This window comes from Methylocystis silviterrae, from assembly GCF_013350005.1.
Classification (GTDB): Bacteria; Pseudomonadota; Alphaproteobacteria; order Rhizobiales; family Beijerinckiaceae; genus Methylocystis; species Methylocystis silviterrae.
Window position 1 is genome coordinate 1 of sequence record NZ_JABVWW010000017.1, and the last position, 53,970, is coordinate 53,970.

Sequence of the window (53,970 nt, forward strand, 5' to 3'; positions counted from 1 at the left end):
GCCCGGTTGTTCGATACTTTTTCAAAGTTCTTGGCTTTGCAGGCGCTGTGCGACCGCGCTCAACGGAATGGTTCGCAGCGCGCAACGCAATCTCCGAGCCTTCCCGTTTCGAGGTCGCCCGGACGCCAAAGTGTCAGCGTCAGCTGATTACGCTGCGTCCTCTTCGCCGCTATCGGTGCGACTAAGGACGTCGAAGACGTTGGCGACCACGTCCACGCCGTAGATCGTCTTACCGTCCTTTTCATAGGACGTTTCGGCAACGCGACATTCGGCATAGATCGGTGCGCCCCTTCTGACATTCTTCAACACGAAAGCCGCGTCGCGCTCATTCAGGACGGTGACCGTAACCCAGTCGGTTTTCTCAATGCGCTCGCGCGATTTCTTGTCGGTCCAACTCCGGTTCGTCGCCACGCTGATCTTGGCGATTTTGCCATCATTGAACGCCTTCGGCTCTTGCCCGACATAACCGCGTAGAATGAAAAGATTGGTTGTTCTCATTGCGTTTCTCCAATCATGCGAAACGATCGCCGCCCAATTCCAAGGACGGAAGTGCCGCACGCACCGGCTAGCACTTTATTAGAAGAATGGCGATAATAAGATTGTCTTGAATAGGGTTTGAGCTTTAACATCGAGCCCTGCGACAGCGTGCTTCGTGCGCTCCGCCAGTGGGGAAGTGCAACACGAAGCCGTTGCCTCGACGCCGCCGCAAGGCCGGTCAAGACGAAAGGCGCCGCCGGCGCCGATGCGAGGAGGCTCGGTCGAGCAGGGCTCGGCCCAAACGCAGCACGAAATCAAGCTGAGAGGGGCGCCGCCGCTTGCAGAAACGGATTGATACGCTTGACGAATTGAGGGCCCTGGCGATCGGCGCTGTGATGCTGTCGCATTTCGCGCTCGCCTTCGGGTCGCAATCGATCGTCGCGTTCTGGCTCAACCTCCCTGATCTCAGCGTCGGCGTCGATCTCTTCTTTGTCATTTCAGGTTTTTTGATCTTCCAGAATCTCGCCGATCTGACAGATAAAGCCTGCGATTTCACGCGCAGTATCGCGGCCTTCTATGCGCGCCGGCTGACCCGGATCGCGCTTCCGGCATGGGCGATCGTCGCAACGCTTGCACTGGCTCATCTTGAGCACCCCGCGCCGAACGCCACGGATCTTTGGACGGCGGCGGCGTTCGTCGCAAACGTCCATTGGGCGCGATGCGAAATCGTCCGCTGTGGCGACGCGCTCGCGACATCTCATTTCTGGTCGCTGGCGAGCGAAGCACAATTCTATCTCGTGGCGCCGGCGCTTCTGCTGGCTCGAGGACCCGCGCCGCTCTACGCGGCGATCGCAGCCATTCTGCTGCTCGCGCTCATTCCCCGCCCGCATGGCTCGCTGCTCTGGGCGCTGCGCCCCGACGCGCTCCTGCTTGGCGCGGCGCTCGCCAGCGAGGTGCGGCGGAGCGCTGCCTGGCTGGTGAAGGCTCCGCCGGTGACCGCCGGAATGGCTGCGTGGTGGATACTGGTCGCGTCCATGTTGGCGCGGATTGCAATTGGTCCCTTCTCGGGGTTGGCCTGGACGCATGTCGCGCTGATCGGTGCCGGCGTTCTTCTGGGACGCCTTAAAGGGACGCCTATCGGGGGCTATGTTGGCGAAGCTATGCGCACGGTCGGCCGGGCGTCGTTCTCCGTCTATCTTGTCCACCTGCCGCTGATCGGCGTCGCAGCGGAATCGGTTGCCACGAGGATCGGTGTGCCGGCCGCCGTCCTTGGCGCTCTGGCCGCGATCGCCGCCGCGACCATGGTGATCGAATTCGCGATCGTCCGGCCGGCGGCGCAACTCGGCCGAGCTTGGAGCGTGCGCATCGCTTCTAATTATTCGCCAATCAGAAGCAGCCGCCTAAAGATCGGCTAAGCGCCTTGTGACAGCGAACGTCTTTCTGCGGAAACGACGCTTGCAAAAGTATCGCCGAAATCCATTCGCCGCGACTCAACGAATCGAAACGGCATGCATAGCCGGTGAAGCGAATTCGCAGATGTTCAAATTTAACCCGCATGTCGGTCATCGACAAGGCGTGACTGAACGATGACAATCAACTTTAGCAAATTTCTTCCAGTGCTTCAACAACGTAGCCACGAGCGCACCGCGTTCGCGGCCGCGCATCGAACAAATGCCGAATTATCGCCTTAACAATTCACAACGCTTACGGCGCTTCCAACAAATACTCCGTTTCGGCGCCAAATGCGAGACGACCGGACATTCCTTTTGATGCGGCACACATATGAGCTTACGCAAGACAAAGGCCAACGATAGACGCATCTGGTGTCCACCGTTGCGCCTGTACTTTCCAGGAATCTTCAGAATTTCGCGGAAGTTTGCCAAACGACCGCGTCGGGAAAATGCGCCGGAGCTCCAACATATCGCTTATACGCTTGATCCGAGCGCCATGGCGGCAATCGCCGGCTGCGTTGTCGATGAAATAGACCATCTCGACCGCATCGCGTCGCATTCGCTCATCCTTCGACATCACTGGTCACGATCGCTCGCCAGTTCCTATCTTGAGGGCGTCGAAGATGTGATGGACGCATGCAACAGCACAGCACTTTTCGAAATCGATGACGCGATATTCACGCTCACGGAGCGGCCGACGCGCGCGGACTGGCCAGCGCCGATGATCATCTACGTCGCAGAGATTTACGACGCACAAAACGAGATCGGCGCCGAACATTTTGAAATTGTCGTTGGCCCGGACGGACAGCGAGAGCGCCGCGAATTGCTCGGGGTATAATCGGCGTCTTCACTACGACCTCAGCGTCTCAGATTCCAAAATCTCTTGTGCGAATCCACTCGCGAATAACCGTCTCCGTGTTTGCCGATCAACACGCGCTGCGGCGCAGCTCCTCAAAATCCTCAATAACAATCAATGGTGTGACAAGAGTCCAACATTTGCCACGTTGGGCGAGCGCGCGGTCACCGACTTCCGCCCAGCGCCATAAACTCGCCTCGCGGTCATGACGATGCTCGTGGCGCGTGAGGTCGCCCGTGACACCTTGCGGCAAGCGCTGGGCGACCTCGCCGGTCGTCAGTTCGCCGCCCTCGTGAGCAAGGGTCAAGTTGCCCTTGAGGCGAATGCGATAGGACCAGCCGGCTTTTTGACACCATCCAATCAACTGCGCCGTTCCATAGAAACGGACGGCGGCCAGCATGATGGAAACGTCTTTCGGCAGCCCCGCGCGCATGCTGTCGAGCAGTTCATTTTGAACGGCAAAGCCAATGTTCCCCTGCGTCGACCGCACGCGCCAGGCCACGGGAACGGCGCGTTTGCGCAAGCGCGCCGACAGCATCAAGACTTCATTCGCGTCGTTGATGTGGCTTTGATCCATCTGCAAGACGACGGTCTGCCCGCGCGCCGCCAGACGTTCGATCGCCGCAAGAGCGTAAGGCTTGATCGTGGTGCCGGCGTCGATCGCCTCGTTCTTCAACCGCCGTTCGATGTATTGATAGCGATGATCCGCCGCTCCGATCTTCGGCCAGATCAAGCCATAAGAGAGGCTTCGTTGGTCGCATTGGATCGGACAGCATTCTCAACAAGGAGAACTCGCGGATAACGAACCGCTCGCACAAGACGCCCGGCATTCCATGCGAAGGAAAAGAAACGCACACGCGCAGAAAAGGCGGCTGTCACTTTGCCGAACCGCACGAGGTCTGCGCTCGCATCACCGAGCATGGCAGTCACTTTTTCGCCGACGAGGGAGCAGCCGCTCGATCGAAGCGCGCACGGAAACGCCGCCGCCTATCGCAATTCACGACTGCGTTGCAGCTCGGACGCTCTTCGCTGATCGTGCCCGCGAGGACGGCCATCGATGGCCATGGCGTTCGTCGGTTGGGGTCGGTACATCAAAGAGGGCGTCGATGACCGCGCATTCAGGCGCCCGGTCCCCCGTGCACTGAGCTGCCATTTCCGCCATCACCCTTTCGAGCCGCTTCAAATCTTCGATCTTACGCTGAATCTCCGTCAGGTGATTCAAGGTCAGCTCTCGAACTTGCGCGCAGGTGTAAGCATGTCCATCCACGAGGCGAAGTAGGCCGCGAATTTCGTCGAGGCTGAAACCAAGTTGCCGGCTGCGCCGCACGAAGCTCAATCGCTTAAGATGGTCCGCGCCGTAAACGCGGTATCGGTTTGCGCTGCGATCAGGCGCCGGCATGACGCCGATCTTCTCGTAATAGCGGATCGTCTCGATGTTGACGTCGCTCCGTTTCGACAGTTCGCCAATCGAGAGCCCATTCTTTTGCTTCACGTCGGGCCTTCTTGCTCGCGAAAATTCCTCTTGACCCTGTAGCGGCTACAGGCACTAGGGTCTTGATTACTCCGGCCGTACGGCGCTGGCAAGCAACACGATAGGAGGGTTGCTACGATGTGTGACGGCGAAGGTCTTGGTCTCATCCAGATAGCGATGACGCCGATGGCGCTTGCAACGACGGCGGGTCGCCACCCTGCTTTTCCTTTTCGTGCGCTGGGTTCGCGCTGAGTGAGGCCGATGGGGGCCGCATCCGAAGGCTCTTCGAAGGAAACAAGGAAATCCTCCATGTCCGAACAGACAATGTCCAACCAGATCGCGTCCGACCGATTGGAGCCCGACCAAGCGGCGGCGGACCAAGCGGTCGGCCGCAAGGCGCTGGCCGCCGGCGGCGTCGCCGCGATCCTCGCGTCGGCCTGCTGCCTTGGTCCGTTGGTGCTGGTGAGCCTCGGTTTCAGCGGCGCCTGGCTCGGCAATTTCAAGGCGTTCGAGCCGTTCCGTCCGCTGTTTCTCAGCGCCGCGTTCGTTGCGCTGTTCTTCGCCTGGCGTCGCATCTATCGCCCAGTCGTGGCGTGCAAATCGGGAGAGGCCTGCGCCGCGCCGCAGGTGAGGTCAGCCTACAAAGTGATCTTCTGGGGAGTGGCGGCGCTGATCGGAGGGTCGACCGTGTTTCCGTACGTGCTCCCGCTGTTCTACTGAAAGAGGACCCCCAATCATGAAAAAACTCGCCGCGATGATCGCTTTGTCCGCCGTTTTCAGCGCGCCGGCCTTTGCCGCAACGAAGACGGTCACCTTGTCGGTGTCTAACATGACCTGCGCCGCCTGCCCGATCACGGTCAAGAAGGCGTTGAGCAAGGTCGATGGCGTGCAAGCAGCCGAAGTGAGTTACGAGAAAAAGGAAGCCGTCGTAACCTACGACGACGCGAAAACAAACGTCGAAGCGCTCACCAAGGCGACCGAAGGGGCCGGTTATCCGTCCGACGTCAAGAAGTGACACATGGACAACCGGACGTTGCTCAAGACCGGCATCGTCGGCACGGTGGTCGCCGCAGTGTGCTGCACAACGCCGATTCTCGTGATCCTGCTTGGCGCCTTGGGTCTGTCCACCTGGGCTGGGTGGCTGGATTACATGCTGTTGCCGGCGCTCTTCGTTTTTGTTGGCGTCACGATCTATGCGCTGCGCCGCCGGCGCGCGGAAGCAGCCGGCTGCGATGTTGGCGCGGGCCAGAACCAGAAGAGGTGAGATGAGCCCCGCCGAGAAGGCGTTGCTCGCCGCTCCCGTCGGCCGTGAGAAGAAGGCGTTTACGCCAAAAGAACGAAACAAAGACCTGCGTTGATGCGCTTTTCGAAACGCCAGAGGGGGCGTCATCCCTCCGAAATGAGGAAATCAGCCATGGACCAACGGACCTCGTTCAGGACAACGGTCGCCGGCTCGTTGGCGATCGCGGCGAGCTACGCCGCGCCGATTCTGGCTAGCTTGCGTAACGCCGTCGGACAGCGGCGCGCTCCCGCGCGGGATGCCGCGTGCTGCGCGGGCCACGCCGCGCGCGAGCCAACGGAGCCAATGCAGGAAGGGGATGCTGTGGTCTTGCAGATCACCGGCATGACTTGCGGCAGCTGCGCGAGTCATGTCGAAAAGGCCTTGCTCGGCGCTCCGGGAGTCCGTGAGGCGAACGTCTCTTACGCTGAAGGGACGGCTCGAGTCAGCGGCGACGGGGCGCTCGACCCGGTCGCGGTTTCCGCCGCCGTGCAAGCCGCAGGCTATGGAGCTGTGCTTGAAAAAAGCACCCGCGTCGCGAGCCCTCAAGAGAGACGACCCGGTAAAATACTCGATCGAGAAGCCAAGCATGAGCGCCGGGGAGCGCCTTTGCGGGTGGCGGTCATCGGCAGCGGCGGAGCGGCCATGGCGGCGGCGTTGCGCGCCGCCGAAGACGGCGCAATAGTCACGCTCATCGAGCGTGGAATGATCGGCGGCACCTGCGTAAATGTCGGCTGCGTGCCCTCCAAGATCATGATCCGCGCCGCGCATATCGCGCATCTGCGCCGTCACAGCCCGTTCGATGAGGGCATCGGGTCGAGCGAGCCAACGGTTGACCGCGGAAAGCTCCTCGCCCAACAACAGGCGCGCGTCGATGAGTTACGCCACGCCAAATACGAGGGCATTCTCGAAGGCAATGCCGCCATTACCGTGCTGCGTGGCGAGGCCAAGTTCGAAGACGGCTGCACCCTGATCGTCCGCCTGAACGAAGGCGGAGAGAGAGAGATCGAATTCGACCGCTGCCTCATCGCCACGGGGGCGAGTCCGGCGGTTCCGCCCATCCCCGGATTGAAAGACACGCCCTATTGGACATCCACCGAGGCGTTGGCGAGCGACACGATCCCTGCGCGCCTCGCGGTGATCGGCTCATCGGTGGTGGCGGTGGAGCTGGCGCAAGCCTTCGCCCGGCTGGGCAGCAAGGCGACGATCCTCGCCCGCAGCACGCTGTTCTTCCGCGAAGACCCGGCGATCGGCGAGGCCATTACCGCTGCTTTCCGGGCCGAAGGCATCGACGTGCTGGAGCACACGCAAGCGAGCGCCGTGGCGTTTATGGATGGCGAATTCATGCTTACGACCGGTGACGGCGAATTGCGCGCCGACAAGCTATTGATCGCCACGGGCCGTGCACCCAACACGCGCGGCCTGACGCTGGACGCTGCGGGCGTCGCCGTCAATCCACAGGGCGCAATCATCGTCGATGCGCGCATGCGCACCGGCGCGCCGCACATTTACGCCGCCGGTGACTGCACCGACCAGCCGCAATTCGTCTATGTCGCGGCGGCCGCCGGCACGCGCGCGGCGATCAACATGACCGGCGGGGATGCCGCCCTCGATCTCGCCGCGATGCCCGCCGTGGTGTTCACCGATCCGCAAGTCGCGACCGTGGGCTACAGCGAGGCGGAAGCGCACCACGCCGGCATAGAAACAGACAGTCGTACGCTGACGCTCGATAATGTGCCGCGCGCGCTCGCCAATTTCGACACGCGCGGCTTCATAAAGCTTGTCACGGAAGCCGGCTCGGGACGGCTGATTGGCGCGCAAGCCGTGGCGCCGGAGGCGGGCGAACTGATCCAAACAGCGGCGCTCGCCATCCGAGCGCGAATGACAGCGCAGGAACTGGCCGATCAGTTGTTTCCCTACCTGACGATGGTCGAGGGGCTGAAGCTTGCCGCGCAGACGTTCAGCAAGGACGTGAAGCAACTGTCCTGCTGCGCGGGGTAAGCGATGAAAAAACGCGTGGCGCCCTGTTGCAATGACAATCCCGCCGGCTGGCGTCCGCTGACCGCCAAGCAGCGCCTGGCAAGGCTGATTGTCGGGATCGCTCTAACGTTGGTGGCGCTGGCGCTTCCATGGTCGCCTGCTGGATGGATCATGCTGACTGTCATCGCAGGCTGGCTGGGCGCGACCCATGTCCTCGCGGCGGCGATGGCCTATCCCGGCTGCCCTGAACTCGGGGCGGCGCCCAGCCTTCTGCTCGGCCGCTGGGTGAAGATCGGCTGCACCCCATGGCGATGGCTGGACGCGAAGTTGGGCCTGACCGCGCAATGAGCGGCGGGCGCGCAGGCGACCGAGGGAGAGCAATAGACCAGCCAACAGCGAAACCTGGGGACCGTTCCCCGGCATGTTCAGCGGTCACTGCGCTCGAGATCACGAGCCGCGCGAAAATTGAGGATGCTGCGAGTTAATCTTCCGTTCGTTTCGTGGTCGGTGAGTCGTCCTTCAGGCGGCGCGAAAATGGCGCTTGACTCTGGAGCGCGCTCCAAGGGCTAGCGTCATTACGAACCGCCGCCTGCCGGCGGGGTTCTGCCGCTCTCTTCCTCTAGCCTCTGGATTACGCCATGAACGCCAAACGCAAAGTAGAAGTCTTCAGCGCGGGCTGCCCGGCATGCCGGACAGCGATCGATCTCGTCAATCGCCTAGCCTGCCCCTCCTGCGACGTGTTGATTCTCGATATGAACGACATCGGCGTCGCCGAACGCGCTCGAGCTCTGGGCGTTCGTTCGGTACCCGCAGTCGCTGTCGACGGCCGGCTGCTCTCCTGCTGCGCCGGCGCGGGAATTGACGAGCAGGCGCTTCGCGCCGCTGGCGTCGGCCAAGCCTGACTTGCTCGACCCCGGCGAGGGCGCCGCGCCCTCGCCGGGCGCATTTTCATCGGCGCTTGACCAGGGTGTTTGCTCGAAGGTTTATAAAGGCTGAAACGACCTGGAGCTCATCATGCACACCATTGGCAAAGTGGCGAGAATGGCTGGCGTCAGCGCCGACACGCTGCGCTACTACGAGACGGAAGGCCTGCTTGCGCCGGCGTCGAAAACGACGGCCGGCTACCGGCTTTACGATAATGACGCCGTACGCCGCCTCCGCTTCGTCAAACACGCGAAGGCGTGCGGATTCACGCTGTCGGACATAAAGGAACTGTTGGCGCTGAAGCGCAAGGACAGCGCCTGCTGCGAGGACGTGCGCAGCCTGGTCATCGAGAAGAAGCTGCTGATCGAGGGCAAACTCGAGGCATTGCGAGCGATGTCGCGAGCGCTCGACGGCCTGATACACAGTTGCGAAGGCGGGCGGAATCCGACGGACGATTGCCCGATCCTCGGCGCGCTCGACGTCAGTCTGCGCGAGGCGTCCCGATGAAAGTGAAGATCGAGGTCATCGCAGCGCCAGGATGCAAAAATTGCGCGGCAAAACAGAGCGAACTGCGTGACGTGGCCGCGTCTCTTTTCGGCGAGGACAATTTGATCTGGCGCGAGGTCAACGTGCTCGACGAACTCGATTACGCGGTCGCGCTCGGAGTGCTCTCGATGCCCGCCATCGCCGTGAACGGCGAGTTACGCTTTTCGTCACTACCGACCCGCGACCACTTTAGGGCCGCGCTACGCGCTCTGGGCTCGCGCTGATGGACGCGGAAGCGCTTCGGCAGGCAGTGTCTCACGGCGGATTCGCGGCTCTGTGGGTTGGACTGGCTGCCGGTTTTGCTTTCAGCTTCAATCCGGTCGCCTTGGCGGCGATCCCTGTCTCCCTCGCCTATGTGACAAAGGCACGCTCAAAGCGCCAAGCTGCGCTTTTTGGAGGTCTTTTCGTTTTGGGCATGATTCTCACCCACGTGGGACTCGGTTTGTTGGCCAGTCTGGGCGGTAGTTGGGTCCAATATCTCCTCGATCGCGCATGGGGTCTGGCGCTCGGTCCTCTGCTCATCGTCATGGGCTTCATCTGGCTGGGATGGTTGCGGATTCCGGCGCCCGCGCTGGCAGTGCGCGCCAAGCGGGCGACCGGCGCCTGGGGCGCGTTTGTCTTGGGAATCCCCTTCTCAGTGGCCGTCTGCCCCTTTTGCACGCCGGCGTTGATCGTTCTGCTCGGCGTCGCCCTCGGCGTCGGCTCTCCGCTTTTCGGAGCGACGCTGCTACTGGCGTTCGCCTTGGGCCGGGCGATCCCTATCATGCTCGGCGCTCTCGCCGTCAGCTGGCTGGAAAATCTTTCGAGGCTGCGCCCGTTCTACAAGGCGATTGAATTGATTGGCGGCATCGTGCTGATTCTTACCGGTCTCTATATGCTGAACGCCTATTTCGTCGTCGTGCCTGGCCTTGCTGCATAAGCTATTTCATCGCGAGCCGCGACAAACACCGACGACTCGAATTCATCGCGATACCATTCGTGGACTTCCCCGCTGGCTGGTGGGCCACCCATACCCAGTTTTCAAGCGGACTGAACCCTTACGAAGTCAGTTTTCCAAATCGAAATCGACAGCGGGTCTCGAACCAGACCAGCGAGGGGGGCGTGCGGCCCCGGCCTCCTCGCCAGAAGCGCCCGCGGATCGTGGCGGGGACTTCTTGATAATATTACGGGTTCTCGAGGCTGAACGTCCGCGTCTGATCGTCATAAGCGAACGCCTCGGCATATCGACCCCAGTCGATCACGGCGCGTAGTGTCTGTTCAGCCGCCTGCGCGCGGACGATTTCCGTTTGAATAGCAGCGGTAAGGCGTTTCCCTTCGCCAAGCGACAGACCAAGCGTTTCCGGGACCGTGAACTCGTCTCTTTCGATCCAGGCCGCCTCGACCTCGGTTTCCGCCGCTCTGTCCCCGAAGTCCACGACAAGCTTTACCCGCCAAACCAGCTTTCGCATAGGCTCGCCTTTCCCAAACAGGCGACCGTAACCTTCGAAAATTTACATACTCCCCACAACCTTGCATGCTCTCCTTGCAACGAACCCGGATCAAGGCGATGGAGGCCACAGCGCCTGGCGATCGCGAGCGCCTCTGAAAATTCGGCGCGAGTCGTTTTGCGGTCCGGCGCCGCATGCTCGCTGGCCCCATGACAGGGTCGATACTGTCCCATGAGATCGAGGTAGGTGTCGGGCGAGATTTCCTCGGCCAAGAACCTCGTCACTCGTTTCCACGCCGGAGACGCCGTTCGGCAAGACGAGATGACGCACAAGAAGTCCCCGTTCGGCGAGGCCCTCCGCTTCGATCACGAGGTTGCCGACCTGCCGATGCATCTCGCGCACCGCTTCCCTGTTGACCCCAACATAATCCCTCACATGCGAGTATATGCGAGCCAGCGTCTCATCGCCATATTTCATGTCGGGCATATAGATGTCGTCGACGCCGTCGCTTCGGGATTGTCATAGCCGCCGGTGTTATAAACGAGCGGCAGACACAGCCGTTGCGCCGCCGCGATGTTCACCGCGGCGAGAATCTGCGCGACGACATGGCTGGGCGTGACCAGATTGATGTTGTGGCGGCCGAGAGCTTGCAATCGCAGCATTGTCTCGGCGAGCTGCGCGCCGCTCGTCTCCTCGCCTTCGCCCTGCCAAGCGATTTCCCAGTTCTGGCAATAGACGCAACGCAGGTTGTACCTGGAAAAGAAGATCGCGCCCGAACCGCGGGAGCCGCGCGGGGAATTCTCTTCGCCATGATGCGGTCCGGCCGAATAAACGACCGCCCGCTCGCCGGTGCGGCAGACGGCGCCGCGGATAGAACGACGCCGATCGACCCGGCAAAAGCGGGCGCAGAGATCGCAATTTTTTAGATGTTGGCGGTCAGCCAGCTCGCCCGAGCGCAGCAGGCGAAGAAAAGCTGGTTCGAACAACCCGCGCCGTTGCGAGTCTGGGGTGGCGCCGACATCAACGGACAAGGCGACCTTCGCGCTGTTCATTGAAAATCCGCCCCGACGCTTCCATTTGGAGCCCATGAACAAACCACAAAGCGCACCCTTGCGCGAGGCCGTTGTCGGCGTTCCCGGCCGTTATTGGGAAAGACTCGCCGATGGCCGCATCCAATGCGACCTCTGCCCCAGATATTGCAAGCTTCACGATGGCCAGCGTGGACTATGCTTTGTGCGCGCACATCGTGGCGATGAAATCCTGCTCAACTTACGGCCGCTCCTCTGGCTTCTGCATCGATCCGATCGAAAAAAAGCCCTTAAACCATTTTCTGCCTGGAACGCCCGCGCTGTCGTTCGGCACGGCCGGCTGCAACCTCACATGCAAACCCTGCCAGAACTGGGATATTTCAAAAGCCCGCAGCTTCGACAGGCTGCAATCCGAAGCTTCGCCCAAGGCGGTCGTTCGCGCCGCGAAGTGAGCGGGTCGAGCGCCATCGCTTACACCTACAACGATCCCGTGATCTTCCTCGAATACGCGGTCGACGTCGCTAGAGTGGCGCGCGCGCAAGATATAAAGAATGTGGCGGTCACCTCCGGCTATAATTCAGAAAAAGCGCGCGAAGAGTTCCTCTCGCCGGTGGACGCCGCCAACATCGATCTAAAGGCCTTCACCGAGGGTTTTTATCGATAGCTGTCCTCCGCCGAGCTCGGGCCCGTCCTAGACACCCTCGAATTCGTCAAGCGCGAGACCAGCTTCTGGTTGGAGGTCACGACGCTGTTGATCCCCGGCTGCAACGACAGTTCTTCGGAGGTCGCCGCGCTCTCGGAATGGGTCGTGAGCCGGCTCGGCCCCGACGTGCCGCTCCATTTCACGGCCTTTCATCCGAACTGGAAGATGCGTGACGCGCCCGGCGACGTCGGCCGCCACGCTCTCTCGTGCGCGAAAAATCGCGAAGAGCGCCGGCTAGCGCTACGTTTAAACCGGCAATGCTCACGACGAGCCGGGGCAGAGTACTTACTGCCATGCCTGCGGCGCCCGCTTCATTGGTCGCGACTGGTATGTAATCACCTTCTGGGCGCTCGACGACAAAGACTGTTGCCGAAGCTGCGGCGCGCGATGCGCGGGCGTTTTCGAACAAGGTCACGGCGCGTGGGGGGCGCGGCGGATGCCGGTCGAGTTTGGCGTTGAAGGGTCGCCGGCGCGTTCGTCGACTCCGAACCCGTAAGCTCCGTGACGAACGTTCTAAAGTCACAATCTATCGACCGCCGCAGCGCCGTTAGCCGACGCCTTCACGCGCGAGTTCGGAGAAAGCCGCAAACAAGCCGGAGTGACCCGCGTTAGTTCGGGGTAGGCGAGTTTGTCAGGGGTGTCGCTGGGCATGTGATAATGGCGATATCGATAGAAAGCCATATCTGTAACCATCATGGCGCGATAGCCATGGCTCCAAAACGACCGGTGGTCGCTCCAAGAGACGCCTGGGACAGATTGAAACGTCGCCGCGGTCTCTAACGGAAATTCCGAGTTTGCGCGAAACGCCGCCGCAAGCCGGCTCATTGCCGCCCTTGAACGAAAATTCGAAACGAAGCCGATGAACTTCGCGCGATCGGGATAGAACAGACCCTGCGACCTGCCGACCCACAGCTGTGGATGTTCACGGCTTCAAACCTGGACGCGACTTTTCGATATGGTTCGGCCTGAAGCCTGGAGTCGCGGAGAATGAATGCCGATCGGCGGCGCAAATAAATCCGTTTGACGGAGTAACAAAGCAGTGGCTCCCGCCGAAGACTTATGAAGCCGCACTCGCTCGCTCATTTCGACGACCGGGTGTCAAGCTGTGCATGTCAATCTCTGTTTGATTGGCGTCGCCGACGTCACCTTTAGGCAGTCCCTCTAGAGCTCCTGCCGTTAGAGGGACGAAATCACCAGAAGAATGTCTCTGCGGAAGGACACAGACATTCGTGTAGCGAAGGAGTGAGCCATGGCTGTACCGAAACAGCTTGTGACGCCGGATGGCTTACTAAAAGCAGCCGTGATCCTGCTCGTCGTGCTCGCGCTCCTCCTCGTAATGGCAAGCGGAGCCGTCAAAATCCCGACATCCCTCTGGGCCAATGCCGACGACCCCTGCCTTGGATATGCAATTTGCGAGTGAGCGGAGTCTTGAAAGCGAAATCGTACGTCGATGAAAGGCCTCCGACGACGCTGCATTATGTGCTCGTTTACATATCTTGTCTGCGGTCCCGGCATCAATGAGAGCGTGAACCGAAACATGTCCACGGCACTTGTCATGATTTCCAATCTAACGTCACTCCCACAATGTATCGAGTTTTCGGGTCTCACCCGTAAGGAAATCTTCCTTGGCGTAATCCCCTCCGCCAGACATCGCTCGCTTTATACGAGTTACTTGCTTTTCCTTCCCATGGGCGCTGGGGTCGTGCGCAAGATGATCGTCACCGATATCCGTTCATTCTTGGATCTCGGAGCAACGAAGCGAGCGGCGGATTTGCTCATCACACTTCGTTGGCTTCTCTTTGATTATGCTGACGCCAGACTTCGAAAGCCAGACGACGCTTAGACGCTCGCCATCATCGCGAAGGCGAGAACCAATTGATGAGGCGATTCCGTTCTTGAGAACAATCTATCTCTGTTGGTCTAAAGAAAATACAGGTTGGAAGCTGACCCAAGCGCCGAATCAAGCCTGCATCCAAAAGGTCGATGAAAAGACTTCAACAGGTCGTTTCACAATTACCGCGCTCGCTGACCAAAGCGGCTGTCGGCGAGCCGCCGCCGAATCGCTTGCCCTTGCGATTGAGAAACGAGCTTGCGCAAGAGCAACAGCAGGCAGAACTACTGATTGGCTGGGTGCAGGGCGCGGTGGTTCTCACATGGAACGCGCTCTATGCGCTATCGCTAAGAACCCTTTCTCCATCCGGGCTGTTTCAGCCCGTCTCATAGACTTTGGCCGCTTACGGCACATTCGTCATCATTAGGCTTATACTGATCTATCTCAATCGCTTCAAACAGCGGCTTGTCGCGCTTTCGATCATCGTCGATGTCGCCGGGCTAACGCTGTTAATTTGGAGTTTCCACCTTCAGTATGGGCAGGCGCCGGCTTTTTACCTCAAGGCGCCAACATTGCTCTATATCTTTGTGTTCATTGCGCTGCGCACATTAAGTTTCGATGCGCGGTGGGTTGTTCTCACCGGCGTGGCTGGCGCTGTCGGCTGGAGTGTTCTTCTATTGTACGCGATCATGGCGCAAACTGACGCTGCTTCGATCACTCATGATTACGTCCGGTATTTGACGTCATCGAGCATTCTGCTGGGCGCAGAATTCGATAAGATAGTTTCAATCCTTATCGTCACTGCGGTGCTAGGTCTCGCCATGCGAAGAACCCGGCAGCTTGTTCGGCGCGCGGTCGATCACGCCGCCGCGACCGAGTTATCTCGCTTTGTCGCAAGGGGAGTGGCGCAGAAAATTGCCCGCGCTGACTCATCGATCGAACCAGGACAGGCGGAATTGCGCTCGGCGGCGCTCGTCGTCGACCTTCGCTGCTTCACGCAGATCGCCCGCCTGCTCTCTCCAGAGGCCGTGATGGAGTTGCTCGGCGAATATCAGAAGCACGTTATACCGCTCGTTCAGCGACACGGCGGATTTATCGACAAATTCCTCGGCGACGGCATCCTCGCGAGCTTTGGCGCTATCGACGCGAACGAGACTTATGCCGCGGATGCGCTTCGAGCCGTCGAGTCGATTGCCGCGGAACTCGCTACGTGGCGCGCAGCGCGCATCGAGGTCGGCCTGGTCGCGCCGGAAATTGGCATGGCGGTCTCGAGCGGCGATGTCTTGTTCGGCGCGCTCGGCGACAAGACACGACTTGATTACACAATTATTGGCGACGCCGTGAATTTTGCCGCCAGACTTGAAAAACACACCAAGACTGAGCGGGCGAAGGCGTTGGCGAACTGGGAAACGTTCGAACTTGCGCGCTCCCAGGGCTACACGCCGTCCAAAACATGGCGTTGTTGTCGCGGACGAGAAATTGCGGGGGTCGATCGACTCGTTGATCTCGCTTTCCTGCCTCGATAGAAGCGAAGTCGCTCGGTTGAAGGAAAGGCGCCTTCAGCGGTCGTTGCGTCCGAACAGGAACTCCCACCCGGACTGGCGCGAGAGAGACGCCGCGTCATCCACATCCTCGTGAACGTCAAGCATCGCGACGGACGCGCCAGCTATCTTCGCTAGACTATCGGACAGAGCATGTTCCGTCGACCATCGCACATCTCGGAAGGGGGCGATGAAACGCGGGCGGCGGCGAAAACCAACGGCCCAATAGCCGACATCTGTCGCCGGGCCAAAAACGGCATCATGATCCCCCAGGAGTCGAAATGCGCGCGCCACTTCGCCAGCCGTAACCCCGGGAATATCGGAGCCGATAATCAGCACGGGCCCGACAGGCGGAGCCTTGGCCTCCCGCGCCATGCGCTGGCCGAGATCTCCCCTGCCCTGCGGCAGGACGCCGAAGCGAGACGGCCATGGTCCGGAACGATCCGGCGTCACGGCGAGCCACGTGCTCCAACGTGGATCGGCGCCGAGGCGACGAAGGGTGTTGACCAGCATCACGCGCTGAAATTTCAAAGCTTTCATAGGCCCGACGCCGGCGGCAAGCCGGCGCTTGCCTGCGCCATATTGGGGCATGCGCGTGAAAATGATCAGATGCGCGTTCATGTATATCATTAGCCGTAGAGGCGCTTAATCACATGCGGCGAAACGCCGAGATAATAGAGACCAAGGCAAGCGAGATTGCGCGCGCTGCGCAAAAGCCAGCCAGCGCGTGGCCGACGTCCGGGCCGCTACCGGCAGCGCCACGAGCCGCGCGCGGCCGATCCGACGCACGAGATCGACATCCTCCATCAAGGGCAGCGGTTTAAAACCTCCGACCGCTCGATAAAGATCACGGTGAATCAGGAGACCCTGGTCGCCATAGGGCAGGCCTAGCCACCGCACGCGCCAGGCGACCATTCTCTCCAGCCGACGCGCCTGCGGCGAAGGATCGTCGAGTGCGAAGCGAAATGCCGCAGCTCTGGCGCGGTTTTCCGCTTTGGCGCAAAAGCAATTGATCGTCTCCCGCCAGCCCCGGTCCAAAACCGTGTCGGCGTGGAGGAACAGTAGCCAGTCAGTGCACGCCGCCTCCGCCCCGGCTTGCAATTGGCAGCCACGTCCTCTGGGCGCAGCAAGGACACAAGCGCCTAACTGAGTTGCGCAGTCTGCGGAGTCATCCATGGAGCCGCCATCGACGACGACGATATCGTCATCGCCAGCGAGCGCCGCCAAGGTTTTCGGCAGGGTTCGCGAGGCGTCCAACACTGGAATAATGATCGATAATCGCATGATTGGGCCTATGACAGCTTCGCACCAGGCCATCGGAAGGTTACGTCCGTCAGAAAGCGTGAAACCTTTGGCCTCGCAAATTCGAATTAGGGACATCGGTCATCGGGGGCGGACGTATGAACCCATTAGATTCATCAACAGTGGCTAAGCGAACCGTGTTGGCAGAACCCTATTCGCCAAAGAAGAAATTTGTAGATCCCTTGGTGACCGCCAAGGGAGAACCGCGCGCTTTCGCTCCTTTCGTTCGATTGCAGACCTTATGGTTTAACACGGGCACGCTGTGCAATCTTACCTGCCATAACTGCTATATCGAATCTTCACCCAAGAACGATCGACTCGTCTATTTGACGCGAGGCGAAGTGCGCCAATTCTTGGCGGAGGTGAGCCAGTTACTCGGCGCGCCAATCGAAATTGGCTTCACGGGCGGCGAGCCTTTCATGAACCCGGATTTTCTCGGAATGATCGAGGACAGTTTGTCCGCCGGACACCGCGTCCTTGTGCTCACCAACGCCATGAAGCCGATGCAGCGCGTCAAAGGGGCGCTGCTTGCTTTGAACGAGCGATTTCCTGGCAAGCTGACGCTTCGGGTGTCGCTCGATCATTACGAGTCCGCCGGTCATGAAAAAATACGCGGTCCAAACTGTTGGCGACCTGCGATCGAGGGCCTGCGCTGGCTCGCGGCCAGTAGCTTCGACGTGTCCATTGCCGCGCGCATGGCGTGGGACGAGACCGAGACGGAGACCCGCGCGGAATTTCGCGCCTTGTTCGAACAACTCGGTCTCCGTGCCAGCGCAGACGACCCGACCGAGCTTGTCCTGTTCCCGGAAATGGACGCACAGGAAGGCGTTCCTGAAATCAGCGAAGGTTGTTGGAGCGTCCTCGGCGTGACGCCAAGCGACGTCATGTGCGCAAGCTCGCGCATGGTGATCAAACGAAAGGGTGCGTCAGCGCCAACCGTCGTTTCATGCACGCTGCTACCTTATTCGCAGGCATTCGAAATGGGTATGACCCTGGCCGAGTCGATGCGCCCAATCAGTCTCAAGCACGCATATTGTGCGCGCTTCTGTGTGCTCGGCGGCGCCTCCTGCACCTCTCGCAAGCGATAAATCATGAGCGAAGAAATCAATTACGACATTTGCATCATCGGCGCCGGATCGGCCGGCCTCTCGATCGCGGCGGGCGCGGCGCAAATGGGCGCGCGCACAGTGCTGGTCGAAGCAGGGCGCATGGGCGGCGACTGCCTGAACACCGGCTGTGTGCCGTCGAAATCGCTTCTGGCGGCGGCCAAGGCGGCGAAAGCCATGCGCGGCGCTAGGCGATTTGGCGTCGAAGCCGGCGAGCCGCATGTCGATTTTGCGGCCGTCATCGCGCATGTGCACGACGTCATCGCGTCAATTGCGCCGCATGATTCCGTGGAGCGTTTCGTTGAATTGGGCTGCACGGTGATCCAATCCCGCGCCCGCTTCATCAACGAGCGGACGATTGAAGCCGGCGGCAAGACCTTACGCGCGCGACGCTTTGTCGTTGCCACCGGCAGCCGCGCCGCTATCCCTGCTATCCCGGGGCTGGACGAAGCTCCCTATTTTACCAACGAAACGATCTTCGACAATACGGTACTCCCTGACCATCTACTGGTGATTGGCGCCGGGCCGATTGGCTGTGAGATGGCGCAGGCGCACCGCAGACTTGGCGCAAGAGTTACGCTGCTCGACATCGGGCCTATGCTCCCGAAGGACGATACAGAGGCGGCGGACGTAGTACGAGAAGCCTTCGTAGCCGAAGGGATCGACATTTCTGAGAAAGTCGAGATTACACGGATCGAAAAAAGACATGACGGCGTCGCCGTCGTATTGCGTCGTGACGCTGATGAGCAACGCATCGAAGGCTCACATCTGCTGATCGCTGCGGGCCGAGAGCCCAATGTCGAGAATCTCGGCCTCGATGCCGCAGGCGTGCGCTGTTCCGCCGCTGGAGTCGAGGTCGACGCCCGCCTGCGCACGACCAACAAACACATCTTCGCCGCCGGCGACGTGACCGGTGGACTCCAGTTCACTCACATGGCCAACTATCACGCCGGAATTATCATTCGCAACGCGCTGTTTCGCCTACCGGCTAAGAATAAGCCGGAGGCGTTCCCCTGGGTTACCTATACCGATCCCGAGCTTGCCCAAGTAGGGCTTACGGAAGCGAAAGCGAAAGACCGACACGGCGATAGCGTGCGTATTTTGCGTGCCGAATTCAAGGACAACGACCGCGCTCGCGCAGAGCGCGAGACGCAAGGCTTTCTCAAGGCCGTGACGACCAAACGTGGACTTGTCCTCGGCGCGACGATCGTCGGACATAATGCGGGCGAACTGATTGCGCCCTGGACGCTGGCGATCTCTCAAGGGTTGAAGATCGGCGCTCTCGCAAACATCATTATGCCCTATCCCACGCTCAGCGAGATCAGCAAAAGATCTGCTGGGAGCTATTACACACCAACGCTGTTCTCTCCCCGCACTCAAAGATTGGTGCGATTCCTGAGGATTTTCGGATGAGTTTCAAACGACTCGCGCCTTTGCTGCTTCTGGCCGCGTTCATCGCAGCGGCTTTCGCGCTTCGCCTTGATCGCTATCTCACGCTCGACGCCTTGCGCGACAATCGCACGGCGCTCACGGCTCTTGTCGAATCTCACGCGATCGTCGCCGCTATCGGGTTTCTCCTCGCTTATGCTGGCGTGGTCGCATTATCCCTGCCCGGCGCAACAATCATGACGCTAGCCGGGGGCTTCCTATTCGGCGTGCCGTTCGGAGCGACGCTGACCGTTGTTGGAGCAACCTTGGGCGCGACGCTGCTGTTCATCATCGCGCGCTCGGCGCTTGGCGACGTGCTGCGTGCGCGGGCCGGCCCCTTCCTCGCTCGCATGGCCGAAGGTTTTCGCAAGGACGCCTTCAGCTATCTGCTCTTCTTGCGTCTCGTCCCGGCGTTTCCTTTCTGGGCGGTGAATCTGGCGCCAGCTCTCCTTGGGATGCGTCTTGCGCCATATGTGGCGGCAACGGCCCTCGGCATCGTGCCAGGCACGACGGTTTACACGGCGTTTGGCGCAAGTCTGGGACAAGTCTTCTACGCGGGCGGCGAGGTGCGTTTGAAGGATGTTTTCAGCCCCACGCTGATCGCCGCTCTCGTCGGTCTCGGCGTCCTGTCGCTTCTGCCGATTGCTCTCCGCCGCTTTCGCGAAGCCAGACGCTAAGCCCTTTCGCGTCATCTCCACAGAAGTCGCAAAATGTCCGTTGTCGCCGCCAAAGAAATCACGGAATATCCTTGGTTCGTACGCCTCTTCTTCTGGAAGCAGAAGCGCACCTATGGCCGCGTCCTCGACCCCGGCTTGCTGTGGGGGCGAACTCCCTGGCTCTTTGCCGCTGTGGCCTTGCTTTGCGGCGCGTTGGATTGCCGATCCTCGCCGCTGTCGCCGGCGCTTCGATCGCTGGTGACCGTGCGCATCTCGCAAATCAATCACTGCGCATTTTGCGTCGATATCAATTCGGCGACGCTGACGAAGCGCGGCGTCGCCATGGCCAAAATCGAAGCGCTTAACGCGTGGCGTGACAGTTCGCTCTTTACGCTTGAGGAACAACTCGCCTTGGAATACGCCGAAGCAATGACCGTCACGGAGCCGGGCGTTAGCAAAGAGTTCCGCGCAAAACTGAAGCGACAATGGCAAGACGACGTCATCGTGGAATTAACCGGCCTGATCGCATTCCAAAATCTGTCGTCCAAATTCAACGCGGCGCTCGACGTGCCACCCCAAGGCTTTTGCAAGCTGCAACGCGATCCAGCACAGACTCACTCGTAAAATAACACCCCGCGCTAGCGATGGAACGCGATGCTCACAAATGGCCGGTCAAAGCCAGGACAAAGGCTTGGCCGATCCGCGATCCAACCGCAATATTAGGCTATTCACGCCTTTAGGTGCGCAGTTACCCAACGCACCGATCGAATTGAAGCATTCTTTTTGCGAATATCTCGCTCTCTCGGCATGGACATAGGAGCAGGACGAGCAAGTTCTGTGGCGGGCAAACCCATCGCATTTCCGTGCCTCCATTCGGGCAGCAGTCCCCGGCGAGGTTCCTCGTAGCGCGAGTGATCAAGGGACTATGTGAGCGTGCATTCGCGGATTTTTCTCCCGAAACATCAGCGTCAAATCATTTCTCGGTACGAACGCCGATTTTCGCGCTGAAGTGCTGAAGCCTCTCAACGCCTGGTTCAAGCGAACAAGGCTGGGCGCCAGCGCTTGTCATCTTCGTAACCCACATGTCCGCGCTCGCGGGAACACCGCACGCTAATTGAGCGCCGCAGACGACGAGTTGCAGCGCCTTGCGAAACATTGGGGAATTCGCGCTCCACAGTTCCCGGCCGTCACCGCCCGATGAAACCTCCATGCCCTTCGATTCGAAGACTCCATAGTCGAGAAATGAACTCCCCGCCGAAACAATCGCCGGACGGGTTCTAGTTCTCCGGTGGTCCCAAGGGAGGCACGCTCGTGAACGTCATAACAACCGCTCTTTCAATCTATGCCGCGGCAGCAGCGGTCATCCTCGTCGTCACAGTGCTCATCACCATTTAGGTGTCGTCATGGCGCATGGTCATCCGTCCCTTTCCCATCAGCTCGCGCCAGAAAGCCCAGCATTGTCCGTCCTTGCCGAGGAAGACCATCGTCGCCCTTATCGAACGGCGGGCCAAACAGAATTGGGCCGTGAGGATATATCGGAGGCACACCCTGATCGATTGGCGCCACAACCCGGTTCAATCGAGGCGATGCGTCTGATCGTCGCTCAGGATTTGATGTGATGGCTCAGTTGAGATCGCTTGCGCCTATCCCCTGGTTCGATCGACACGCTGCTCGAAGCCCGCGTTGACGTGTCGGTCCATCGCGATGCGCCCCTTCGCACGCCTATATGTAACTTTCTTCGCCAGCTGACGAACTTACTTGCATCGATAATGCCCGACGTCGAAGCCAATCCTGGATCTGTCAACGCGCGACGCTGACCTGGTTGGATCGAAATATCATGTCCGATGTGACTGGAAAGGAATAAAGCAATGAAGAATCTGACCTCCCCCTTGGCATTCGCGTTCGCTCTCGCCGCCTTCTCGGCGCAGGCTGCTGATCTTCCCTCCAGGAAAGGGGTTCCTGTCTATGCGCCTATTCCGCCTGCGTTCACATGGACAGGCCTTCATGCAGGTCTGAACGCTGGTTATGGTTTCGGCGAACGCTCCGATTTCAACGGCTTCGTCGGCGGCGGACAGGTTGGTTACGATCAGCAAATTGGGCGGATGTTCGTTGTTGGCGTCGAGGCGGATTTTCAAGGCGCCGACATCAAGACTCGTGACGGCGGCAGCTTCTTCGGCGACATTTTCGGTTCTTCGCGACAGAAGCTTGAGTGGTTTGGCACTGTGCGCGGCCGCGCCGGCGTCACGCCATTCGATCCGCATTTCCTCGTGTATGGGACGGGCGGCTTCGCTTATGGCCAGGTGAGACAGGGGTTCAGCGGCTTCACGGACACGCAGACCGGCTGGACGGCCGGCGGCGGCGTAGCCTGGGCGCCGCCGATGCTGCCGAACTGGTCCGTCAAGGTTGAATATCTCTACACGCGCCTGAACAACAACTCGGGGAACTCGTTCTTCCTTGCCGATCGGCGGGACACGCGATTCCACACCGTTCGCGCGGGCGTAGATTATCACTTCAATCTTTTCGCGGCGGCGCCGATCCTGGCGAAATTCTAGTCGTCGAGGCGGCGGGCAAAAATCGAATATGGCGTCCGCCGCCGCTCGACCACACGATCCCGCTCCGCTTGCACGAAGCCGATCAGACAATCCGACAGCCAATCGTCTCTGGCGTGGCCTAACAGCTCCAGGAGAATCATGCGATGCAAAGAATCCCCGAAGCAATTGGTGTGCGTAATCGTATCTCCGTCGTTATCCGCGCGATCTGCTTTTTCGTATTTATGTCCGGCGCAGCAACCGCCGCCGAACTCGTAGACCTCTTTCGGGACGCAGCGGCCGGCGCGCATATAAGGGTCGATCATTCGATCTGGGATCGCCTTCTGCAAACCTATGTCAAGCCCGACGCTAACGGCCTCAACCGCGTCGACTATTTCGCCTTCAGAGAAGGCGGTCACGCGGAATTGAAGCAGTACCTCGCTCAGCTGCAAGCCGTCGATCCACGCATACTCGATCGGGCTGAGCAATTTGCTTATCTCGCCAATCTCTATAACGCAAAGACGATCGATATTGTGCTCGATCACTATCCAGTGTCGTCGATCAAGAACATCTCGCTCGGCGGCGGTCTGTTCGCTGCGTTCACTGGCGGACCATGGAAAGCCAAGGTTCTGACGCTGCAGGGCGTCGAATTCAGTCTGGACGACATCGAACACGGCGTGCTGCGGCCGCTGTTCAAGGATGCGCGCGCACACTACTCTGTCAATTGCGCCTCCGTCGGCTGCCCCAATTTGCATGCCCACGCCTTCACCGGCGGGAAGCTCGACGCTCAGCTCGACGCCGCTGCGAGAGCCTATGTCAACAATCCGCGTGGGGCGAGCCTCACGCGCGGCAAGCTCGTTGTGTCGTCAATCTATGAATGGTTCAAGGCAGATTTCGGCGGCAGCGACCAAGGCGTGCTGGCGCATCTGCGCAAATACGCGGCACCGGACCTCAAGGCGAAGCTCGATGGCGTGAAAACGATCAGCGACAATCGTTACGATTGGTCGCTCAACGACGTCGAGCGCTGAAACACAAAGCCGCGACGAAGTGGCGGCTCTCATTGTGGCGCTCCGATAAGCGACGCAACCAGAAGATTGCAGTCAGGGAAGCGTGAAGATGACCAAGCTTACGGCGCCGGCGCGACCGGCTTCCTACGACAAGAAAGTTGTGCTCGTCCTGCAAGGCGGCGGCGCCTTGGGCAGCTATCAGGCCGGCGTCTACGAGGCGCTCTCGGACTCGGAATATCCCCCCGACTGGGTGGCGGGAATCTCGATCGGCGCGATCAATGCGGCGATCATCGCCGGCAACGCTCCGGGCGATCGGGTGACGCGTTTACGCGAGTTTTGGGAAGGGATCACCGCGCCTACGGCATTTTGGCCGCCGGGCCTGACCGGCGCGCTCGGCGCCTGGCAGCGAAAGGCGAGCGGACTTGCCGCGCTGACGTTCGGTCAGCCAGGTTTCTTCGCGCCGCGCGCGGCGCATGAATGGTTTTTCGGCGTTTCGCCGATGAGCTATTACGCCACGAGCGCGCTGAAAAGCACGCTAGAACGACTCGTCGATTTCGACCGCATTAACGATCTCAGAGAGATGCGGCTCAGCGTCGGCGCGGTCAATGTGCAGACAGGCCGCTTCGCCTATTTCGACAGCGCTGAGATAGCCATTCGCCCCGAGCATGTCATGGCCAGCGGCGCTCTGCCGCCAGGCTTTCCGCCCGTCGAGATCGACGGCGAACATTACTGGGACGGCGGCCTCGTCTCCAATACGCCGCTGCAACATGTCCTCGACTACTATCCGCGTCGCAGCCGTCTTTGCTTCCAGGTGGATGTCTTTCAGGCCTTTGGCCAGTTGCCGAACAATCTTGAAGAAGTCAGTGAGCGCGAGAAAGACATCCGCTATTCCAGCCGCACGAGGGTGGGCACGCAAAGCTTCCACGAGCGGCACCAAGTTCGCCATGCAATCAACGAGCTGTATGAAACGCTGCCGGACGAGATCAAAGAAACCGAGCAAGCCCAGCAGCTGTATGAATATGCTTGCGTCACCAGAATGGACATCGCCCAGCTCATCTATCGTCCGCTCGAACCACAGGGCGCGTCGAAGGACTACGAGTTCGAACGCGCCTTGATGAACGATCGCTGGGCGCATGGCCTCGCCGACGCGCGCGCCACCTTGCATGCATCGCCATGGCTGACGCCAATGCCGCGTGAAATCGGCGTCCGCGTCTTCGATGTGATGCACGACATTCTGGCCGCGAAATTCGACGCGGCCGCAGGGGACGCCTCCGAAGAAAAGGTTGGGGAAGGGAGGGCTCGGGAGCCTGCATCTCTACCCAGGATGGTCCGCGCCGCACAACCAGCGCTGGCCGGCGCAAAACCCGCCTGAGGAGCAATCGAGCATGGATGCCGAGGATGTGAAGCGCGCCGCCTTCGCCATGCCGATGGCCAGCCCCTCTTTCACGCGCGGGCCGCATCGCTACACGAACCGGGAGCATCTGATTGTCACCTATCGCACGGACCGCGCGAAGCTAGAAGAAGCGACACCCGAACCGCTTGTCAGCGACGATGCGATCGTTCGTTTTGAATTCATGCGAATGGAGAGCGGCACTGGCTTTGGGCGCTATTCCGGCGCCGCGCAGCATATCCCGGTAAAATTCGCCGGGCAGCCAGGCGCGTACACGCACAGCATGTTTCTCGACGCGCATGGACCGATTTCCGGCGGACGCGAACTATGGGGATTTCCGCAGAAACTGGCCGCGCCGCGACTTTCCGTGGAACATGACACGCTCGCGGGAACGCTCGACTATGGGCCGGCGCGGGTGGCGACGGCCACCATGGGTTACAAGCATCACGCGCTCGACGAGACGGAAGCTATGCGAATTCTGCAGGAGCCTGGCTTCCTCCTGAAGATCATTCCGCATGTCGATGGAACGCCGCGAATTTGCGAGCTTGTTCGCTATTTCCGTCGCGACATTGTGGTCAGGGGCGCATGGAGCGGTCCCCGCGCGCTGGAACTGCATCCACACGCCCTGGCGCCCGTGAGCGATCTGCCGGTTTTGGAGATTGTCGCCGGCGTGCATCTCGTCGCCGACTTCACGCTCGACCTCGGAGAGGTCGTCTTCGACTATCTCGCACAATGACATTTTCCATCACCGGGGCGTCGCCATGAAAGCGCATGACATTCGCAGGCAAGCTTTCTGCATGCCTCTGCATAGCCCGTCCTATCCGCCGGGCCCCTATCGCTTCGTCGATCGCGAATATCTCATCGTCACCTATCGGACGGATCGCGCCGCGCTCGAGAAGGTCGTGCCAAAGCCCCTGGAGATCGTCGACCCTATCGTGAAGTATGAATTCATCCGCATGCCCGACAGCACGGGCTTCGGCGACTATACCGAATCCGGCCAGGTGATCCCCGTGCGCTTCAATGGCGAGATGGGCGGCTATGTACACGCCATGTTCCTCGACGACGACCCGCCGATCGCCGGAGGACGTGAGCTGTGGGGCTTTCCCAAGAAGTTGGCGTCGCCGGCGCTAGCGGTCGAGCATGACACGCTTTACGGCTCGCTCGATTATGGTCCGGTGCGCGTCGCGTCCGGCGCAATGGGATACAAACACCGCGCGATGGATGCGCAAGCCGCGGCGCGCGCGCTGGGCGAGCCGGGCTTCCTGCTCAAGATCATTCCGCATGTCGATGGAACGCCGCGAATCTGCGAGCTCGTCCGCTACCAGCTTGGCGACGTCGCGCTGAAGGGCGCCTGGACCGGCCCCGCCAGTCTGGAGCTCCATCCGCATGCGCTTGCGCCAGTGGCCGATCTTCCCGTCCGGGAGGTGATCTCTGGCGTTCATCTGCTCGCCGACCTCACGCTCAATCTCGGCGAAGTCGTTCACGACTATCTCGCCACCTGAACGCATATTTAAAGGATGAGCCTCCAATGAAGCGCTTTGAAGACAAGGTCGTCGTCGTCACCGGCGCCGCGAGCGGTATCGGTAAGGAGATCGCGCATGCTTTCGCCGCGCAGGGGGCGCGCGTGGCCATCGCCGATCTGAAGAAGGATGCGGCAGAGGCGGCCGCCGCCGAGATCGTCGCCTTGGGCGGCGTCGCCATGGGTCTTGAGATGGACGTAAGCGACGAGGCGGCGGTGAATGCCGGCGTCGACGCGGCTCACGCCGTCTACGGACGCATCGACATCCTCGTCAGCAACGCCGGCATTCAGATTGTCCATCCGGTGCACGAGTTCCCCTTCGATCAATGGAAGAAGATGCTCGCCGTTCATCTCGACGGCGCCTTTCTGACGACGAAAGCTTGCTTGAAATATATGTATGCCGCCAATGCCGGTTCGGTCGTCTATATCGGGTCCGTCCATTCGAAGGAGGCGTCGCCGCTCAAGGCGGCCTATGTGACGGCCAAGCATGGCCTGCTCGGGCTCGCCCGAGTGGTGGCGAAGGAGGGCGCAAAACACAACGTCCGCGCCAATGTGGTCTGCCCGGGCTTTGTGCGAACGCCGCTGGTCGAAAAACAGATCCCCGAGCAGGCGAAGGAGCTCGGCATCAGCGAGGCGGAGGTCGTCAGGAACGTCATGCTGCGGGAAACGGTCGACTGCGAATTCACAAGCATGGAAGACGTCGCTGAAGCGGTGATGTATTTCGCTGGCGCGAACTCCAACGCGCTCACGGGACAGTCGCTGATCGTCAGTCATGGCTGGTTCATGGAATAGGTTCCGGCCGAATTAAAGATATGGATCGATACAAAAATGCACGAACAGATGCCTCGCTCGGCGCGCGCCACACCTATTCGCCATTCTGGCTGTTGCTGGCGCTCCTCTCCGCCGCCAAGGCGGAAAGCGTATTGGTCGATCCGGCCCGGATGCTCTCGACAGCGAAGCGGATCGATTTTGTTGGCCGCAATGATTTCAACGTCGAGCGGACCGGGCAAGGCGTGTTCCTTCGCAGCGTTCCACAAAAATCCGCCTCCGGCGTCTATCAAGCGGTGGGGCTGGACGGCGGGCAACTGACGCGTATCCGTTGGCGGTGGCGCGTCGATCAACTTCACGAGACGGCGGATGTGCGCAAGCTCGCAACCAAGGATTTCGGAGCGATGGTGATGTTCGTCTTCGGCAAGCCGTCGTTCCTCAATCGCGACGTCCCGACGCTCGGCTATGTGTGGACGGCGACCCCTATTCCCATTGGAACGATTGTTCGCTCACAGCGCTACAAGAGCCTTGCCTATGTCCAATTGCGCGGCCGCGCCGACGTTGGCCGTTTGCGCGTCGAAGAGCGCAACGTCGCCGCCGATTACAGAAACGCTTTCGGCAAGGAGCCGGGAGAGTTGAAGTTCATCGCGGTGTTCAGCGACAACGATCAGACATACGAGCCGGCTTCCGCACTGTTTGGCGCCATCGTCGACGCGCGCCGGTAGTGATTGACCTTCGAGTTCCCGGTTATCGCTAGTAGTCCAGATGTTCGTTGATCCATATCGCGTCGATGAACTCAGCTGCCATGTCGCTCCGCACGAATTTTCAACTGGTCGTTCATTGCGACGAAGCCTTGCCTCGTCGCTGCCAGCATGGATCCTCGCATGATGAGCGGAGCTAAAAGTCCAGAGAATCTCTCGCCGTGTGTGAGACGAGTGGCGCAAGGACCCATCTGATAGAGCAGGAAGTAATTCTCGCCAGCGAAAATCCAACGTGCCATCAACGCGCCGGCCCAGCGAAGTTCGCATTCCGCGCTCTACAACAAGCGCCCTCGGTTTGAATGTCATGCCCGCCTGACCGGGCGGAGCAATTTGCACGCTCAGGCGGTTTCCGGGAGCGAGCGGTCCAGAGATTGCCCGAATGAAAGGGTTCCACGGCGACATCGCAGGGAAGTCGGTGAGGATGCCCCAGATTATCATCCGGGACGCCTCGATGGTGATTTGCGTGTCGATTGCTAACATCGCCCGGGCTTATGGTGTCGTTAAAGAACGCTGCGTCCCGCCGTTCCCCTCTAGATAGCGGAATCGACCGGACGCGGATTTTATCTGATTCTCGTCAGCCTGAGCCCCTCACGCGGCCTCCCACACACGCGAGGCGAATACATCGTCCACCGGCGTATGAAAAACGTGGTTTGTATAGTTACTGATGGTCTTGACGCTGATGGCGAGAATGACGCCGAGAATGTTCTTCTCGCTATATCCTGCCGCGAAGAACGCTCGCGCATCGGCGTCGGTTGGACGTCCCCTCGTTTCGAGCATTGTTTCGACAAAATCTGCGAGCGACCGCAGTTTATGGTCGGCGATAGGGCGGCCGTCACGTATGGCGTCCGTCACATCCGCGGGAACCTTGGACATCTGGTCGGCGACGAAGCTGTGGGCCGCCATGCAGTAGTGGCAACCGTTCCAGCGGCTGATGACGAGGAAGATGATTTCCTGCTCGATCGGCGTGAAGCCGCATTCCTGGCGGAAGGCGGCATAGCTCGAGGAATAAGCCTCGAATAGCGCTGGCTGGTTCGCCATGGCCCCGTACATTTTCGGGACAAAGCCCATTTGGCGCTTGGAAGCTTCCAGCAGTGACTTCGCCTTTCCTGTCGCGGTCTCGATCGTGAGCAGGGCGAGTTCCTTGATACGGTATGTGTTCGTCATTCGCGGTCTCCCTAGTTATCGTCCGGCCAAACGGCGCAAATCGCCGTCGCTCATCGGCTGACCGCCGACTCCCCATGCGCCGGGCGGCACATCCTCGATAACGACCCAAGTCGCCTGTCGCAGACCTTCGCCTTCGACCGACAACACGGCGTCCGTCACCTTCGAAATGAGCTCCTTTTTCTGATCGAGCGTCAGATAGCCGCTGATTCCCTTGATGTTCACGAGTGGCACGTCGCTTCTCCTCATCTGCTTATTTGTCGATTGACGCAGCGATTCAGGCAGGTAAATATGATTTGGACAAGTACGCACTAATATTTCATATAGTATCAAATTATATACTGTGAGGTGGGCCATGAGAAAACAACGTCATCAGACCTACACCTGCTGTCCGCTGGAGGCGGCGCTCGACGTCATGGGCAGCAAGTGGAAAGCGACGATCCTCTTCCGGCTGTTGGATGGAACGCGCCGTTTCAATGAACTTCGCCGGCTGATGCCAAATGTTACGCAGCGCATGTTGACCATCCAGCTGCGGGAGCTCGAAGCAGACGGAATGATCCGGCGTAAGGTCTTTCCCGAGGTGCCGCCAAAGGTCGAATACTCGCTGAGCGAATTGGGACGCACGCTCGAGCCGCTGCTGCGAGAACTTTACCAATGGGGTCAAACCCACATTCAACGGCGACTGCCAGGCGCCGCGACTGAACCGCCCAGCGGTTCCAACGAGAGAGATGCACGGGCGCCGAGTAATTGATCGCTCCCTTGCCACGCACACCAAGGGCGGAAACGGCATGACGAATTCGCAAAGCGACGACGCGAAAATTGCGCGCGAACGGCGTTGGCAGGAGCTGATGCGCGCCGCGCAAGACGGCGATAACGCAGCCTATGTCTGGCTGTTGTCCGAGATTCTCCCCATGCTTAGGCGCGTGGTCGCCTACAAATGGCCCCGCGCGCCGGACGTCGAGGACGTCGTTCAGGAAGTCTTGCTGTCAGTGCACACTGTCCGGCACACCTATGACCCGGCGCGCCCCTTCATGCCCTGGCTCATGACGATAGCCACCCGTCGCACAATCGACGCGGCGCGGCGGCGAACCGCCAGAAGCGCGAACGAAACGACAGTAGACGTCATGCCTGAAACCTTTTCGGGCGACGACACGAAGAGCGAACAGGAGATCAGCGATGATCAGGACGCCATTCGACACGCCCTGGCCCAGTTGCCTGACGGACAACGCGAAGCGGTAGAACTCATGAAGATGAAGGGATTGTCGCTCCAGGAGGCGTCGATCGAGACGGGCAAGAGCGTTGCGTCGCTGAAAGTTAGCGTGCACCGGGCCATGAAATCCATGCGTGAAGCGATGAAGAGAGAGAATTGACGGCCATGCAATCCGAGGAACTCATTCGTCGTCTCGCCGCATGCGCCGAGCCCGTGCGCCGTCTGCCCCACCCAATATGGCGCGCGGCGACTTGGTTCATGCTTTCTCTCGCATACGCGGCGGGTCTGGTGTTCGCCATAGGTTTGCGTCCGGATTTTTCCGCACAAGTCACGGAACCGCGATTTGTAATCGAGATTGCGGCGGCGTTGCTGACGTCGATGATGGCCGCAGCAGCAGCTTTCTGCTCGACATGCCCCGGCCGACCTCTGTGGGAGCGGCTCGCGCCTTTTCCCTTCCTCATCGCCTGGCTGGCGACTCTTGGAGAAGGTTGCTGGCGGGATTGGAGCCTGCTTGGACCGCAAGGTCTTTCTGTCGAGCCGGAATTCGGTTGCTTCTGGAAGATTGTCGCGTCAAGCGCCGCGCCCGCGATCCTCATCCTGGTCATGGTTCGTAGAGGCGCGCCTATTGCGCCTTACCTGACGACCTGCTTGGCGACGCTCGCCGCAGCATCTTTGAGCGCCGCGGCGATGCTCTTGTTTCATCGCCAGGAGTCCAGCGTCATGGTGCTCGTATGGCAGTTTGGCTCGGTGATCGCGCTGTCGGGCGTCGCCGCGCTGTTTGGCCGGCGTCTGCTGTATTGGCGAACGGTTAATCTCGGACCGGTCGACGACGAGCGAAATTCTCACTGCTAGCGGTGGCGCTTTTGCATCATCTCGAGCCGGCTGAAAAGGCGAAATCATGAATATTCAGGTTGTGAAGGATTACTACGGTAAAACGCTTCAAGGCTCCGAGGATCTCAAGACCAAGGCTTGCTGCACGCCCGACAACATTCCGGAGCGGGTCAAAGCGCTACTGGCGAATATTCATAGCGAGGTCTTGGCCAAATATTACGGATGCGGACTCATTGTTCCCGAGTTGCTGGAGGGTCGCCGCGTTCTGGATCTCGGCTGTGGCTCGGGGCGCGACGTTTATGCTCTTGCTCAACTCGTCGGCTCGTCGGGCGAAGTAGTCGGCGTCGACATGACATCGGAACAGTTGGAGACCGCGCAAGCCCATATTGGCTGGCATATGGACAGATTTGGCATCAAGCACAGGAACGTGCGCTTCCTTCAGGGCTATATCGAACGCCTCAACGAGCTTGGTCTGGAGGCCGGAAGCTTCGATGTCGTCGTCTCGAACTGCGTCCTTAATCTCTCCGTCGATAAGCCTGCGGTGCTGAAAGGCGTGTTTGACCTGCTGAAGCCCGGCGGCGAATTTTATTTCGCCGATGTCTATGCCGACAGGCGCCTCGACGAGGCGGCGCGCCTCGACCCCGTCGTCTATGGCGAATGCCTCGGCGGCGCGCTCTATTGGGGCGATTTCCTCGCGCTGGCGAAGGCCACCGGTTTTGGCGATCCGCGTCTGGTGACGAGCCGGCCGCTCGAAATTACCGATCCCGAAGTCGCGGAAAAAGTTGGCGCGGCTCGTTTCTATTCGGCGACCTATCGGCTGTTCAAAATCGACGAGCTCGAGCCCGCTTGCGAGGACTATGGACAGGCCGTGATTTACAAGGGCGGCGTCCCCGAAGCGGAACATGTGTTCACGCTCGACAGCCACCACGCTATCGAGAAAGGACGGATTTTTCCGGTGTGCGGCAATAGCTGGCGCATGCTCAAGGAAAGCCGCTTCGCTGCGCATTTCGATTTTTTTGGCGATTTCGCGACACACTACGGCGTCTTTCCCGGCTGCGGGACGAACATTCCCTTCATGGGCGAACGCGCCCGGGACAAGGGTGAGGGAGATTGCTGTTGACGGCTCGGCTCGCCTTGCCTGCGCTGGCCCTCGCCACAGCCCCAATATTTCCGAGGCAGCGCTCCATGAAATCGCATCGCTCACCGCTCGTAGTGCGCGCCGTCGCGGTCGGTTTGGCGCTTCTGTTCTGCCCTGTCGTTCAGGCCATTCGAAAATAAACTCACGCTCACCGGCTCCAGCACCATCGCGCCGCTCGCGGCTGAGATCGGCAAGCGCTTTGAAGAGCTAAACCCTGGCGTTCGCGTGGATGTGCAGTCGGGAGGCTCGTCGCGCGGCGTGGCGGACGCGCGCTCCGGCCTCGCCGACATCGGCATGGCGTCGCGCGCGGCCAATTCGGACGAGACGGACCTAAAGTTTTTCGCGATCGCGCGCGACGGCGTCGGCGTCATCGTACATCGGAGCAATCCCGTGCGTTCACTCACCGACGAACAGATCGTCGCGATCTATGCCGGAAAGATCGTGGACTGGAGCGCGGTCGGCGGCAAGGCCGGTCGGATCACGGTCGTTAACAAGGCAGAGGGCCGTTCGACCCTCGAATTGTTCCTGAGTTATTTCAAGCTGAAGAACAGCGAGATTAGAGCGCAGGTCGTCATCGGCGACAATCAGCAGGGAATAAAAACGGTCGCCGGCAATCCGGGCGCCATCGGCTATGTGTCGATCGGCTCGGCGGAGTATGAGGCCGGCCACGGCGCGGCCATCAAGCTGCTGCCGATGAACGGGGTCGCCGCATCGGTCGAAAATGTCCGCAATGGAAGCTTTCCGCTGGCGCGGCCGCTAAATCTCGTCGTTAAGGCGGAGCCGAACGGTCTCGCCAAAAGCTTCGTCGATTTCGCTCGCTCGAATGCCGTCCATGATCTTGTCGAGGCGCAGTTCTTTGTCCCCGTCGGTCCGCGACGCGCGGCTGGCGGGCGCATTGACGTTCGCGGCGCTGGCTGTCTCCGCGTTGTTTGTCCTGATCATCCTGTTCATCTTCGAAGAGTCCTGGCCGGCGCTCCGGCAGATAAACCCCGCGCGATTTCTTCTCGACCGGGCATGGCATCCTACTGAGAGGCTTTATGGACTCCTGCCCATGCTGTCGGCGTCGCTGGCGGCTTCCGCCGGCGCGTTGCTACTCGCTGCTCCGCTCGGCGTCGCGTCGGCGCTGTTTTGCCGTCATTACGCGCCGCCGTTGATCGCTCGGGCTTTTCGCTGGGCGATCATTCTCTTATCGGGCGTTCCATCGGTGGTGCTCGGACTGTGGGGGCTGACCGTGATTGTCCCGCTTATCGGACAAATCGAGCCGCCCGGCGCCAGCCTTCTCGCGGGCATTCTGATCCTCACGCTGATGATTGCGCCGACCATCGCTCTGACCACGGAAGCGGCGCTTGCGGCCGTTCCCGAAGCCTATTGGCGGGGCGCGGCGGCGCTCGGATTGTCGCGAGAAGGCGCTATCGCGCATATCGTGCTCCCTGCGGCGCGCGCCGGGATCGCCGCCGGCGTGCTTCTGGCGGCGGCCCGCGCGCTCGGCGAAACGATGGCCATCGTGATGGTCAGCGGCAACGTCGTGCAGACGCCGACAAGCCTATTCGACCCGGTGAGAACGCTCACCGCTAATATCGCCCTCGAAATGGCCTATGCGACGGGAACGCATCGGGCGTCGCTGTTCGTTTCAGCTCTGTTGCTAACAGCGGCGATTCTGGCGCTGGCGGCGGCGGCATGGTGCCTGACGACGATGCGCGCCGATGCGTGACGCCGTTTCAACCGCACGGCGGTCACCCTCCATCCGGGACATTCTGATCCAGGCCGCGATCTGGAGCGCCGTATCGCTCGTCGCCTTGGCGTTTTTCTGGCTGCTCGCCGATTTGCTAAGGCATGGCGCGCAGCGTCTCGATTGGGCTTTCTTGACGGCGCTGCCGAAGAACGCCGGCCGAGACGGCGGCGTTGCGCCCATCCTCGTCTCCACGTTGCTGATCGTCGCCATCGCAATGGCGCTTGCGGCGCCGCTTGGACTGGCGACCGCCATCTTTCTTTCGGAATTCACGCGGGTGGGCGGGAGGCTGGCGCGATGGACGAGCCTGAGCCTCGATGTCCTCGCCGGAACTCCCTCGATTGTGTTCGGCCTATTCGGCAGCGCCTTCTTTAGCGCCTTTTTGGGCCTTGGCTTCTCGATCCTCTCTGGCGGCATGACGCTGGCTTGCATGGCTCTTCCTATCCTGATCCGAGCCACTGAAGCTGGCCTGCGGATGGCGCCGGGCGAATGGCGCCTCGGCGCAGCCGCGCTTGGCGTTTCAAGGGCGACGCTGCTGTGGCATGTTCTCGTTCCGGCGGCCGCGCCGTCGCTCGCCGCCGGTCTGATGCTGGGGATCGGCCGGGCGATGGCGGAGACGGCGGCGCTCATCTTCACCAGCGGCTATGTCGATCGCATGCCGTCCTCGCTGTTCGATTCCGGGCGCGCGCTCTCCGTCCACATCTATGATTTGACCATGAACGTCAGCGGCGGCGACCAGAACGCCTACGCCTCGGCGCTCGTGCTAATCATTCTTCTTATCGCCGCCAACAGTCTGGCGTTATGGCTGTCCGACAGGATGTTTGGCCAAAGGATCACATCGTCATGACGCAGGCAGATGAAAGTCGCGGCGCCGATACGCATGGCGCTTATACGCTGAAGCCCCTGGTCGCGGGGCCGCCCTGCTGCGAGCCGAAAAAGCTGATCGGCGTCGAGAAACTCTCACTGCGCTACAATGGCGTGCCGGCCTTCGAGGATGTGAGCCTTGACATTTATCGCGGTTGCGTCACGGCGCTGATCGGTCCTTCCGGCTGCGGCAAGACGAGCTTCCTTTCGAGTATCAATCGGCTGAGCGATCTCATTCCGGGATGCGAAGTCGAAGGACGCATCACCGTCGACGGAGAAAACATTCGCAATCCGAGGGCGGACGTTCAGGCATTGCGGCGGCGTATCGGCATGATCTTCCAAAAGCCCAATCCGTTTCCATTGTCGATCCGGCGCAATCTCGAAATGCCGCTCAAAGAGCACGGCGTCAAAATCCGCGCCGAGCTCGACGAGCGCGTATGGCGGGCGCTCGCCGACGTCGGTCTGTGGGACGAAGTCAAGGATCGGCTCGACACGCCGGCCTTAGCGCTTTCGGGCGGCCAGCAGCAACGTCTGTGCATTGCCCGAGCCCTTGCTCTACGCCCTGACGTGCTGCTGATGGATGAACCCTGCAGTGCGCTCGATCCACTCGCTTCGGCCGTCGTCGAGGATCTGATCGCAAGCCTGAGAGGTCGCTACACCGTGGTCATCGTAACCCACAATCTGGCGCAAGCGCGGCGCATCGCTAATTACGCAGGCTTCTTCTGGGTGAAGGAACGGGCCGGCGCTTTGATCGAGTTCGACCATTGCCACCGAATTTTCGAGGCGCCTCGTCATGAACTGACAGCCGCTTATGTCGGCGGCCGACGCGGCTAGTGTCTTCCGCCGCAAGGGATTGCCGATTCGGCGACGAAGTTGCGTCAGCCCAGAAAGCCCCTAGTCGCGCCGCAGAGCCTCACGGCCGATGATGTAGAGAATCTTGACGCCGGCGCCGATAACGCCCTTGATCGTGCCCGAAACCTTGGACATGCCGATTCGACGTCGGTAGCGAACAGGAATTTCGATAGTTCGGACGCCGTGCTTGACCGCACGCACCTGCATCTCCACGGTCCAGCCGTAATTTTCGTCCGTAAGCGCCAATTGCTCGAGGGTGACGCGTCGGACGGCGCGGAACGGTCCGAGGTCCGTAAAACGCGCGCCCCAGATCGATCGCATCAAGAGACAAGCCAACCAATTGCCGAACAATTGTTGAGGCGTGAGCGCACCGGCCTCGCACTCTCCAAGCGTTCGCGAACCGACGACGAAATCCGCCGAACCATTGGCGATTGGCGCGACCAATGCCGCCATCTCGGTTGGATCGTCGCTGGCGTCGCCGTCGAGGAACACGATCACGTCGACGGGCGGAGTCGCGGCGAGCGCGGTAAGGCAGGCGCGGCCATAGCCTGGTCGCGGCTCGCGCACGACGACCGCCCCATGCTTGGCGGCGATCTCGCGTGAGCCGTCGCTCGAATTGGCATCGGCGATGACAATAATTGTGGCCCACGCGGGTATAGCCGTGAGCACTGTTGGCAATGCCGCCGCTTCGTTCTTAACGGGTATAATGACGCCGACCGAAAGATTCCCAGGCGCATTCGCGGACGTCATGTGGTCACGGCTTCATGCGATCGCTGCGGTGAGCGCAATAGCCGCCATGACAGCCACGCCCAAACCGGCCCCGCATGCAAAAGGGCGACCCCGTTTTGAAACACTGCGCGCTCCCCCATCTCCGCCAAGGGGAAGAATAAATAGTAAAAAGGCAGCGTCGCCGAGGCGAGAAGCAGCGGCCAGCATCGCGTCACCACCGCCAGCGGCAGGAACCACAACGCATACCAAGGGAATTGCGCCGGCGACAAATAAAAAACCGTCGCCGCGACGGCGAGCGTGCGGGAAAGAAGATCACGCAAATCATTGACGGGCCGCGCCGCGATCAGCAAGGCGATGGCCGCGCTCGCGACGGCCAATGCGAAGCGTAGGAGGTTGCCGGTCCAGACGTTGTCGTTGCCTGCGACCCACTTCAGCACTCCCGACAACCAGGCGAAGGGGGCGTTGTTGTTATGCCAGAGCGTAGCGTAGCCGCTCAGACCAGAGTGGCCGGAGAAGGCGGCGGCGAAGAGCGGCGCGAGCGCGGCGCCCGCGATAAGCGCGAAGACAATGGCCGCCGGGACGAAGCGTCGCCAAGTAGGTAAACCGCTTCTCGCCATGAGGGGCGCGAGCAGCGCCGGCCAGATTTTGACGCCGACGGCGAGCGCGAGCAGCGCCGCGGAGAGAACGAGCCTCTTTCGGTACGCCGCCAATATGGCGCCGAGCACGAGCGGCGGCAGCAGCGCGTCGACATGGACGGCCGCGGCGCCCGAGAGAACCGCAAGCGGATTGCACCAATAGAGCGCCGCCAATATGCGAGGTTGGCCAAGTTCCGCTAGTAGCGCAAGAATGACGCCAAGCGTCGCGATGTCGGCAAGCAGAAGAATGAGCCGCAGACCATCGACGCTCCCGGGCGCTAAAAGATGCGTGGCGGCGAAAACCAGCTGCGCGAACGCTGGATAGATCGAAGTGTATTCGGGGAAGTTGATGCGATCGAGCGTTGGCCGCCCCGTCGCAGCAAGTTCGAGAAGCGCTGGCGGAATCGACACGCCATGCCTGACTTGTTCAGGCGAGAAAGCATAGGGATTGGAGCCCGCGGCGACAACGGCGCCGTCCCATAGATAGCGGTGAAAATCATCCTCGAGCGGAGCCTCTGCTCCGAACCAGACAAGCCGCATGGCAAGTCCAACGCAGATCATTAGCCAAAAGGAACGCGCGAGCGCGCCGTCATTGGCGAGGGAACGCGCGCAAAGAAGGCCGACGAGCGCCGGCCCCGACAATAGCGCCACGAGCGGCGCGGCGTCGGCCAGTTGCTTGACCGCCGCATGCGTGAACCCGGGGCTCAGCATGGCCAGCGCGATCTGGCTTATCAGGAGCAACAAGAGGACGCCAGTGATGCGGGTCATCAGCGCGCGTCCAGCGTTCGTTGGAACAATCCCCGCCAAGCCTCGTCATAGGGGTGGATCATTGTCGCAGAACCGGTCGCGTTGACGATATCGCGATCCTCTGCAAACCAACGGAAAATGCCGCCGCGCAGATTATACGCTGCAGTGGCTCGATAACGCGCGATGGATGGCACGATCCGTTTCAGCATGATCGCGCTACGTATTCCCACCGAGCAATAGAATACAGCGCTACGGCCTTCCAGCCCGCGTCCATGCTCCGATAAGAAGCGCTCCGCCGTCATGCCCGGGTCGATATTGATAGCGCCGGGCAGGTGGCTCATTTCAAATTCTTGTCTATCGCGCACATCGAACAACACCCCATCGCCACGCCCCAACGCCTGCGCGACATCCAGTGCCGATATTTCAGGAACAGGATGAATCGCGGCGACCGCTCGCTCGATATCGCTCAATGAAACATCCGCATCTGTTGGATCGGGCAATGTTGAAACCGACAAGCCCCGCGACGTTGCAATTCCGAGGACAAGAGCCACACAAGCATATTTTACAAGCGTCGTAGATCTACTGTGCGATATTGGCCTTAAAGCGCGTCGCATTGTTGTATCTCCGAAGAGCGCACAAACCAAATCGCTGATGGAGCTCCCGACGTTTATTTCGCGGTGCCCCGAGAAAAGTTACTGGCCCCTGGCACGACCATGCGCCGTTATTGTCCATGATGACGACTGACAGTCGTAACCTTCGCGGGCAATGAGGCGAAGAGCTTCGAATCGAAATGAACCGGAGGCGACACTATGATTGACGCAACGTCGCCCCAAGCGACGCATGACGCCATCGCCGTCGGGCTGATGTGCAAGCCGCCGCGTCCCGGCCTTACGAAAACACGTCTCGCGACAAGGGTTGGGGCGGTTCTCGCCGCTGAGCTGTCGGAATGCTTTTTACGCGATGTCGCGCGGCTGATTGCGAGTCTCGAGGTGAGCGATCGGGTGCAGGGCTTCGGATTATATACCCCGGCCGACGCCGCCGCGGAAATCCGGGCGCTTCTCCCTGCCTCGTTTCGACTGGCGCCTCAACAGGGCGCCGATTTCTGCGTGGTCGTGCATCGCGCCATCGCTGGGCTCCTCGAACAACATCCCGCGGGCGCTATCCTCATCAATGCGGACAGTCCCACGCTTCCGACCGCCATTTTGGCGGAAGCGGTTCGCGCGCTCCGACCACCCGGCGAACGCGTCGTGATCGGTCCCGCCAGGGACGGCGGCTACTACTTGATCGGCCTCAAGACTGCATATTGGGCCTTGTTCCGCGACATGCCCTGGAGCACGCCCGAGGTCTGCCGCATCACGATTGACCGCGCACGGGCAATCAGCTTGCCCGTCGTTCAGCTTCCCGTCTGGTACGATGTCGACGACGCGAGCAGCCTTGCCGATTTATTCGATGAACTCGGCGGCGCACAGCCGGGTTTTATCGGCCTGCAGCACAGGAACTCAAGTGACCAAGGCGCAAAAGCCTATCCGCCAGCCCCCGCGCCCGCCACACGCGCTCTTCTTCAGTCCCGCCCGATGATTGGCCTACGCCCTAACGAGATGTTCGAAATGGAAGGGGACTAGCGCAGTGAGCCCTGAAACGCGCCTTCACGAACGAATTGACCGGGTCGAATGCGCCAAGGGATTCTGCATCGCCTTTGTCGTCATGATGCATTCGACGCTGGCCGTCGAGGCCGTTTCTATGTGCTGTGGTGATGATCTAATTCGGATCGCAGGGAGTGCTATAAAACACTTTCTGGCTTTCGTGCGGCCGTTCGGTAGATTTGGTTCATCTATATGCCGCCGCTGTTCTTTGTCTTGGTCACAGCGCTCGCGATCATCGACAGAGGATGCTGTCCCGGCGGATGCCGCTTAGGGACGGTCGTCCCAGCGTAACGCACGAAAGTCGAAGTCGTCGTCGATGATCGGCTTGACGATCTGAAAATACGGCGACACGTCGAAATCCCGTGGCGTGAACAGTCCATGGTGACGGACGGTAAGAATTTCCTCGACGCAGCCGGGGCAATCGGGCGCGCTTGCGTCCCGCGCGCCGACGACCGGCAGGATCGGGTAACGGATGGATTGAAACGCCTGCGCGATCAGCGTCGAACAAATTGCGCGGGTCGGATCGCCACTGCCCAGAGCGATCATACGACGCCGGAACCGCTGTGGAACGGGTGGGGTTGGCATCAAATAGCGCGCAAGGTCAATAACGTTGCGTAGATCGTAACGATTACCCAAGCGTTTGATGACATATGCCGTTACCTCGCGGCGATCCTCGTCCTCCAATCCGACTGGACGGCAAACGCGGGTATGCGCGCCTGCGAACTCCTCGATTCCCACGGTTCGTACGCCTTCCACGATATCGACTTCGATAAAGCAATGGTCGACGTTTCCTCCCGCGTCTGTCAGATGCGAGCCGACATAAAGCGCGGCGTGCGACCATGTCGACTGGGTGAGATATTTGATAGCGGCGCTGACTCGGCTGTTTCCCTCGACGAGCAACACGTCGGCCGGACGCAGGCAGCCGAGCAGCAGGTCTGGGCGCGTCACCGGCCCAACACTGTGAATGTGCACGGGCGCCGAGAGGTAACGAGCAAGTCTGCCGCCGAGCCACCCAAGCGTTGATCCCATGACGAAAATCCTTGGAGCCGTTCGCCAAGAAAAAGCCTGCGTCAGTCGAAAGACGACAAGCGCGCAACAAGACCTTCCGTGAACCATTGCGCCAGAAATCCAGCGACTCGGTGCGTCACGTCCTCGCCGGCGCCATGGAACGCGAGAAGCGAGCAGATGTCAGAAAACTTTTGTCCCTTTAGCGCTTCGATCAGAGCCAGCCGCTCGTCCGGCGCGACGACCCGATAGGACGACTGATTGTCGCTTCGCCAAAACAGGACGCACTCATCGCCCTGCCCGATCCCCGGCGGCCACTCCTCATTGCTTGTCGCTTCATAGCGCGCCGCTGTCCCAACGGCGAGTTCCAGAAGCACGAAGCTCGGATGGAACTCGAAGGCGATATTCGGCCAGCTCTCGACAGGTATCTGCGCTAGCGCGTTGACCGGGAGTTGCGGTCCGTCTGCGGCGTCGAAGACGTCGGCGAGAGCGCGTTCGAATCGGGCGAGGTCGATCGCTTGAACGTCGTCTCGGAGACGCGCCGAATCTTTCATGAAACCGGGCAGACGCCCGCCGTACCAGCGAGCGCTGCGCACGTGCGACGGCGCCGACGCAATATACTCTTCGACGAGAGCGCCGAACGTTTCGTCGCCAAGATAATTGCGCAAAATAGGATAGTCGTTCGAGAGGAACTCCGCGAGGCGAAGCCGATAGGCGCTGTGGTAAACGGAGAAAAGCGTCGCGGCGTCTGTCTTCTTCGAGTCGGCGATTGAGTCGGGGACGATCTGATCCTCGCTCAGAATTCCGGCCTGAAACTTCCCCTGTAATTCGGCTAGGGACACGCGGCCACCCCCTCCTGCGCGAGGGTGGAGGCGCCAAATATCGACCTCGCGCGATCGAGTTCGGCGAGCAGCTCGCAAAACGGCGGGAAATTGTCGTCGCGCTCGATCATTGTCGAGACCTTGCCGAAGCGGCGGCAGGCGCTTTCGTATAGCGACCATACCTCATCGCAAATCGGCTGATCATGCGTATCAATTTTGTGCGTGCCGGCGTCGGAATGTCCCGCAAGGTGAAGTTGAATAACGCGCTCGGCTGGAATCGCTTCGATGAATTGCTGCTGATCGAACCCGTGATTAAATCCGGAAACAAAGACATTGTTCACGTCAAGCAACAGCCAACAATCGGCCCGCTCGGCCATTTCGCGCACAAATGTCCATTCGTCCATTTCGGATTCGCGGAATGTGACATAGGTCGACGCATTCTCGATCGCGATTCTTCGGCCAAGAAAATCCTGTACCCGCTTTATACGATCGACAACATGACTCAACGCCTCCAACGTATAGGGCACAGGCAAGAGATCGTGCAGGTTTACCCCATGCACGCCTGTCCAACATAAGTGATCGGAAATCCATTGCGGCTGAAAGCGATCGGCCAGCCGCTTGAGCGCTTTGAGGTAGTCGAAATCGAGCGGATCGGTGGAAGCCAGCGACATCGACACGCCATGCATGACGATCGGATACTCGGCGCGAACGCGCTCAAGCATGGCGAGCGGCCGCCCTCCCGGAACCAGGTAGTTTTCCGTGATGATCTCAAACCAGTCGACATTCGGCTTGGTTTCGAGGATGTCACGGTAATAGACCGGCCGCAGGCCAAGGCCAAAACCCAGTGGCGTAGGCTTGCTCATGTGCGATGTCTCCGCTTCGCATCGCGGGAAAGAAGAGACGGGCGAACCGAGCCGCCCACCCGTCTCGAAGCATCGATCAGCCGAGAGTCCCACCCTTCGCCTCGCAGGCGGCCTTCGATTTCGCCGGAAGCCAACCCTGCCCCTTGCAGGCGTTCTGGCCCTTGCAAGCGCTACTCGCGGTCTTGCAGGCGCCCTGACCCTTGCAAGCGTTGATGCCAACGCAGTGGACGGATTGCATGCCCTTTTTCGCGGCGGCGGGCGTAACGGCCACGCCGCTCAGCGCCAGCGCAACCGCCGCGGCGGCGAGAGTCGAGCCGGAAACGATATTGACCTTCATGTTAATCTCCTCATTGATTCGCTCGCATGGCGAACGCCAAGCGCCCCCGTCGAGAGCCTTGCCGATTGTATTTCGCTCCGAGTGCGGCCGAAGTTACAAAAAAAGTCTGATCCCAAGGATAACATTACAAAATCAACGACTATCGACGCGGTCATGGGGATGCTTGCTTTTATTGAACCGCCTAGCGCAAATCGCGTCTAGTTTCGATACGAGCGACGGATCCCACACCGACGGGTCGCTGATGACAACCGTGTCCAGACAGCTGTCGATGGGCGAGGGCCCTCGGGGCCTCACAAGGCTCTCGGCGAATTCAACGATCAGACGCTGGGCGGCGCCGATATTCGCGCGCATCACCGCAAGAATGCTCGCGACATCCACCTCGGCGCTCTCTTCGCGCCAACAGTCATAATCCGTGACCATACAGACATTTGCGTAAGGCAGCTCCGCCTCCCGCGCGAGCCTGGCTTCCGGCATGGCGGTCATGCCAACAACGTCGCAGCCCCAGCTTCGATATAGTCGGCTTTCCGCCCGGGTCGAAAATTGAGGCCCTTCCATTGCGAGATATGTCACGCCGTCAGCAAGCTCGACGCCAGCTCGACGGCCCGCGACGGCGGCGTAACTGGACAGGCGTGGACAAACGGGATCAGCCATGGAGACATGGGCGACGAATCCCGCGCCGAAAAAAGATTTCGGACGATTTTCGGTTCGGTCGACATATTGATTGACGGTGGCGAACATGCCCGGCGCCAAATCCTCCCGTAGCGATCCCACAGCGGATATCGATAAAAGGTCGGTGCAGCCTGCACGTTTCAGCGCATCGATATTTGCGCGCGCGTCGATCGCGCCGGGCGCGAGGCGGTGACCGCGCCCATGCCGCGGTAAGAATACCAAGGTTACGTCGCCAAGCGCGCCTATCATTAGTTCGTCGGACGGCTCGCCCCACGGGCTGTCGACTTTGATCCAACGACGATCCTTGAGGCCTTCGAATTCATACAGGCCCGATCCGCCAATTACCCCAAGCGTCCAATGTGTCAAAAGCTTTCCTCCAGAACTCCCCCGCGCTCATCGCAAGGGCAGACATGCGCCGATCTCTAAGAATGGAACGGTTCAACTGCAAATTCCATGGTCATTTGGACGCTCGAAAAACAGAACCGATGTGAGACTACCCGTCACACGCCGCATCCCGGATGTAACCTTGCGGCGTGTTCTAGCGAAGATAAACTCGGATTGGGCGCCGGCTCGCGGAGTCGTGTTAACCGGCCTCCATCTCAATATTGAATTGTCGTGGAGAGAGAAATGACAATCATCAAAAACCCGTCAACCCTTTTGATTGCGGCGGCGCTGGCCGCTGCACTGGCTTCAGCTAGCGACGCGTCCGCCGAGAAAGCGGACAAGGAGAAATGTTATGGCGTCTCCCTGAAGGGCAAGAATGATTGCGCGGCGGGGCCTGGAACCACATGCGCCGGCACAGCCACAAAGAACTATCAGGGCGACGCCTGGAAATATGTCGCTAAGGGAACCTGCACGTCGATCACGACGCCAAAAGGCAAAGGCAGTTTGGAGCCGATCGCAATTTAGAAATGGGTCGGAATGATCGCCGCGCGCCTTCGATTGGCGAGCGGCGATCGAAGGCGAGTGCGGGTCGGATGGAAGCGTCACCTTCAGCAAAGGATCGCTCGGTCGCGAAGGATCGTCCGCGTTCTCTTCCAGTGCGCGCGGGCGTCGGCCTAAAAAGCGAGCATTTTGATGACATCGTGACGTCGACGCCGGACGTCGGTTTCTTTGAAATCCATGCCGAGAACTTCATGGGAGCGGGCGGACCGCCTCACGCTCAGCTCACACGCATACGCCAGGACTATCCCCTCTCCGTGCATGGCGTCGGTTTGTCGATCGGCGGCGCACAGCCACTCGATCGCGCGCATCTCGATCGGCTGAAAACGCTGATTGATCGCTATCAGCCAGAATCGTTCTCGGAGCATCTTGCCTGGTCCACGCATGGCGCAAACTACCTCAATGATCTGCTGCCGATTCCCTATACCAACCAAACCTTGAAGCGCGTCGTGTCCCATATCAATCAACTTCAGGACAAGCTTCAACAACGTATTCTGCTAGAAAACCCCGCGACCTACCTGGGGTATCAAGCATCCAGCTATTCCGAAATCGACTTCCTGCATGAAGTCGTGCGGCAAACTGGCTGCGGCCTACTGCTGGACGTCAATAATGTCTATGTTTGCGCCGTCAATCATGGGTTCGCGGCGGACGACTATATCGATGCGTTCCCCATGGCGCATGTCGACGAGATCCACCTGGCTGGTTTCGCGACCGATTACGATGATCTCGGCGAGACTTTGCTGATCGATGCGCATTGCGCGCCGGTGTCGGCCTCGGTCTGGAAGCTCTATGAGCACGCTTTGGCGCGCCGGGGTCCCATCCCAACCCTTATCGAGTGGGACAATGAGGCGCCGGCGTGGCCGGCGCTCCAAGCCGAAGCTGAGCGCGCGGAGGCGCTGTTACGCAAATGCGGGGCTACCGGACAAAGCGCGCTTTCCGCAGGGGTCGCCCATGACGTCGATGTTTGAGCATCAAGGCGCGGCTTTCGTCCGCGCGCTTCTCGATCCCGAAGCGCCTCCACCGGCGGGACTCAAGGCTTGGCATGGCGGACACGTTTCCAAACGGTTCGCGGTGTATCGCAACAATGTCGTGACCGGCTTGATCGCCGCGCTCGAACAACGATTTTCCGTCTGCTTGCGGTTGGTCGGTGAAGAGTTTTTTCGGGAAATGGCGCAATCTTACGTGCGCGCCTCGCTCCCGACATCGCCAATGCTTTCGGAGTACGGTGTCGATTTCGCGGACTTCGTTTCCGCCTTTGAACCCGCGCGCGGTCTTCCCTATCTGTCGGATGTGGCGCGTCTGGAGTGGGCCATCGGCCGCGCCTATCATGCGGCTGACGCAGCGCCCATGCCTATAAACGCGATCAAGCGCATTCCCGCCGACACGCTGGGCGGCGCGATAATTCGTCTGCATCCGTCGGTTCAACTGCTTTCCTCACGCTTTCCCGTTTTATCGATATGGACAACCAACAGCTTCGACGAAACGGTGCGCGTCGTGAATTTCGACGCCGCTGAGGATACGCTGGTCGTACGGCCGCATCTCGGCGTCGCCGCCTATCGGCTTCCTACTGGCGGCTACGCGCTTATGAAGGCGCTCGCACAGGGCGCGACTTTGTCCGCCGCTTGTGCTGCCGCGGCAGACATCGATCTGCCTGCCTGCCTACAGCTTCTTTTATCTAGTGGCGCAATCGCGGCCGTAGACGTAAGGCCCCGAACATGAGCCCCGTTTGCAACGCGCGCATATCGGATCGGTCAAGGAGGTCTAATGACATTTTTCCACAAGCCCGCCGCCTTCTTTAACGCGATTCCCTATGCGCTGATTGCGCTGTTTCTTCGAATTGTCGTGGCGCGGCCATTTTTCGTCGCCGGACAAACGAAGATCGAAGGCCCGACGATTGGCCGTGAGATGCTCGGTTACGATTTGACTATGACGATCCCAACCTCCTTGCGAGACGTGTCGATCGATTTGTTCGCGGACGAATATAAGCTCCCATTCATCTCCGCTGAACACGCGGCCAATTTGACCGCCGTGCTCGAATTCGTCCTTCCCGTCTTGCTCGTCATGGGGTTGATGACGCGACTATCGGCGCTGGGCCTTTTAGCGATCACTTTAGTGATCCAGATTTTCGTCTATCCGGACGCATGGTGGACGGCGCACGCCTATTGGGCGGCGTTGCTGCTCGTGCTGATCGCGCAGGGTCCGGGCGGAATCTCGCTCGATCATCTTCTTTTTCGCCGCGCTAAATGATGGCGTGGCTGATACAATGCGCGCAGCGTTCGCTTGGAATGAATGAGCGGCGTGGATGTGTAAGCGATGCAATAAGGACGCCCCGCCTGCTATTGGCTAGCCTGCTTGCCATCGCACTGCCGATCGCGGGCTGCGCAAGCAGGGCTTGGAACGCTTTGAAGACGGCGCCGGCGACCGTGGCCGAAGCGCGAACTTACGGTCCAGTGGCTCAACAAAAGCAGGAGGACACCTTCATCGTTCTTGCTTTTTCGGGAGGCGGCACGCGCTCGGCGGCTACGCGACACCGAGGTGAAAGTGCGCGGGCGCCGCGAACGCCTTCTGGACGAAGTTGATGTTATATCCGCGGTGTCAGGAGGAAGTTATACGGCAGCCTACTACGGGCTATTTCGGGATCGCCTATTTACCGACTTCGAGAGCGCCTTCCTCAAACGCGACATCGAGCAAGACCTCGTCTCCCTGCTTCTGAACCCGGTCACCGCGACCACGCTCGCATCTCCTCAGTTCAATCGCTCCGACTTGGCGGCGAAGTGGCTCGGCGAGAACATCTTTGCAAAAAGCACTTTTGCCGATTTGAATGCGAAAGGGCGGCCATTTGTCGTCATCAACGCCAGCGACATCAACACCGGCATGACCTTCTCGTTCGTTCAGCAGCAGTTTGATTTTCTCTGCTCCAGCATCGACAACTATCCTGTCGCCAACGCTGTTCTGGCGTCATCGGCCGTTCCCGGCGTTTTTGCGCCGATCGCTGTGCGTAACTATGATGTCGACTGCGCAGAGAGACGAAACTCATGGATAGGCGGCGCACTGAAGACAGGCAATATTTTCAGCCGCGAATATCAGGTCGCATTGGCGCTGGAGCGATACAGCGACCCGCGACGAATGCCTGTAGTGAGACTGGTCGATGGGGGCGTCACTGATAATCTGGGCGTGCGCGGATCGATGATGAGCCCCGTCTTGCACTTTGGCAATGTCGCGGACATGGCTGGCGTCTTCGACCAACATCGTCTCGACAATGTCGCACGGGTGCTTGTCGTGGTCGCCAATGCGCAAGCGTACGGGGAATATGACTGGTCGAAGCAAGGGCTTGAGCCTGGCCTGATAGACAATGTCCAGGCGTCTTTCGAGACATCCATCGGCGTCATCAACAGTGAAACGGTTAGTCTGGCCATGCGCGGGTTCAGGCAGTGGGCCGATCATGTCAGCGCACGGCCGAGTCGCACGGGCAAGCCGCCAGTCGATCTACAATTTGCCGTGCTCACTTTCGATAACATTCGCGACGCAGCGCAACGGCGCGCCTTCAACGATGTGCCGACGAGCTTCGCGCTCGAAGCCCAGCAGGTCGATTTCGTGCGCTCGATGGGCAAGCGTTTGCTGTTCGAATCGCCTGAATTCAAGACCTTTGTCGCGCGATCTCATTGAGCTGGGGAAGCAAGGGACTCATATGCTCGCGATAAGATGGGCATCGGCGGATTGTTTTCTCAACGTCGTCGGAGAGGCTGAAAGAAAGGCGACTAACATTTGGTTTGCGGATGTAACTATTTTTGTTCGCATACGGAACACTATTCTGTGTGGCCGCAGTTTTATGGCGTCGCGCATTGTGAATATTATTCTCGCCATGCTCCGCGAATAGCGCGCCTAACACTGACCAGGTCAAGAACCAGGGGAGGAGTTCCATCATGCGTGTCGCAGACATCCTAAAGGCCAAGGGATCGACCGTATTGACCGTCCGTCCGAACGAAACCATTCAGGCAGTCGCAAAACGCCTCAAACAGGAAAACGTCGGCGCGATGATCGTGAGCAATGACGGCGTGTCGCTTGAAGGCGTTATCAGCGAACGTGACGTCGCCTTGAGCATTGCGCTATTCAATGCAGAATTCCATGCTCTGCCAGCTTCGGCTTTGATGCAGTCCACATTTGCCACTTGTTCGCCCGATGCCTCCGTTGTCGATATCGCAAAGCTGATGACGGAGAAGCATCTCCGGCACTTGCCGGTGAAGCAGAACGGTCGCCTTGTTGGGGTCATCAGCATCGGTGACGTGTTGAAACATCGACTTGCCGAAGTCCAACTCGAATCGAGAGTGCTTCGGGACATCGCGATCGCACGTCAATAGATTCACAGAGCGCGACGTCGCTTTCAGGATCCGTAACCTTTCCGGCGCCGCCGGCGAATTGTCTTAAGTGCTCGAGATGGCTGCCCCTCGTGTAGCGGGCATCTTGGGCATGGCTTCCCGGGCGCGGGTGCAAACGGAGTTGCGTATGTTTCTTCGAAGACCGCGCCCGGGAAGATCGATCGTACTCCACGTCGCCAGCTCGATTCGTCACCACAGCGGCGATGTTAGCCGATGCGGCACGGTTGAAGTTACAAGGATACAAGAGATGTCCATGAAGCCACAAATTGACGCAAACATGATGCCCGCTGCACGGCGCTGAATTCTGACTGGGTTTCATTTGGTGAAGAATTTGGCGCTGGGGGCCGATCTATGCAACAGCGCTCGAGGCATGATGCTGGCCCTCGGTTGCGTCCAGTCGCTCACGTGCAACAGCAACCGCTGCCCCACCGGCGTCACCACACAGGATCCGAGGCTCTACCGGGGACTGGTGGTCGTAGAAAAACGACTTCGGGTCGCCCAGTATCACCGCAAAACCGTTCACGCCACGACCGAAATCATTGCCTCTGCGGGTCTGCGCCATACTTCGGAACTCGATCGCACACATATTTACCGTCGCGTTAGTCACGAAGCCATACGCCGATACGACCAGATCTTCCCCTACCTTAAGACCCGCAGCCTCCTGACCAAGCCGCCGCCCGAGGGGTGGCGCCTTTATCTGGACGAGGCTAGCACGGGAGATTTTTGGCCGGGTCGGCGTCTGACCGAAATCGATCGGCGGCCTTGCGAGCTGCCGACCCAGGAACGTTAACCAAATGGCGTCTGGGAGACATGCCGTATGAACGCGATAGGGTCGGCGCCGCCCGAGACGGCGCGGCCACCTTTTATCCTTCGCCAGAGCGCACGGAAAAATCCAGCGATCGGCCTCGGATGTACATGCGATTGAGCACTTCATTCATGATGACCTGCATTCAACGACCGAATTTCGCGCTCTTGCTCTGCGCTTTGGCGGGGGCGTCGGCGCCCTTCCCCGCTCACGCCCAATCCGATGCGCCGCCGACGTTGCAAACGGGCGATTCGCAGTTCGTTGAACTGCTGCCACGTTCGCTGGCGCCACAAATCATGTTGGACCGGCTCGATGGCAAATCGATTCCCCTTAACGCATTACGCGGAAAGGCCGTTCTCTTGAGCTTTTGGGCGACATGGTGTCCGCCGTGCCGGAGAGAGCTACCGATCCTCGAACGATTACAGAAAACGTTCGATGCGGCCACACTGGAAATCGTCGCAATCTCAATAGACAAGGCTGGCAAACCGACGATCGAAAGATTCCTCGACGGCCTTAACGTCAAGCATCTGCGAATTTACTTGGACCCGACCGGACGCATCGCTGAACACGCCAATCAGGAAACCGGCGCGCCATTTCCTCTTTACGGAATGCCCATTACCTATGTGATTGATCGAAAAGGTTCGGTCGTCGGCTACATCACGGGTGAAGTGAACTGGCTCTCGGCCGAGGGGATTGCGTTTCTAAAGTATTTCACTGATGGTTAATTTTTTTGACTCCCGTAGCATATCGGGCGCTCGCAACGACGCACGTTGGAGATGATCGTTTGCAACGCCTTCTTTCCAGGCCAACCGAGAAAACCAAATCCGGCGATCGCGAAGGAGGGGGTCATCGACGCGCCGAGACTGGCCGCAAGTTCTGCTTGCCGTCGCAACACGCCCGCGACAACGTCGCTGTCGGCTGTTTCCTCTATTTTCGCGGGATCGAGCGCCATTTCGTGCGCGACTGCGAGCGACGAGACTCCATCGCTTTGGCCGCGCTTGGCGAACATTCGCTGATGAAATGCGTAAGGCGATGGAAGGGCCGAATAATCTCAGGATCGCCTGCTGAACCTTCGCCGCCTGAACCGAACCTAACGACAGTATCGGATTGTTGACAAGTCCGAGTTTCACGTCCGGATTGGCAACGATTATCTCGTCGATCTCTCGCGCCGCCTTTCTGCACCACGCGCAGTCGTAATCGATAAATTCGTAAAGTTCGATCTCGGCCGAGGCCGCTCCTTTCAAGACGACGCCCGGCAGTGACGACGGATAGAGGTCGGATGGAATGCAAACGGTCCGCGGTAATCTGGAGCAGCGCCCGCGCGCGCACGCGTAAATATCCCTGGGAGAGCGCCGAGGACCGTGAGCACTTCGCGGCACGTCAAGCGCAGCTCATCGCCCTTGGACCCCGCGCGCCGCACGAGTCGCAGCTTCGCGCTTGCGCGTCCGATCTAGACATGACGACCTCTTCCCTTCGACAAAAGGCTCGCAGATCCCGGTGGCGCGGCTGCCGTTATTCGCCGAGCGCGGACTAATCCGCGCCATGAACACGCGCCATGAGACGCCCCGTAAGCAGCGCGCAAACGACACGCATGTATTGTTTAAGTCGTCGCGTCGTGACGGGAAGGAGACGCGAGGACAGCGCTATCCTCGCGGTGATCGGCGCCCATTGCACTTGGGGGCGATTAACGCCAATCACGCTACCAGTTCCGCGCGAACCGCGCCCGAGGTTACGTCAAACCATGCGCGGCAATTGGGGTCGTGATGTGAACGAACAGAATGGCTCGAAAGCCCGTTAGGGTTAGCGATGCATTCTCGGCTTGTCGGCTGGCCAGCCTATCCTTGTCCGCCGACATGTATGGACGCACGGCGCACCACGCAAGCGGCGAGGCTGCGCGCCTTCGCGACCTCGTCGAGCGCAGAAAGCAGCACGTCCGGGTTTTCATCCTCGGCGGTCGCCGTCGAATATTCCGCAATGACGTCTTCGCTATCGAGATGGTAGGACGCGCGGAACGGCGCATATCTCGTTTTCCCAACTCGCCGGCTCGACGTCACGCTCCTGGCGCCATTCCCGGTAGTCGGGATCGTGTCGGCGAAGGCGGCTTTCAATTCGTCGATGTCGCGGCCCGCGAAATGCAGAACGGCGCGAGCGCTCACGACGCTGCCGTGCATCAATTCGTCGCCTTCATCATAGCTGACCAGAGCGATATATCCGTCATGCTGATTATCGTTACACCCCAGCGTGTGAGGCGCTTGAAATTAGAATGGTCTGCGGCCTCGCCGAGAGGATGAGGCCCCGCTATTCTTTCCCAATAGCTCCATGGCATCCTCGGCAATTTCCTCAGGCCCGTCCTGCCCATCGCCTTCTCCGGCAACAGCAAGCACAGCCCGCATCAGCGCAGTTCCGTCGAGGCTTATCCCGCGATCAGCGGCCATTCGATTGGCGGCCCGGAAGGCCTCGTCGATCAAATCCTGATGCATACCGGCTCCTTCCACGTTTTCTCAAGTCTCGCCCTCGGATAGAAGCCTGACTGCAGATCGCCTTTAGCCAAATAAGGCGCTATGAGCCGAATTGAACCGACAATAGGGTGGCTAATTTGAATTTCCGTCATCCAAATTCCATAGCCGATCCAGCAGGATTTTCAGATCGGCGTGGCAGCGTTCGATATGCTCTCGAATGGCAACTCGGTCATCATGCGTCAGAGTATCCAGCCTGATGTTGAACCACTCGCGCCGGATAGTCTCACGCAGCGATTCTATTCCTCGTATTAGCTTCTCAGCTTCGGTCATCGTATGGTCCTTGCGGCGCTCGGCCTGCCACGCTTGCTTCGGCGCTATCTGGCCGGCGTCGCCTCTCTTAGCGACCTTTGTTAGCTACCTTGCCCACGGCCGTGAAAGCCGCGGGCTTTTTTTGCAATTTGGCGCGCATCATCGCTCCTGCCCCCCATGGCGGCATGATCTGCTCAAGGTCGGAAGTGGCGAATTCGCCAATGTGCACCGCTCCCTGGCTGATCGGACTCGATCAGGATACAGGCTGTCATCTGATTGAGCTGCCGCACCACAAGCATATTCGGTCCACCGCTTTTCTCGCGAACGACTGCGCCGCGAGCGAAGCCGAGGCTCGGGATTTGCGTGACGCTGTCGCGCATTTCTCCATATTCCTTCTTCCGTAGTCTCACACCCAGGCGCGCCACATCAAAGCCGCTAGTCCAGTCGGCGCCCGCGCCTTGTGTCCGCACCTTGCGCGCTGCCAGGCGGTAAGAGCGCGCGACGCCGCGCTGAAGGCGCTGAGCGGGAAGCCTTGTGCGGCGCGCGCGACTGGCGGCGAAGAAGCCCTGCGCGCTACCCTGCAAGGGGAATAAAATCGTGTCGTCGCCGAAATTGGTGACGATCTCAGGAAACTCGCCACCGAAGACGCCAGCGCCCCCCCGGCGCGGCCGATTTGATGGCGGCTCTGGTATTGTGACTTCAAAAGGCAGTAAACCGAATGCCAGTTGAAATGTAGTTCGACGCGCCATGGACTCGGTTATGAGGCCGTAGACGCCGGAACGATGATGGACGCGAACGAAATCCTCAAACGGCGCTTCTTTATACGGAGAAACGGTGATTTCTGGAACGAGCAGGTTCAGGAAACGAGAGCTATGCCCACTGCTGTCAAACTGTCGTTCGAACTCTGAAATCCCAGTGACGTAGCTTGCGCCGATCAGGCTAAGTCGGAAATTTGTGTAGATGTAATCATTCCATGGAAAATACGTCCATCTCGCCATAGGGATCAGATCGAACTCCCACTGCTGTCCGGCTTCGCGACTGCCGAAACGCTTGGCGACTCCTCCTTCAATTTCCAGGTCGAGTGGGATGCTTTGAAACCGATAGGCCGTGTAAACGGCATGAGCGTCCACGAGAATGCCAGAGGCGAAGTTTGGAACCCAAGGGCGCAGGACAGTTATGTTGATCGGCGACTGGTCGCTTAACGCTCCGACATAGGCTCCGATCCTGAGGGTTGGCGCGGCGTTCGCCTCAAGCATTCAGGGGAATCGCAGCTGAGGCGGCGTCGAAGGCAATAATTCAGCGGCGAATGCGGAAGTAATCGAAGATGACAAAGCGACCGCCGTGCCAATAATCGACTTTTTCATGACTGCTCCAAAAATCAGTTTGCTAATGAACGGCTCGAATTCAGACTGCCGAGCGGATGAATGGCGATTTTGAGGTTATCATCGGCGGACGATCCGAGCGAGAAATTCCTCGCGCGCCTCCGCGCGAGCCTTGTTCAAAGCTGACATGAGCGCGTCGACTTGCTTTTTCAGAGCGTCTGCCGCGCTCATCCTTGCCTTCGCCTGTGCGGCAGTGATAGCCAGCGGGCTTCCGGATATTCAATGCCCGCGCCGAGGAGTCGCCGAAAAGCAACGTTTCGAGCGACATCGCCAGAGCCGACGCCGGCTTCGCCGACCCTATCTATAATTCTTCAATTCTTCGCCACGGCTTAGCCTTGTCGAAAGCTCCAAGCGGAGGCATGCTGGCGTTCGAAACGGCGGCCATTGGTCAAATGCCGGGTTAAAAAAAGGCAGGAGCACGCGAAGGCCGACTTCGATTCGAGAGCCCAGAGCTGTCGGAGGACTCATGGAACCAAACAAGATC

67 protein-coding genes (1 of these 67 only partly in view) are annotated in these 53,970 nt (G+C 59.9%); 45 read left to right on the forward strand and 22 right to left on the reverse strand.

What is annotated here, in order from left to right:
- Positions 1–147: 147 nt before the first annotated feature.
- Positions 148–498: a single-stranded DNA-binding protein gene (locus HUN39_RS14985; RefSeq protein ID WP_175095293.1), complete on the reverse strand. Its 351-nt coding sequence runs from the start codon at positions 496–498 to the stop codon at positions 148–150.
- A 317-nt stretch (positions 499–815) separates the two neighbouring features.
- Here HUN39_RS14985 and HUN39_RS14990 point away from each other — a divergent pair, with 317 nt between their 5' ends.
- Together HUN39_RS14990 and HUN39_RS14995 are read left to right on the forward strand one after the other, a co-directional pair.
- A complete protein-coding gene (locus HUN39_RS14990; RefSeq protein WP_175095294.1) occupies positions 816–1,892 on the forward strand; it encodes an acyltransferase family protein in 1,077 nt (358 codons plus the stop codon).
- A gap of 532 nt (positions 1,893–2,424) precedes the next feature.
- A complete protein-coding gene (locus tag HUN39_RS14995) occupies positions 2,425–2,766 on the forward strand; it encodes a hypothetical protein (RefSeq protein ID WP_175095295.1) in 342 nt (113 codons plus the stop codon).
- An 88-nt stretch (positions 2,767–2,854) separates the two neighbouring features.
- Here the strand turns inward: HUN39_RS14995 and HUN39_RS15000 are convergent, their stop codons facing one another.
- Positions 2,855–3,517 carry a hypothetical protein gene (locus HUN39_RS15000; RefSeq protein ID WP_175095296.1) on the reverse strand — a complete coding sequence of 221 codons (663 nt, stop codon included), beginning with the start codon at positions 3,515–3,517 and terminating at the stop codon, positions 2,855–2,857.
- Positions 3,518–3,781: 264 nt separating this feature from the next.
- Complete coding sequence (locus HUN39_RS15005; RefSeq protein ID WP_332310771.1) at positions 3,782–4,276, reverse strand: MerR family transcriptional regulator; 495 nt, start codon at positions 4,274–4,276, stop codon at positions 3,782–3,784.
- 288 nt (positions 4,277–4,564) lie between these two features.
- Between HUN39_RS15005 and merT the strand changes: the two genes are divergently transcribed.
- From merT to HUN39_RS15050, 9 genes are all read left to right on the forward strand, one after another.
- On the forward strand, positions 4,565–4,975 hold the full coding sequence (gene merT / locus HUN39_RS15010; protein ID WP_305123682.1) for a mercuric ion transporter MerT: 411 nt from the start codon (positions 4,565–4,567) through the stop codon (positions 4,973–4,975).
- 16 nt (positions 4,976–4,991) lie between these two features.
- Positions 4,992–5,270 carry a mercury resistance system periplasmic binding protein MerP gene (merP, locus tag HUN39_RS15015; RefSeq protein WP_175095297.1) on the forward strand — a complete coding sequence of 93 codons (279 nt, stop codon included), beginning with the start codon at positions 4,992–4,994 and terminating at the stop codon, positions 5,268–5,270.
- 3 nt (positions 5,271–5,273) lie between these two features.
- A complete protein-coding gene (merF, locus tag HUN39_RS15020; protein ID WP_175095298.1) occupies positions 5,274–5,519 on the forward strand; it encodes a mercury resistance system transport protein MerF in 246 nt (81 codons plus the stop codon).
- Positions 5,520–5,840: 321 nt separating this feature from the next.
- A complete protein-coding gene (gene merA, locus HUN39_RS15025; protein ID WP_175095299.1) occupies positions 5,841–7,535 on the forward strand; it encodes a mercury(II) reductase in 1,695 nt (564 codons plus the stop codon).
- A 3-nt stretch (positions 7,536–7,538) separates the two neighbouring features.
- Entirely contained in the window at positions 7,539–7,862 is a 324-nt protein-coding gene (locus tag HUN39_RS15030; RefSeq protein ID WP_175095300.1) for a hypothetical protein, read from the forward strand.
- A 290-nt stretch (positions 7,863–8,152) separates the two neighbouring features.
- On the forward strand, positions 8,153–8,416 hold the full coding sequence (locus HUN39_RS15035; protein ID WP_175095301.1) for a thioredoxin family protein: 264 nt from the start codon (positions 8,153–8,155) through the stop codon (positions 8,414–8,416).
- Between the two features lie 112 nt (positions 8,417–8,528).
- Complete coding sequence (locus tag HUN39_RS15040; protein WP_175095302.1) at positions 8,529–8,945, forward strand: heavy metal-responsive transcriptional regulator; 417 nt, start codon at positions 8,529–8,531, stop codon at positions 8,943–8,945.
- On the forward strand, positions 8,942–9,208 hold the full coding sequence (locus tag HUN39_RS15045) for a thioredoxin family protein (RefSeq protein ID WP_175095303.1): 267 nt from the start codon (positions 8,942–8,944) through the stop codon (positions 9,206–9,208). The genes HUN39_RS15040 and HUN39_RS15045 overlap by 4 nt, the downstream gene beginning before the upstream one ends.
- Positions 9,208–9,903 (forward strand): cytochrome c biogenesis CcdA family protein, encoded by a 696-nt coding sequence (locus HUN39_RS15050; RefSeq protein WP_175095304.1) that lies wholly within the window; start codon positions 9,208–9,210, stop codon positions 9,901–9,903. Before HUN39_RS15045 ends, HUN39_RS15050 begins: the two co-directional genes overlap by 1 nt.
- A 244-nt stretch (positions 9,904–10,147) precedes the next feature.
- Here HUN39_RS15050 and HUN39_RS19005 read toward each other — a convergent pair whose 3' ends face one another.
- On the reverse strand, positions 10,148–10,432 hold the full coding sequence (locus tag HUN39_RS19005; RefSeq protein WP_210266994.1) for an AAA-associated domain-containing protein: 285 nt from the start codon (positions 10,430–10,432) through the stop codon (positions 10,148–10,150).
- Between the two features lie 452 nt (positions 10,433–10,884).
- Positions 10,885–11,463 (reverse strand): hypothetical protein, encoded by a 579-nt coding sequence (locus HUN39_RS19010; RefSeq protein ID WP_210266995.1) that lies wholly within the window; start codon positions 11,461–11,463, stop codon positions 10,885–10,887.
- A gap of 71 nt (positions 11,464–11,534) precedes the next feature.
- On the opposite strand from HUN39_RS19010, the gene HUN39_RS19015 reads away from it, so the two are divergent.
- On the forward strand, positions 11,535–11,891 hold the full coding sequence (locus tag HUN39_RS19015) for a hypothetical protein (protein WP_210266996.1): 357 nt from the start codon (positions 11,535–11,537) through the stop codon (positions 11,889–11,891).
- A complete protein-coding gene (locus tag HUN39_RS19020) occupies positions 11,888–12,103 on the forward strand; it encodes a hypothetical protein (RefSeq protein ID WP_210266997.1) in 216 nt (71 codons plus the stop codon). The genes HUN39_RS19015 and HUN39_RS19020 overlap by 4 nt, the downstream gene beginning before the upstream one ends.
- 558 nt (positions 12,104–12,661) lie before the next feature.
- Here the strand turns inward: HUN39_RS19020 and HUN39_RS19695 are convergent.
- On the reverse strand, positions 12,662–13,054 hold the full coding sequence (locus HUN39_RS19695) for a M28 family peptidase (protein ID WP_408631414.1): 393 nt from the start codon (positions 13,052–13,054) through the stop codon (positions 12,662–12,664).
- Positions 13,055–13,391: 337 nt separating this feature from the next.
- Here HUN39_RS19695 and HUN39_RS15075 point away from each other — a divergent pair, with 337 nt between their 5' ends.
- From HUN39_RS15075 to HUN39_RS15085, 3 genes are all read left to right on the forward strand, one after another.
- Positions 13,392–13,562 carry a hypothetical protein gene (locus tag HUN39_RS15075; RefSeq protein WP_175095306.1) on the forward strand — a complete coding sequence of 57 codons (171 nt, stop codon included), beginning with the start codon at positions 13,392–13,394 and terminating at the stop codon, positions 13,560–13,562.
- A 563-nt stretch (positions 13,563–14,125) separates the two neighbouring features.
- The gene (locus tag HUN39_RS15080) at positions 14,126–14,365 is read left to right on the forward strand and encodes a hypothetical protein (RefSeq protein WP_175095307.1); all 240 of its coding nucleotides are present in this window, start codon (positions 14,126–14,128) and stop codon (positions 14,363–14,365) included.
- A gap of 3 nt (positions 14,366–14,368) precedes the next feature.
- Positions 14,369–15,499, forward strand: a complete 1,131-nt coding sequence (locus HUN39_RS15085; protein ID WP_175095308.1) for an adenylate/guanylate cyclase domain-containing protein — start codon at positions 14,369–14,371, stop codon at positions 15,497–15,499.
- Positions 15,500–15,532: 33 nt separating this feature from the next.
- Here HUN39_RS15085 and HUN39_RS15090 read toward each other — a convergent pair whose 3' ends face one another.
- Both HUN39_RS15090 and HUN39_RS15095 read right to left on the reverse strand, forming a co-directional pair.
- Positions 15,533–16,135 carry a TIGR04282 family arsenosugar biosynthesis glycosyltransferase gene (locus HUN39_RS15090; protein ID WP_175095309.1) on the reverse strand — a complete coding sequence of 201 codons (603 nt, stop codon included), beginning with the start codon at positions 16,133–16,135 and terminating at the stop codon, positions 15,533–15,535.
- Between the two features lie 24 nt (positions 16,136–16,159).
- Positions 16,160–16,798, reverse strand: a complete 639-nt coding sequence (locus tag HUN39_RS15095) for a TIGR04283 family arsenosugar biosynthesis glycosyltransferase (RefSeq protein WP_332310772.1) — start codon at positions 16,796–16,798, stop codon at positions 16,160–16,162.
- Positions 16,799–16,914: 116 nt separating this feature from the next.
- Between HUN39_RS15095 and HUN39_RS15100 the strand changes: the two genes are divergently transcribed.
- The 11 genes from HUN39_RS15100 (at position 16,915) to HUN39_RS15155 (ending at position 27,943) form a co-directional block, all read left to right on the forward strand.
- Positions 16,915–17,904 carry a radical SAM protein gene (locus HUN39_RS15100; RefSeq protein ID WP_175095310.1) on the forward strand — a complete coding sequence of 330 codons (990 nt, stop codon included), beginning with the start codon at positions 16,915–16,917 and terminating at the stop codon, positions 17,902–17,904.
- Between the two features lie 3 nt (positions 17,905–17,907).
- Positions 17,908–19,335 (forward strand): dihydrolipoyl dehydrogenase family protein, encoded by a 1,428-nt coding sequence (locus HUN39_RS15105; RefSeq protein ID WP_175095311.1) that lies wholly within the window; start codon positions 17,908–17,910, stop codon positions 19,333–19,335.
- The gene (locus HUN39_RS15110; protein ID WP_175095312.1) at positions 19,332–20,027 is read left to right on the forward strand and encodes a TVP38/TMEM64 family protein; all 696 of its coding nucleotides are present in this window, start codon (positions 19,332–19,334) and stop codon (positions 20,025–20,027) included. Before HUN39_RS15105 ends, HUN39_RS15110 begins: the two co-directional genes overlap by 4 nt.
- 33 nt (positions 20,028–20,060) lie before the next feature.
- A complete protein-coding gene (locus tag HUN39_RS15115; RefSeq protein ID WP_175095313.1) occupies positions 20,061–20,630 on the forward strand; it encodes a carboxymuconolactone decarboxylase family protein in 570 nt (189 codons plus the stop codon).
- Positions 20,631–21,874: 1,244 nt separating this feature from the next.
- Positions 21,875–22,558: an outer membrane protein gene (locus HUN39_RS15120; protein ID WP_175095314.1), complete on the forward strand. Its 684-nt coding sequence runs from the start codon at positions 21,875–21,877 to the stop codon at positions 22,556–22,558.
- Positions 22,559–22,701: 143 nt separating this feature from the next.
- The gene (locus tag HUN39_RS15130; RefSeq protein ID WP_175095316.1) at positions 22,702–23,562 is read left to right on the forward strand and encodes a DUF547 domain-containing protein; all 861 of its coding nucleotides are present in this window, start codon (positions 22,702–22,704) and stop codon (positions 23,560–23,562) included.
- An 88-nt stretch (positions 23,563–23,650) separates the two neighbouring features.
- Complete coding sequence (locus tag HUN39_RS15135; RefSeq protein ID WP_175095317.1) at positions 23,651–24,913, forward strand: DUF3734 domain-containing protein; 1,263 nt, start codon at positions 23,651–23,653, stop codon at positions 24,911–24,913.
- 13 nt (positions 24,914–24,926) lie between these two features.
- Positions 24,927–25,667: an acetoacetate decarboxylase gene (locus HUN39_RS15140; protein WP_175095318.1), complete on the forward strand. Its 741-nt coding sequence runs from the start codon at positions 24,927–24,929 to the stop codon at positions 25,665–25,667.
- 25 nt (positions 25,668–25,692) lie between these two features.
- Positions 25,693–26,433 carry an acetoacetate decarboxylase gene (locus HUN39_RS15145; RefSeq protein ID WP_175095319.1) on the forward strand — a complete coding sequence of 247 codons (741 nt, stop codon included), beginning with the start codon at positions 25,693–25,695 and terminating at the stop codon, positions 26,431–26,433.
- 26 nt (positions 26,434–26,459) lie between these two features.
- Positions 26,460–27,242: a 3-hydroxybutyrate dehydrogenase gene (locus HUN39_RS15150; RefSeq protein WP_175095320.1), complete on the forward strand. Its 783-nt coding sequence runs from the start codon at positions 26,460–26,462 to the stop codon at positions 27,240–27,242.
- Between the two features lie 20 nt (positions 27,243–27,262).
- Positions 27,263–27,943 (forward strand): DUF3047 domain-containing protein, encoded by a 681-nt coding sequence (locus tag HUN39_RS15155; protein WP_175095321.1) that lies wholly within the window; start codon positions 27,263–27,265, stop codon positions 27,941–27,943.
- Positions 27,944–28,567: 624 nt separating this feature from the next.
- On the opposite strand, the gene HUN39_RS15160 is transcribed toward HUN39_RS15155, so the two are convergent.
- Together HUN39_RS15160 and HUN39_RS15165 are read right to left on the reverse strand one after the other, a co-directional pair.
- A complete protein-coding gene (locus HUN39_RS15160) occupies positions 28,568–29,143 on the reverse strand; it encodes a carboxymuconolactone decarboxylase family protein (RefSeq protein ID WP_175095322.1) in 576 nt (191 codons plus the stop codon).
- 15 nt (positions 29,144–29,158) lie between these two features.
- Positions 29,159–29,374 carry a tautomerase family protein gene (locus HUN39_RS15165; RefSeq protein WP_175095323.1) on the reverse strand — a complete coding sequence of 72 codons (216 nt, stop codon included), beginning with the start codon at positions 29,372–29,374 and terminating at the stop codon, positions 29,159–29,161.
- 121 nt (positions 29,375–29,495) lie between these two features.
- On the opposite strand from HUN39_RS15165, the gene HUN39_RS15170 reads away from it, so the two are divergent.
- The 8 genes from HUN39_RS15170 to HUN39_RS15205 all read left to right on the forward strand — a co-directional run bounded on the left by HUN39_RS15170 (position 29,496) and on the right by HUN39_RS15205 (position 35,746).
- Positions 29,496–29,891, forward strand: coding sequence for a winged helix-turn-helix transcriptional regulator (locus HUN39_RS15170; RefSeq protein ID WP_175095324.1), 396 nt, complete (start codon positions 29,496–29,498; stop codon positions 29,889–29,891).
- A gap of 37 nt (positions 29,892–29,928) precedes the next feature.
- Positions 29,929–30,510, forward strand: coding sequence for a sigma-70 family RNA polymerase sigma factor (locus HUN39_RS15175; protein WP_232366125.1), 582 nt, complete (start codon positions 29,929–29,931; stop codon positions 30,508–30,510).
- A gap of 5 nt (positions 30,511–30,515) precedes the next feature.
- Positions 30,516–31,202 carry an NrsF family protein gene (locus HUN39_RS15180; protein WP_175095352.1) on the forward strand — a complete coding sequence of 229 codons (687 nt, stop codon included), beginning with the start codon at positions 30,516–30,518 and terminating at the stop codon, positions 31,200–31,202.
- Positions 31,203–31,248: 46 nt separating this feature from the next.
- The gene (locus HUN39_RS15185) at positions 31,249–32,301 is read left to right on the forward strand and encodes a methyltransferase domain-containing protein (RefSeq protein ID WP_175095325.1); all 1,053 of its coding nucleotides are present in this window, start codon (positions 31,249–31,251) and stop codon (positions 32,299–32,301) included.
- 204 nt (positions 32,302–32,505) lie between these two features.
- Positions 32,506–33,348 carry a phosphate ABC transporter substrate-binding protein gene (locus tag HUN39_RS15190; RefSeq protein ID WP_332310773.1) on the forward strand — a complete coding sequence of 281 codons (843 nt, stop codon included), beginning with the start codon at positions 32,506–32,508 and terminating at the stop codon, positions 33,346–33,348.
- Positions 33,245–34,030 carry a phosphate ABC transporter permease subunit PstC gene (gene pstC, locus HUN39_RS15195; protein ID WP_232366129.1) on the forward strand — a complete coding sequence of 262 codons (786 nt, stop codon included), beginning with the start codon at positions 33,245–33,247 and terminating at the stop codon, positions 34,028–34,030. The genes HUN39_RS15190 and pstC overlap by 104 nt, the downstream gene beginning before the upstream one ends.
- The gene (pstA, locus tag HUN39_RS15200) at positions 34,023–34,895 is read left to right on the forward strand and encodes a phosphate ABC transporter permease PstA (protein ID WP_175095326.1); all 873 of its coding nucleotides are present in this window, start codon (positions 34,023–34,025) and stop codon (positions 34,893–34,895) included. The genes pstC and pstA overlap by 8 nt, the downstream gene beginning before the upstream one ends.
- Positions 34,892–35,746 carry a phosphate ABC transporter ATP-binding protein gene (locus tag HUN39_RS15205; RefSeq protein WP_175095327.1) on the forward strand — a complete coding sequence of 285 codons (855 nt, stop codon included), beginning with the start codon at positions 34,892–34,894 and terminating at the stop codon, positions 35,744–35,746. The genes pstA and HUN39_RS15205 overlap by 4 nt, the downstream gene beginning before the upstream one ends.
- A 60-nt stretch (positions 35,747–35,806) precedes the next feature.
- Here the strand turns inward: HUN39_RS15205 and HUN39_RS15210 are convergent, their stop codons facing one another.
- The 3 genes from HUN39_RS15210 to HUN39_RS15220 are packed head-to-tail and all read right to left on the reverse strand — an operon-like array spanning position 35,807 to position 38,345.
- Positions 35,807–36,514 carry a glycosyltransferase family 2 protein gene (locus HUN39_RS15210; protein WP_175095328.1) on the reverse strand — a complete coding sequence of 236 codons (708 nt, stop codon included), beginning with the start codon at positions 36,512–36,514 and terminating at the stop codon, positions 35,807–35,809.
- The gene (locus tag HUN39_RS15215) at positions 36,511–37,896 is read right to left on the reverse strand and encodes a glycosyltransferase 87 family protein (RefSeq protein ID WP_175095329.1); all 1,386 of its coding nucleotides are present in this window, start codon (positions 37,894–37,896) and stop codon (positions 36,511–36,513) included. Before HUN39_RS15215 ends, HUN39_RS15210 begins: the two co-directional genes overlap by 4 nt.
- The gene (locus HUN39_RS15220) at positions 37,896–38,345 is read right to left on the reverse strand and encodes a rhodanese-like domain-containing protein (protein WP_175095330.1); all 450 of its coding nucleotides are present in this window, start codon (positions 38,343–38,345) and stop codon (positions 37,896–37,898) included. Before HUN39_RS15220 ends, HUN39_RS15215 begins: the two co-directional genes overlap by 1 nt.
- 339 nt (positions 38,346–38,684) lie before the next feature.
- Between HUN39_RS15220 and HUN39_RS15225 the strand changes: the two genes are divergently transcribed.
- A complete protein-coding gene (locus HUN39_RS15225) occupies positions 38,685–39,497 on the forward strand; it encodes a TIGR04282 family arsenosugar biosynthesis glycosyltransferase (protein ID WP_175095331.1) in 813 nt (270 codons plus the stop codon).
- Positions 39,498–39,785: 288 nt separating this feature from the next.
- Here HUN39_RS15225 and HUN39_RS15230 read toward each other — a convergent pair whose 3' ends face one another.
- The 5 genes from HUN39_RS15230 to mtnP form a co-directional block, all read right to left on the reverse strand.
- The gene (locus HUN39_RS15230) at positions 39,786–40,547 is read right to left on the reverse strand and encodes a YiiX/YebB-like N1pC/P60 family cysteine hydrolase (protein WP_175095332.1); all 762 of its coding nucleotides are present in this window, start codon (positions 40,545–40,547) and stop codon (positions 39,786–39,788) included.
- A gap of 41 nt (positions 40,548–40,588) precedes the next feature.
- Positions 40,589–41,365, reverse strand: coding sequence for an HvfC/BufC family peptide modification chaperone (locus HUN39_RS15235; protein ID WP_175095333.1), 777 nt, complete (start codon positions 41,363–41,365; stop codon positions 40,589–40,591).
- Positions 41,356–42,207 (reverse strand): MNIO family bufferin maturase, encoded by an 852-nt coding sequence (gene bufB / locus HUN39_RS15240; RefSeq protein WP_175095334.1) that lies wholly within the window; start codon positions 42,205–42,207, stop codon positions 41,356–41,358. Before bufB (HUN39_RS15240) ends, HUN39_RS15235 begins: the two co-directional genes overlap by 10 nt.
- Before the next feature lie 76 nt (positions 42,208–42,283).
- Positions 42,284–42,544, reverse strand: a complete 261-nt coding sequence (gene bufA2 / locus HUN39_RS15245; protein ID WP_175095335.1) for a BufA2 family periplasmic bufferin-type metallophore — start codon at positions 42,542–42,544, stop codon at positions 42,284–42,286.
- Positions 42,545–42,676: 132 nt separating this feature from the next.
- Entirely contained in the window at positions 42,677–43,579 is a 903-nt protein-coding gene (gene mtnP, locus HUN39_RS15250) for an S-methyl-5'-thioadenosine phosphorylase (protein WP_175095336.1), read from the reverse strand.
- Between the two features lie 261 nt (positions 43,580–43,840).
- On the opposite strand from mtnP, the gene HUN39_RS15255 reads away from it, so the two are divergent.
- From HUN39_RS15255 to HUN39_RS15290, 8 genes are all read left to right on the forward strand, one after another.
- Complete coding sequence (locus HUN39_RS15255) at positions 43,841–44,122, forward strand: BufA1 family periplasmic bufferin-type metallophore (protein WP_175095337.1); 282 nt, start codon at positions 43,841–43,843, stop codon at positions 44,120–44,122.
- Between the two features lie 68 nt (positions 44,123–44,190).
- Complete coding sequence (gene bufB, locus HUN39_RS15260) at positions 44,191–45,123, forward strand: MNIO family bufferin maturase (protein WP_175095338.1); 933 nt, start codon at positions 44,191–44,193, stop codon at positions 45,121–45,123.
- Entirely contained in the window at positions 45,107–45,874 is a 768-nt protein-coding gene (locus HUN39_RS15265) for an HvfC/BufC N-terminal domain-containing protein (RefSeq protein WP_175095339.1), read from the forward strand. Before bufB (HUN39_RS15260) ends, HUN39_RS15265 begins: the two co-directional genes overlap by 17 nt.
- A 45-nt stretch (positions 45,875–45,919) precedes the next feature.
- A complete protein-coding gene (locus HUN39_RS15270; protein ID WP_175095340.1) occupies positions 45,920–46,402 on the forward strand; it encodes a DoxX family protein in 483 nt (160 codons plus the stop codon).
- Between the two features lie 288 nt (positions 46,403–46,690).
- Positions 46,691–47,821 carry a patatin-like phospholipase family protein gene (locus HUN39_RS15275; RefSeq protein ID WP_175095341.1) on the forward strand — a complete coding sequence of 377 codons (1,131 nt, stop codon included), beginning with the start codon at positions 46,691–46,693 and terminating at the stop codon, positions 47,819–47,821.
- A 257-nt stretch (positions 47,822–48,078) separates the two neighbouring features.
- The gene (locus tag HUN39_RS15280; RefSeq protein WP_175095342.1) at positions 48,079–48,513 is read left to right on the forward strand and encodes a CBS domain-containing protein; all 435 of its coding nucleotides are present in this window, start codon (positions 48,079–48,081) and stop codon (positions 48,511–48,513) included.
- A 322-nt stretch (positions 48,514–48,835) separates the two neighbouring features.
- Positions 48,836–49,321, forward strand: coding sequence for a glutamate synthase-related protein (locus tag HUN39_RS15285; protein ID WP_332310774.1), 486 nt, complete (start codon positions 48,836–48,838; stop codon positions 49,319–49,321).
- Between the two features lie 20 nt (positions 49,322–49,341).
- A complete protein-coding gene (locus HUN39_RS15290) occupies positions 49,342–50,061 on the forward strand; it encodes a TlpA disulfide reductase family protein (protein ID WP_175095343.1) in 720 nt (239 codons plus the stop codon).
- A 1,110-nt stretch (positions 50,062–51,171) separates the two neighbouring features.
- Here the strand turns inward: HUN39_RS15290 and HUN39_RS15295 are convergent.
- The 4 genes from HUN39_RS15295 to HUN39_RS15310 form a co-directional block, all read right to left on the reverse strand.
- The gene (locus HUN39_RS15295; protein WP_175095344.1) at positions 51,172–51,507 is read right to left on the reverse strand and encodes a helix-turn-helix domain-containing transcriptional regulator; all 336 of its coding nucleotides are present in this window, start codon (positions 51,505–51,507) and stop codon (positions 51,172–51,174) included.
- 87 nt (positions 51,508–51,594) lie between these two features.
- Positions 51,595–51,816 (reverse strand): hypothetical protein, encoded by a 222-nt coding sequence (locus HUN39_RS15300; protein ID WP_175095345.1) that lies wholly within the window; start codon positions 51,814–51,816, stop codon positions 51,595–51,597.
- A 111-nt stretch (positions 51,817–51,927) separates the two neighbouring features.
- Positions 51,928–52,125 carry a hypothetical protein gene (locus tag HUN39_RS15305; RefSeq protein WP_175095346.1) on the reverse strand — a complete coding sequence of 66 codons (198 nt, stop codon included), beginning with the start codon at positions 52,123–52,125 and terminating at the stop codon, positions 51,928–51,930.
- A 173-nt stretch (positions 52,126–52,298) separates the two neighbouring features.
- Complete coding sequence (locus HUN39_RS15310) at positions 52,299–53,360, reverse strand: hypothetical protein (RefSeq protein ID WP_175095347.1); 1,062 nt, start codon at positions 53,358–53,360, stop codon at positions 52,299–52,301.
- Between the two features lie 592 nt (positions 53,361–53,952).
- Between HUN39_RS15310 and HUN39_RS15315 the strand changes: the two genes are divergently transcribed.
- Positions 53,953–53,970 carry the beginning of a hypothetical protein gene (locus HUN39_RS15315; protein WP_175095348.1) on the forward strand. It continues 567 nt past the right edge of the window, so the window shows 18 of its 585 coding nt (coding positions 1–18); the start codon lies at positions 53,953–53,955; the stop codon falls past the right edge of the window.

Bases quoted from the DNA above. Each gene is read 5' to 3' on its own strand.
- HUN39_RS14985 (WP_175095293.1), bottom strand. From the start codon at position 498: ATGAGAACAACCAATCTTTTCATTCTACGCGGTTATGTCGGGCAAGAG.
- HUN39_RS14995 (WP_175095295.1), top strand. From the start codon at position 2,425: ATGGCGGCAATCGCCGGCTGCGTTGTCGATGAAATAGACCATCTCGAC.
- merT (WP_305123682.1), top strand. From the start codon at position 4,565: ATGTCCGAACAGACAATGTCCAACCAGATCGCGTCCGACCGATTGGAG.
- merP (WP_175095297.1), top strand. From the start codon at position 4,992: ATGAAAAAACTCGCCGCGATGATCGCTTTGTCCGCCGTTTTCAGCGCG.
- merF (WP_175095298.1), top strand. From the start codon at position 5,274: ATGGACAACCGGACGTTGCTCAAGACCGGCATCGTCGGCACGGTGGTC.
- merA (WP_175095299.1), top strand. From the start codon at position 5,841: ATGCAGGAAGGGGATGCTGTGGTCTTGCAGATCACCGGCATGACTTGC.
- HUN39_RS15030 (WP_175095300.1), top strand. From the start codon at position 7,539: ATGAAAAAACGCGTGGCGCCCTGTTGCAATGACAATCCCGCCGGCTGG.
- HUN39_RS15035 (WP_175095301.1), top strand. From the start codon at position 8,153: ATGAACGCCAAACGCAAAGTAGAAGTCTTCAGCGCGGGCTGCCCGGCA.
- HUN39_RS15040 (WP_175095302.1), top strand. From the start codon at position 8,529: ATGCACACCATTGGCAAAGTGGCGAGAATGGCTGGCGTCAGCGCCGAC.
- HUN39_RS15045 (WP_175095303.1), top strand. From the start codon at position 8,942: ATGAAAGTGAAGATCGAGGTCATCGCAGCGCCAGGATGCAAAAATTGC.
- HUN39_RS15050 (WP_175095304.1), top strand. From the start codon at position 9,208: ATGGACGCGGAAGCGCTTCGGCAGGCAGTGTCTCACGGCGGATTCGCG.
- HUN39_RS19005 (WP_210266994.1), bottom strand. From the start codon at position 10,432: ATGCGAAAGCTGGTTTGGCGGGTAAAGCTTGTCGTGGACTTCGGGGAC.
- HUN39_RS19010 (WP_210266995.1), bottom strand. From the start codon at position 11,463: ATGAACAGCGCGAAGGTCGCCTTGTCCGTTGATGTCGGCGCCACCCCA.
- HUN39_RS15075 (WP_175095306.1), top strand. From the start codon at position 13,392: ATGGCTGTACCGAAACAGCTTGTGACGCCGGATGGCTTACTAAAAGCA.
- HUN39_RS15080 (WP_175095307.1), top strand. From the start codon at position 14,126: ATGAAAAGACTTCAACAGGTCGTTTCACAATTACCGCGCTCGCTGACC.
- HUN39_RS15090 (WP_175095309.1), bottom strand. From the start codon at position 16,135: ATGAACGCGCATCTGATCATTTTCACGCGCATGCCCCAATATGGCGCA.
- HUN39_RS15095 (WP_332310772.1), bottom strand. From the start codon at position 16,798: ATGCGATTATCGATCATTATTCCAGTGTTGGACGCCTCGCGAACCCTG.
- HUN39_RS15100 (WP_175095310.1), top strand. From the start codon at position 16,915: ATGAACCCATTAGATTCATCAACAGTGGCTAAGCGAACCGTGTTGGCA.
- HUN39_RS15105 (WP_175095311.1), top strand. From the start codon at position 17,908: ATGAGCGAAGAAATCAATTACGACATTTGCATCATCGGCGCCGGATCG.
- HUN39_RS15110 (WP_175095312.1), top strand. From the start codon at position 19,332: ATGAGTTTCAAACGACTCGCGCCTTTGCTGCTTCTGGCCGCGTTCATC.
- HUN39_RS15115 (WP_175095313.1), top strand. From the start codon at position 20,061: ATGTCCGTTGTCGCCGCCAAAGAAATCACGGAATATCCTTGGTTCGTA.
- HUN39_RS15120 (WP_175095314.1), top strand. From the start codon at position 21,875: ATGAAGAATCTGACCTCCCCCTTGGCATTCGCGTTCGCTCTCGCCGCC.
- HUN39_RS15130 (WP_175095316.1), top strand. From the start codon at position 22,702: ATGCAAAGAATCCCCGAAGCAATTGGTGTGCGTAATCGTATCTCCGTC.
- HUN39_RS15135 (WP_175095317.1), top strand. From the start codon at position 23,651: ATGACCAAGCTTACGGCGCCGGCGCGACCGGCTTCCTACGACAAGAAA.
- HUN39_RS15140 (WP_175095318.1), top strand. From the start codon at position 24,927: ATGGATGCCGAGGATGTGAAGCGCGCCGCCTTCGCCATGCCGATGGCC.
- HUN39_RS15145 (WP_175095319.1), top strand. From the start codon at position 25,693: ATGAAAGCGCATGACATTCGCAGGCAAGCTTTCTGCATGCCTCTGCAT.
- HUN39_RS15150 (WP_175095320.1), top strand. From the start codon at position 26,460: ATGAAGCGCTTTGAAGACAAGGTCGTCGTCGTCACCGGCGCCGCGAGC.
- HUN39_RS15155 (WP_175095321.1), top strand. From the start codon at position 27,263: ATGGATCGATACAAAAATGCACGAACAGATGCCTCGCTCGGCGCGCGC.
- HUN39_RS15160 (WP_175095322.1), bottom strand. From the start codon at position 29,143: ATGACGAACACATACCGTATCAAGGAACTCGCCCTGCTCACGATCGAG.
- HUN39_RS15170 (WP_175095324.1), top strand. From the start codon at position 29,496: ATGAGAAAACAACGTCATCAGACCTACACCTGCTGTCCGCTGGAGGCG.
- HUN39_RS15175 (WP_232366125.1), top strand. From the start codon at position 29,929: ATGACGAATTCGCAAAGCGACGACGCGAAAATTGCGCGCGAACGGCGT.
- HUN39_RS15180 (WP_175095352.1), top strand. From the start codon at position 30,516: ATGCAATCCGAGGAACTCATTCGTCGTCTCGCCGCATGCGCCGAGCCC.
- HUN39_RS15185 (WP_175095325.1), top strand. From the start codon at position 31,249: ATGAATATTCAGGTTGTGAAGGATTACTACGGTAAAACGCTTCAAGGC.
- pstA (WP_175095326.1), top strand. From the start codon at position 34,023: ATGCGTGACGCCGTTTCAACCGCACGGCGGTCACCCTCCATCCGGGAC.
- HUN39_RS15205 (WP_175095327.1), top strand. From the start codon at position 34,892: ATGACGCAGGCAGATGAAAGTCGCGGCGCCGATACGCATGGCGCTTAT.
- HUN39_RS15210 (WP_175095328.1), bottom strand. From the start codon at position 36,514: ATGACGTCCGCGAATGCGCCTGGGAATCTTTCGGTCGGCGTCATTATA.
- HUN39_RS15215 (WP_175095329.1), bottom strand. From the start codon at position 37,896: ATGACCCGCATCACTGGCGTCCTCTTGTTGCTCCTGATAAGCCAGATC.
- HUN39_RS15225 (WP_175095331.1), top strand. From the start codon at position 38,685: ATGATTGACGCAACGTCGCCCCAAGCGACGCATGACGCCATCGCCGTC.
- HUN39_RS15230 (WP_175095332.1), bottom strand. From the start codon at position 40,547: ATGGGATCAACGCTTGGGTGGCTCGGCGGCAGACTTGCTCGTTACCTC.
- bufB (WP_175095334.1), bottom strand. From the start codon at position 42,207: ATGAGCAAGCCTACGCCACTGGGTTTTGGCCTTGGCCTGCGGCCGGTC.
- bufA2 (WP_175095335.1), bottom strand. From the start codon at position 42,544: ATGAAGGTCAATATCGTTTCCGGCTCGACTCTCGCCGCCGCGGCGGTT.
- HUN39_RS15255 (WP_175095337.1), top strand. From the start codon at position 43,841: ATGACAATCATCAAAAACCCGTCAACCCTTTTGATTGCGGCGGCGCTG.
- bufB (WP_175095338.1), top strand. From the start codon at position 44,191: ATGGAAGCGTCACCTTCAGCAAAGGATCGCTCGGTCGCGAAGGATCGT.
- HUN39_RS15265 (WP_175095339.1), top strand. From the start codon at position 45,107: ATGACGTCGATGTTTGAGCATCAAGGCGCGGCTTTCGTCCGCGCGCTT.
- HUN39_RS15270 (WP_175095340.1), top strand. From the start codon at position 45,920: ATGACATTTTTCCACAAGCCCGCCGCCTTCTTTAACGCGATTCCCTAT.
- HUN39_RS15280 (WP_175095342.1), top strand. From the start codon at position 48,079: ATGCGTGTCGCAGACATCCTAAAGGCCAAGGGATCGACCGTATTGACC.
- HUN39_RS15290 (WP_175095343.1), top strand. From the start codon at position 49,342: ATGCCGTATGAACGCGATAGGGTCGGCGCCGCCCGAGACGGCGCGGCC.
- HUN39_RS15295 (WP_175095344.1), bottom strand. From the start codon at position 51,507: ATGCACGGCAGCGTCGTGAGCGCTCGCGCCGTTCTGCATTTCGCGGGC.
- HUN39_RS15300 (WP_175095345.1), bottom strand. From the start codon at position 51,816: ATGCATCAGGATTTGATCGACGAGGCCTTCCGGGCCGCCAATCGAATG.
- HUN39_RS15305 (WP_175095346.1), bottom strand. From the start codon at position 52,125: ATGACCGAAGCTGAGAAGCTAATACGAGGAATAGAATCGCTGCGTGAG.
- HUN39_RS15310 (WP_175095347.1), bottom strand. From the start codon at position 53,360: ATGCTTGAGGCGAACGCCGCGCCAACCCTCAGGATCGGAGCCTATGTC.